Below are 55,216 nucleotides of genomic sequence, written 5' to 3'. Positions count from 1 at the left end.
GGGGTTCTTGCCGGCGCGGTAGAAGGCGCTGACCTTCTGGCGCTGGGCCCAGGTGAGTTCGTCCCAGTCGGCGCGATCGTTGCTGGGGTGGCGCTGGCCGACCGCCACCCGGTCGGTCGCCCCGGCCTTCGCCGGCGCCGGCCGCGGCCTGGGGCGGCCGATGCCCTTGTCCTTCAGCTCGTCGTCGAACTCTCCCTCGCCCACCGCCTGTTCGAACATGGTGAGGAATTCGGCGAAGCGATCGACCGGCAGGTGATTGGTCGCGGCGCCGTTGATCTCCAGCACCTCGCCGCCGACCTTGACGGTGAAGGCGACGACGTTGTTCTTGATCTGCCACCAGCGGCTGGCGACGCGCGTCTGATCGTCACCGCGGCTGGCGAATTGCTCGCGCGCGCGGCGGATGCCGTCGAGCACCGGCTTGCGGATCTTGCCGGGATCCTCGACCTGATTGTTGAAGGCATCCGCCAGACCGACATTGTCGATGAAGCCCGCCAAAGTCCCTTTGATGCCCATAACGCTCCCTCGTCAGGGAAGGGCGGCTACGCATCAAAACTTACCGATTGGTCAACATTTGCGGCCTGCGGCCGCCCCTCATCCCATCGCCTCGATCTTGCGCATCGCCAGCATATAGGCGCGCATCGCCTCGCTCGCGCGCGGCGAGAGCGTCATGAAGGCGCGGCGGCGATCGGTCGGATCGGGATGGCGGATGAACAGGCCGAGTTCGGTCATCTTGGCGATCCAGCGCAAGGCGGTGGTCGGCGCGACGCCGGCGGCGATGCACAGGCTCGACACGCTGACCTGTGCGCCCTCCAATTCGGCGGCGAACAGGTCGAGCAGCATGTCCCAGGCCGGGTCCTCGAACAGCGCCTCGCCGCCGAACTGGCCGAAGAACTTGCTGCGCAGCTGGCGGCACTGGATCAGCCGGCGCACCTCCTGCGCGCGCACCGCGGCGCCGACCGCCGGCTCGCTGCCGTAACTGGCGCGGCGATCGCCGAGGTCGGCGGGGGTGCCGCTCATCCGCATCACCTCGGCGGCGAAGCGCGAGATGCGCGCCATGCCGTCGGTCAGCCGGCGCAACCGCTCCTCGTCGGTCTCGCGGATATTGGGCTGGTACGGCTCGCGCTCGGTCTGCACCGCGTCGCGCAGCCGGTCGCGCAGCCGCGGCCGTGCCGGACGCATCGCCGCGACAAGGCTGGTGACGCGCTGCTGCGGATCGGGATCGCAGAGCAGGTCGGCGGCGGCGCCGAGCAGGTGCCGCGCGATGACGTCGATCTGCACGCCGTCGAAGGCGATCACCGCGGCGACGTCATGCTCGGCCAGATGCGCGGCGATCAGCGGCAGCGTCTCGTCGAGCACCGGCGCGGCGAGGCCGCTCGCCTCGACGACGATGACGTGCCGGCCGGCGAGCAGCGGCAGCGTCGCGGCCACCTGCGCCCAGCCGATCCGCCGCAACAGCCGGCCGCCCGCCTGCGCGACGGCCGTCTCGAACGGGACCGAAACCGGGGGTTCGGCGATCAGCAGCACCGGGCGCCCTCGATCGACATAGGATCGCGTTCGCTCTTCGGTCTCATCGATTGTGGTAAACGTCGCGGTCCCCATGTTCGTAGGATAAGCGGCACGGCAAACGGATCGCGTCTATTCACCTCCATTTCCGGCCCACTCATGGACCTGAAAACATTGGTTCCGACCTTATCATCTCCAGAATGGATATACCGCAGAGTCAGTCGAGTGATTTAACGATTTCCTCCACCATCTTTTTAGCGTCGGCGAGCAGCATCATGGTATTGTCTCTGTAGAAAACATCGTTGTCGACGCCGGCATAGCCGACCCCGCCCATCGACCGTTTGATGAACAGGACGGTCTTGGCCTTCTCGACGTCGAGCACCGGCATGCCGTAGATCGGCGAGCTGCGGTCGGTTTTCGCGGCCGGGTTGGTGACGTCGTTGGCGCCGATGACGAAGGCGACGTCGGTTTGCGCGAATTCGGAGTTGATGTCCTCCAGCTCGAACACCTCGTCATAGGGAACGTTCGCCTCGGCGAGCAGCACGTTCATATGCCCCGGCATCCGCCCGGCGACCGGGTGGATGGCATATTTGACGCGGACGCCGTGCGCCTTGAGCTTGTCGGCCATCTCGCGCAGCACGTGCTGCGCCTGCGCCACCGCCATGCCATAGCCGGGCACGATGATGACCTGTTCGGCCTGGCTCATCAGGAAGGCGGCATCCTCGGCGCTGCCGCGCTTCCACGGCCGGTCGACCTTGGCGCCGTCACCGCCGCCGCCGCTCTCCGCGCCGAACCCGCCGGCGATGACGCTGACGAAGCTGCGGTTCATCGCCCGGCACATGATGTAGCTGAGGATCGCGCCCGACGATCCGACCAGCGCGCCGGTGATGATCATCGCGCTATTGTGCAGCGTGAAGCCCATCGCCGCCGCCGCCCAGCCCGAATAGCTGTTGAGCATGCTGACCACCACCGGCATGTCGGCCCCGCCGATCGGCACGATCAGCAGGAAGCCGATCGCGAAGGACAGGATGGTGATCGTCCAGAAGATCCACGCGCTCTGATCCTGGGTGAAGGCGACGATCAGCACCAGGATCGCGGCGAGCACGCCGAGGTTGATGAGATGGCGACCGGGCAGCAGGATCGGCTTGCCACCCATGTTGCCGTTGAGCTTGAGGAAGGCGATGACGCTGCCCGAGAAGGTGATCGCGCCGATCGCGACGCCGAGGCCCATTTCGATCCGGCTGACGGTGTGGATCACCGCGAACGGCTGGCCGATCATCGGGATCACCCGATCCGCGATGCCGAAGGCGAGCGGGTTGAGGAAGGCGGCGGCGGCGACGAGGACGGCGGCAAGCCCGACGAGGCTGTGGAACGCCGCGACGAGCTGCGGCATCGCCGTCATCGCGATGCGGCGCGCGGTGACGATGCCGATGGCGGCGCCGATACCGATCGCGGCGAGCAATTCGGCGATCGTCGCGCTGTTCAGGCCTCCGCCGTCTGCCGCTGGCACGTGCGTCACCAGCGTCGTCACCACCGCGATCGTCATGCCGATCATGCCGAAGCGGTTGCCGCGCTGGCTCGACACCGGCGACGACAGGCCGCGCAGCGCGAGGATGAAGCACATTCCCGCGATCAGATAGGCGAGTGCCGCCCAAGGATTGCCCGCTACCTGCTCCATGTACCCCCCAACCGTCATCCCGGCGAAGGCCGGGATCCACCACGCCGCGAGCGCTGGTGGATGAATGGACCCCGACCTTGGCCGGGGCGACGAAATCAGTGTTTCGAGGCCGCCGCCGGCCGATCCTTCTTCTTGTACATCGCGAGCATCCGCTGCGTCACCGCGAAGCCGCCGAAGATGTTGACGCTGGCCAGCACCACGGCGAGCAGCCCCAGCCATTTCGACCCGGCGCTTCCCGCCGCCGCCCCGGCGATCAGCGCCCCGACGATGATCACGCTGGAGATGGCGTTGGTCACCGCCATCAGCGGCGTATGCAGCGCCGGCGTCACCGACCAGACGACATAATAGCCGACGAAGCAGGCCATCACGAAGATCGACAGGATCGCAACGAAATCCATCTATTCCTCCCCGGAACGGGGAGGGGGACCGCTCGCCGCAGGCGAGTGGTGGAGGGGCGTCGCCGCATACGCGCGGATCGCGGTGGTAACCGCATCCATGTCCCGCAATATGGCGACGGCACCGATCCGCAGCACCCTGTACCCGTTCTCTTCCATGAACCTGTCGCGAACGGCGTCGCGACCCGGCCGATCGCCGCGGCCGTGCGCTTCACCATCGACCTCGATGACCAATTTCCGCTCCGCACAGAAGAAGTCGGCAGCGTAAGGGCCGATCGGATGCTGCCGACGAAACCGGAGCTGGCGTTGCTGCCGCCGAAGCTGTTGCCACAGCAGCACTTCGGGCAGGCTCATTTCCCGCCGCAGGCGACGGGCTCGCGCCACCTCAAACCGCGGTGTCTGCGGCACGCCCCCTCCACCACCCGGCTGCGCCGGGCGGCCCCCCTCCCCGTGCCGGGGAGGAATGGTCACGACAGCAACCGCGGATGCACTACCCGCCCGCCCTGCGTCAGCCGGATCGCGTCGCCGATCTCCGCGTCGAGCACCGGGCGGCCGGCGTCCTTGTCCCAGAAGGTCGACAGGAAATTGTAGAGGTTGCGCGCGAACAGCGCCGAAGCGTCGGCGGCGAGGCGCGAGGGGACGTTGCGGTGGCCGACGAGGCGGACGCCGTGCCGGTCGACCACCTGCCCCGCCACCGCGCCCTCGACGTTGCCGCCCTGTTCGACCGCCAGGTCGACGATGACGCTGCCGGCGCGCATCGTTGCGATCTGCACGTCGCTGATCAGCCGCGGCGCCGGTCGGCCGGGGATCAGCGCGGTGGTGATGACGATGTCCTGCTTGGCGATATGCGCGGAGACCAGTTCGGCCTGCGCCGCCTTATAGGCGTCGCTCATCTCGCCGGCATAGCCGCCGCTGCCCTCGCCCGCGATCCCCTCGACCGCGTCGACGAAGATCGGCTTGGCGCCGAGCGACTGGATCTGCTCGCGCGTCGCGGCGCGTACGTCGGTGGCGGAGACCTGCGCACCGAGCCGCCGCGCGGTGGCGATCGCCTGCAGGCCGGCGACGCCGACGCCCATCACGAACACCCGCGCCGCCGAGATCGTCCCCGCCGCGGTCATCATCATCGGCAGCGCGCGGTCATATTCGGCGGCGGCGTCGAGCACCGCCTTGTAGCCGGAGAGGTTGGACTGCGACGACAGGATGTCCATCGCCTGAGCGCGGGTGATGCGCGGCATCAGCTCCATCGCCAGCGCCTCGACGCCGGCCGCGGCATAGGCATCGACGCGGTCGCGGTGGCCGAACGGGTCGAGCGCGGCGACGATCCACGCCCCCGGCGCCGCGCCCTGCAGGGCGGCCGGCTCCGGCCCCTGCACGCCCAGCACGATCTGCGCATCCGCGACCACCGCCGAGCGCTCGGCGACGCGCGCCCCCGCGGCGGCATAGGCCGCGTCGGGACAGGCCGCGGCATCCCCCGCGCCGCGCTCGACCGCCACCTGCGCGCCGAGGGCGATGAATTTCCTGACGGTTTCGGGGGTCGCCGCGACCCGCCGTTCGCCGTCTGCTGCTTCCTTGAGGACGGCGATCTTCATGGCGGCGGCTATGCGATCAGCCAGATCACCAGCGCGACGATCACCGCACAGGCGATCGCACCCCAGAACAGCATCTTGGTGACGCTGATATAGGTCGATTCATGCGCCTTGAGGTCGCCATTGCCGGCCATCATCCATCCCTCATCTGTCATGGCCTGTCCGCCATTGTCGACGATACCTGCCCGCAAAGCCGCGCGGCCGTCAAGACGATGCCCTCAATTCGGGTTTAAGTCGGCCTTTACCCGTGACTTGTATCAGATGCCCCGAACCGGGACGGGAAAGAATCATGACGCGCAATGGACAGCGCCTGCTTTTGCTGATCGACGACGAGCCGGCGCAACGCCGCCTCGTCTCGGCGCTCGCCGCGCGCGCCGGCTGGCGATCGATCTTCGCCGACGATGGCGAGATGGCGCTCGCACAGCTCGGCACGCAGGACGGGATGCAGCTCGATGCGATCCTGCTCGATCACTGGGCGCCAGACGCCGATGCCGCGCCGCTGATCGCCGAGCTCCGCGAGCGGCGTCCGGCGCTGCCGCTGCTGATGCTCACCGCCAACGGATCGGTCGCGCATGCGGTCGCCGCGATGCGTGCCGGGGCGACCGACTTCCTGGTCAAGCCGCTCGCGCCCGAACGGCTGCTCGCTGCGCTCGAATCGGCGGTCGCCGGCACCGCCGCGGGCGAATTGCGGCCGCTGACCGAAAAGATCCCGGCGCTGCTCGCCTTCGACGAGATCGTCGGCTCCTCGCCCGACTTCCGCGCCGCGCTGGCGATCGCCGCCAAGGCGGCGCGCGCCCGCGTGCCGGTGCTGGTCGAGGGCGAGAGCGGCGTCGGCAAGGAGGTGGTCGCCGACGCGATCCACGCCGCCAGCCCGCGCGCCAAGAAACCGATCGTCACCGTCAATTGCGGCGCGATCCCCGCCAATCTGGTCGAATCGGAATTGTTCGGCCATGAGCGCGGCGCCTTCACCGGCGCGTTCGAACGCAAGATCGGCAAGTTCGCCGATGCCGACGGCGGCACCATCCTGCTCGACGAGATCGGCGAGATGCCGCTGGAAACGCAGGTCAAGCTGTTGCGCGTGCTGCAATCGGGCGAGATCCAGCCGATCGGCGCGCGGCATGCGCGCGAGGTCGACGTCCGCGTCATCGCCGCGACCAACAAGAAACTGCTCGAGGAGGTCGAGGCGGGGCGGTTCCGCGAGGATCTCTATTACCGGCTCAACGTCGTCCAGGTGACGATCCCGCCGCTGCGCGAACGGCTTGCCGACGTGCCGGCGCTCGCCCGCCATCTGCTCGCGCGGATCGCGCAGCAACCGGGGCTGCGGCCGCTTGGCATCACCGACGATGCGCTCGCGCTGCTCGTCCAGTACGACTGGCCGGGCAACGTCCGGCAGCTGCAGAACGCGCTGTTCCGCGCCGCGGTGCTGTGCGAGGGCGCGGCGCTGACCCGCTCCGACTTTCCGCAGATCGCCGCGCTCGGCAACCGGCGCGGCGCCGCGACCGGATCGGCCAATGGCTCGGCGGGCGGCATCACCCTGTTCCGGCCCGACGGCAATCTGCGCCCGCTCGAGGATATCGAGGCCGATGTCATCCGCCTCGCCATCGGCCATTATCGCGGCCGGATGACCGAGGTGGCGCGCCGGCTCGGCATCGGCCGCTCGACGCTCTACCGCAAGCTCGGCGAACTCGGCATCGACAACGCCGCCTGACTTTCCGCAATGCGCCCGCCCCTCTATGAAGAGAATCATGCCGGCGCGTCACATCCTCGTCACCGGTGCCGCCTCCGGCATCGGCCTCGCCACCGCGACGCAGCTCGCTACCGGGGACACGCGGCTGGTGCTGGTCGATCGCGATGCCGCGGCCCTGGCGCGTGTCGCGCTGCCCGGCGCGGTCGAGACGCTGGCCGGCGACGTCGCCGACGAGCGCTTCTGGGAGGAGGCCGCATCGCGGCTCGCCGGGATCGATGCGGCAGTGGTGAATGCCGGCGTCGCCGGGGCGGGTGCGATCACCGATCTCGCCTTCGCCGAATGGCGGCGCATCCTCGGCGTCAATCTCGACGGCGCGTTCCTGACGCTGCGCGCGGCGATGCGCGCGATGACCGGCGGCGGTGCGATCGTCGCGACCGCCTCGGCGGCGGGGATCAAGCCCGAAGCCGGCGTCGCCGCCTATGGCGCGTCGAAGGCGGGGCTCATCCACCTCGTCAAGGTCGCCGCCAAGGAAGGCGCGGCGCGCGGCATCCGCGTCAACGCGATCGCGCCCGCGGGCGTCGAGACGCCGGTGTGGGATGCGGTGCCGATGTTCGCCGACCGTGCCGCGGCGATCGGCCGCGACGCGGCGTTCGCCGAACTGGCCGCGCTCGCGACCCCGCTCGGCCGCTATGCCAAGCCCGCGGAGATCGCCGCGCAGATCGCCTTCCTGCTGTCGGATGCGGCGGCGCTGATCACCGGTGCCTGCCTGGTCAGCGACGGCGGCTATACGCTGTAATCACCACAAGACGCCCTTGACCGGCTTCAGCGGCTCGGGCGCCGGATCGCCGATCGACTGGAGCAGGTCGATCTCGATCGTCCGGCACATCGCGGTCAGCGGCACGTCGTGGACGGTGTTGGCGAAGGGATCGACCAGATCGTCGCCGATCTGCAGCACCGCGAGGAACATCAGCCCGGCGAGCGTCGAGCCGAGCGGCGTCGCATAGCCCAGGGTCTCGACCAGCCCGATCGGCAGCAGGATGCAGAAGATGTGGGTGAACAGCGTCGGGAAGAAGCGATATTGATTGGGCAGCGGCGTGTTCTTGATCCGCTCCATGCCGCCCTGCGCGTTGGCGATATCGACCATCGTCGCTTCCATCCGCGTCTGCTGGATGGTGTCGATCCAGCCGCGGCGGCGGGCATCGTCGACGCGGCGGCCGGTGCCGTCGAGCAGGCCGTTGGCGATGTTGGTGCGGGTCAGCGCCGGTTCGGCCTCGCCGCGCGACAGGAACTTGAGCACCTGCTCGTCGACCGGCTGGCGTCGCAACTGACAGCGCAGCGCGTTCACATAAGCGATCTGGCGGATGACGATCGTCCGGCGCAGGTCGTGCGCCTCGTCCGCCGGCAGGAAGTTGCGCGCCTCACGGCTGAGGCTGCGCGAGGCGTTGATCATCGCGCCCCACAGGACGCGCCCTTCCCACCAGCGCTGATAGGCCGAATTGTCGCGGAAGCCGATCAGCAGCGCGAGCACGGTGCCGAACAGCGTCAGCGGCAGCGACGGCGCCTTGAACTCGAGCGCATAGTAACTGACGGTGACGATGACGTCCCAGATAAACAGGATCACCAGAGGTTTCCAGACCTCGGCGACGACGCGGGTGAAGCGGGGCGTGGTTGCAACGATCATAGTGCGTCCAGATGGGATCGAAGCGGCCCGAACGCATCAACATTCGCTTCGCTGCAACGCAAAATCACAATTCAGCCACCGACCAGCGCCTGGTCGCGCAGCCCGCGCCAGACGCGCAGCGCCTGCACGCTCGCCTTGACGTCGTGGACGCGGAGGATCTGCACGCCCGCCTCCGCCCCCTTGAGCGCCAGCGTCAGGCTGCCGCCGAGCCGCTCCGCCACCGGCGCCTCATGATCGAGCGCGCCGATCATCCGCTTGCGGCTCGCGCCGAGCATGATCGCGCAGCCGAGCCCGTGGAAGATGGCGAGGCCGTTGATCAGCGCCAGATTCTCGGCGAGCGTCTTGCCGAAGCCGATGCCGGGATCGACGACGATCCGCGCGCGATCGACCCCCGCCGCAACCACCGCCGCGATCCGCGCCTCGAGCCAGTCGAACACCTCGGTCAGCACGTCGCGATAGCCGGTGCGGGCGTGCCCGCCCTGTTTGGGATCGGGCGAGTGCATCAGCACCACCGGGCAGGCCGCCGCCGCGACCACGCCGAGCGCCTCGTCATCCCACAGCAAGGCCGATACGTCGTTGACGATATGCGCCCCCGCGGCGAGGGCGGCGCGCATTACCGCCGCCTTGCGCGTGTCGATCGAAACCGGCGTACCGCTGCGCGCGAGCCGTTCGACCACCGGCAGGATGCGCGCGATCTCATCGCCTTCCCACACCGCCGCCGCGCCGGGCCGGGTCGATTCGCCGCCGAGGTCGATCAGCGCCGCCCCCGCCGCCGCCATATCGACCCCCGCCGCCGCCGCCGCGGCGGGATCGTCGCCATAGCCGCCGCCGTCGGAGAAACTGTCAGGCGTGACGTTGAGGATGCCGGCGACGAGCGGCTGGTCGAGCCGCAGCGTCCGCTCGCCGAGGTGCAGCGGCGGGCGGGGCGCGGTGATCGCGGCATGGAGGCGGACGGCATGCTCGCCGAGCGTGGCGACCTCCGTAACGGGGATCGTCCGGCGTTTACCGGCTTCGATCACCTCATAGCCGGCGAACCATTGCAGCCCGCCCGCCAGCCGGGCCACCGCGCCGTCGGCCTGCGTGACCGGGCTGTCGACGAACTGGACGGGGCGGAGATGGAAGCGCATCGCCGATCCATCCGATGCGGACGCCATCGACGCAAGCGCCAATCCTCCCCGGCACGGGGAGGGGGACCGCCGCGAAGCGGTGGTGGAGGGGGGCTTCCACGAACGACACCGCCTGGGGAAGCCCCCCTCCACCAGCCTGCGGCTGGTCCCCCTCCCCGTGCCGGGGAGGATTTTTATGGTTGCGTCGCCAGCAGGTAGGTCTGCCGCAGCGTATCGATCGGCTGGAGCTTGCCGGCGCCGTCGTGGTGCCAGAAGGTCCAGCCGTTGCACGCCGGCGCGCCCTGCAAGGTCGCGCCGAGCTTGTGGATCGACCCCGCCGCGCCGCAATCGGAGACGAGGCTGCCGTCGGCGCGCACCGTCACGCGGAAGCGGCGCTTGGCGTCGGTCAGCGTCGCGCCGGGGTGGAGATAGCCGTTCTCGACCAATATGCCGAACGCCACCTTGGGCTGCTGGCGCGGGCTCTGCATCGTCGCCAGCGCCGATTCGTCGAGCGGCAGCGCCGCCGCGATCCGCTCTTCCGCGGCGGCGATGTAATCGCCTTCGCGCTCGATGCCGATCCAGCGCCGGCCGAGCCGCTTCGCCACCGCGCCGGTGGTGCCGGTGCCGAAGAAGGGATCGACCACCACGTCACCCGGCTTGGTGCAGGCGAGCAGGATGCGGTACAGCAACGCCTCGGGCTTCTGCGTCGGATGGACCTTGACGCCGTCCTTCTTCAGCCGCTCGCCGCCGCCGCAGATCGGGAATTCCCAGTCGGAGCGCATCTGCAGCTCGTCGTTGAGCGTCTTCATCGACCGGTAGTTGAAGGTATATTTGGCGCCCTCGCCCTTCGCCGCCCAGATCAGCGTCTCATGCGCATTGGTGAAGCGCGTGCCGCGGAAGTTGGGCATCGGATTGGCCTTGCGCCAGACGATGTCGTTGAGGATCCAGTAGCCGAGGTCCTGCACCGCCGCGCCGACGCGGAAGATGTTGTGATAGCTGCCGATCACCCAGATGGTGCCGTCGTCCTTGAGAATCCGTCGCGCCTCGGCCAGCCAGGCGCGGGTAAAGGCGTCATAGGCGGCGAAGGTGTCGAACTTGTCCCAATCGTCGGTGACCGCATCGACATGGCTGCCGTCGGGGCGGAACAGCTCGCCGCCGAGTTGCAGGTTATAGGGCGGATCGGCGAACACCATGTCGACCGACTTGTCGGGCAGCGCACGCATCGCCGCGATGCAATCGCCACGGACGATCGTGTCGAGCGGCAACGCCGGTGCCGCCATCGGCGCCGCGACGCGCGTCGCCACCTGCACCTGCCTGAGCTTGTCGATAACCGCCATGAGGTCCCCCTTGCCGGCCCATTCGCGCGAAACCGGGGACTCGCGTCAAGCGATCATTGGTTAATTCATCGCCGCCACGCGGCTCTGCCGCGGCGGGCGGAAGCGGCCTCAACCCAGATATGGGGAATCGGCGGCGCGCCCTGCCCCCAAGGCTAGCGTGTGTGACTCAAAAGACTCATCGGCCAAATTGGTGACCGGCGCAGCGCCAATTTCGACGCCGGCGGGGGTCTCGACGCGCCCGGCGGTGATTCGGGCGACGGCGGCGGCGACCGGCGCGAAGCTGCGGCGGTGGAGCGGCGTCGGGCCATGCGCGCGCAACGCGGCGAGATGGTGCTTGCAGCCATAGCCCTTGTTCGAATGCCAGTGATATTCGGGATGGACCAAAGCATGGTCGCGCATGATGCCGTCGCGGACGTGCTTGGCGACGATCGACGCCGCCGCGATCGACAGGCTGTGCGCATCGCCCGAGACGATCGCGGTGGCCTGGTACGACCAGCGCGGCAGACGGTTGCCGTCGACCAGCACATGGCCGGGATCGCAGCCGAGCCGCGCGACCAGCGCATCGACCGCCAGTGTCATCGCCTTCATCGTCGCCCAATAGATGTTGAGCGTGTCGATCTCGGCCGGCTCGACGATGCCGACGCCATGGACGCCGCGGGTCGTGATCAGCCCGTACAGGCGCTCGCGCTCGGCCGCGGCGAGCTTCTTCGAATCGTCGATGCCGCGCGGCGTACCCTTGGCGGGCAGCACCACCGCCGCGGCGACCACCGGCCCGGCGAGCGGCCCGCGCCCCGCCTCGTCGACCCCGGCGACCGGCGGCAGGCACGCCTTCTCGTGCTTCCAGCCCGGCACGTCAGCTCTCCATCGCATCGAACGGCACCACGCCGAGCGTATGGCCGATCGGCCCATGGCCGCCGCCGAGCGCGGGCGCGTTGACGATCGCGATGCGGACGAAGCGCACCGCGCGGCGGAACGCCGCCTCGATCCCCATGCCGCCCGCCAGCCCGGCGGCGAGCGCGCTCGCCAGCGTGCAGCCGGTGCCGTGCGTGTCGACGGTGTTGAAGCGCCGTCCGACCGCGCGCGCGATCTCCCCCTGCGGCGACAGCAGCCGGTCGACGATCTCCTCGCCGTCGCCATGCCCGCCCTTGGCGACGACGTGACAGCCATGCGCGAGCACCGCCGCCTCGCCGCCCAGCGCCGCCATTTCGGGGACGTTGGGCGTCACCACCGAGGCGACGTGCATCAGCCGCCCGAACGCACCCATCGTCGCGGCATCGGCGAGCACCGCGCCGCTGGTCGAGATCATCACCGGATCGAAGACGATCGGCACGTCGAGCTGTTCGAGCAGGTCGGCGACGGCATGCGCGACGCTCGCCGAGCCGATCATGCCGATCTTGACCGCATCGACGCCGATATCCTCGATCACCGAGCGCATCTGCGCGCCGACGACATCGGCGGGGATCGGGTGGATCGCCTGCACGCCGAGCGTATTCTGCGCGGTCACCGCGGTAATCGCGGTCATCGCATGGCCGCCGAGCATCGTCACGGTCTTGATATCCGCCTGGATTCCCGCGCCGCCACCCGAATCGGAGCCGGCGACGATCAGCACGCGCGGGATCATCCTGCGCGGCCGGCGTGGCGGTGGTGGCGGGGCTGGCGGATCGTCGATGCCATGCCGCGCCCTTGCCACAGCTTCACCCGCCGAAACAGGGGAAGGTTGCGGCCGCCCTCCTCGCCGACGCTCCGCCAACACACCGGAACGTCCGATGCCTCGGACGCGCAGCGTCGCCAGCGCTAGCTCTGAAAGCGGCGCTCCCCCGCCGCGGGATGCGCTTTCAGCACCTTGCCGGAGCGCGTCGGCCGGTCGAGCAGTTCGCCGCCGCATTCCGGGCAACGCTCGTCGAGTTCGTCCGCGCATTCCGCGCAGAAGGTCGTCTCGAGCGAGCAGATGAACGCGCCCGGCGCGTCGGCGGGCAGATCGGCGCCGCAGCGCGCGCAATCGGGGTGCATCGCCAGCATCAGGCGGCCGCCTGCCGCACGGCGTCGCAGATGCGATCGACCACGGTCTCGACCTGCCGCGCGTCGTCGCCCTCGGCCATGACGCGGATCACCGGCTCGGTGCCCGACGGGCGGATGACGAGGCGGCCGGTGCCGGCGAGTTCCGCCTCGGCGTCGGCGATCACCGCCTTCACCGCCTCGTCGTCGAGCGGCTTGCCGCCGGCGAAGCGGACGTTCTTGAGCAGTTGCGGCAGCGGCGCGAACCGGTGCAGCACCTCGCTCGCCGGCGCACCGGCGCGCTTGATCTCGGCGAGCACCTGCAACGCCGCGACGAGGCCGTCGCCGGTGGTGCCATAGTCGGACAGGATGATATGCCCCGACTGTTCGCCGCCGACGTTATAGCCCGAAGCGCGCATCTTCTCGAGCACGTAGCGGTCGCCCACCTTGGTGCGGACGAGGCCGAGCCCCTGCGCCTTGAGGTGGCGTTCGAGGCCGAGATTGGACATCACCGTCGCGACCAGCCCGCCCCCGGCGAGCCGCCCGGCGCGCGCCCAGCCCGCGGCGATCGTCGCCATCAGCTGGTCGCCGTCGACCACCGTGCCGGTCTCGTCGACGACGATCAGCCGGTCGGCGTCGCCATCGAGCGCGATGCCGATATCCGCCCCCGCCGCGACCACCGTCTCCGACAGCGTCTGCGGCGCGGTCGAGCCGACGCCGTCGTTGATGTTGGTGCCGTTGGGGGTGATGCCGATCGACACGACGTCGGCGCCCAGCTCCCACAGCGCCATCGGCGCGACCTTATAGGCGGCGCCATTGGCGCAATCGATGACGATGCGCAGGCCGTCGAGCCGCAGGTCGCGCGGGAAGGTCGATTTGGCGAAGTGGATATAGCGGCCCTGCGCGTCGTCGATACGGCGCGCGCGCCCGATCTGCGCGGGCTGCGACAGCGGCACCTCGCCGTCCTTGGCGCTGTCGATCAATTGCTCGATCGTCGCCTCCGCCTCGTCGGACAATTTGTAGCCGTCGGGCCCGAACAATTTGATGCCGTTGTCGGCGAAGGGATTGTGGCTGGCGGAGATCATCACGCCGATGTCGGCGCGCATCGACTGGGTCAGCATCGCCACCGCAGGGGTCGGCAGCGGGCCGACCATGATGACGTCCATGCCGACGCTGGTGAAGCCGGCGACCAGCGCCGATTCCAGCATATAGCCCGACAGCCGCGTGTCTTTGCCGATCAGCACGCGATGCTTGTGATCGCCGCGCTGGAAGTAGGCGCCCGCCGCCATCCCGACCTTCATCGCCATGCTGGCGGTCATCGCGCCGCTGTTGGTGAGGCCGCGAATCCCGTCGGTACCGAAATATTTCCTTGCCATCGCGTGACATCCGCTCCGCTATGCCGTCTGACCAGCTTCCCGATGCGCCAAGGAACCCGATGTCGCAAGCCACCCGTATCCTGCTGGCGCTGATCGCCGGCATCGCGCTCGGCATCCTTGCCGTGACGATCGACGAACCCATCGCGCTCGCCATCGCCAGCGTCACCCGGCCGATCGGCGAGGCGTGGCTGCACGGGTTGCAGATGGTGATCGTACCGCTGATCGTCGGGCTGCTCGTCACCGGCATCGCCGCCACCGCCGAGGCGGCCAAGGCCGGGCGGATCGCCGGGCGCGCGGTGCTGTTGTTCGTGATCGTCTTGTGGGGGACGACGCTGATGGCGGCGGCGGTGATGCCGCTGCTGCTCGACCTGTGGCCGCTGCCCGCCGCCTGGTCGGCGGCGCTGCGCCAGGCGCTCACCGCGGCACCGGCGGTCGGCACGGTGCCGACGCTCACCGATTTCTTCGATACGATCGTGCCGACCAACGTCGTCGCGGCGGCGGCGGGCGATGCCTTCCTGCCGCTCACCGTCTTCACGCTCGCCTTCGCCTTTGCGATCACCCGGCTGGAGGATGCGGCGCGGCATCGCCTGACCGAGCTGTTCCGTGCGATCACCGACGCGATGCTGGTGATCATCGGCTGGGTGCTCAAGCTCGCGCCGATCGGCATCTTCGCGCTCGCCTTCGGCGTCGGCGCGCGGACCGGCGCGGCGGCGTTCGGCGCGCTGATCCATTATATCGCCATGGTCTCGACGATCGGGGTGATCGTGCTGCTCGCCGCCTATCTGGTCGCGCGCTTTGCCGGCGGCGTGCCGATCGGCCGCTTCGCCCGCGCGGTCGCACCGGCGCAGGCGGTGGCGATCAGCACGCAATCGTCGCTCGCCTCGCTGCCGGCGATGCTCAAGGGCGCGGGCGAGGTCGGCGTCGCGCCGGCGACCGCGGGGATCGTGCTGCCGGTCGCGGTCGCCATCTTCCGCGCGACCAGCCCGGCGATGAACCTCGCGGTGGCGCTCTACGTCGCGCGCTGGCTCGGCGTGCCGATCGGCACGGGCCAGCTCGCCGCCGGGGTGGCGACCGCGGCGATCACGACGATGGGATCGGTGTCGTTGCCGGGCACGATCAGCTATTTCGCCAGCGTCGCCCCCGTCGCCTTCGCGATGGGGGTGCCGATCGAGGCGCTCGGCCTGCTCGTCGCGGTCGAGACGGTGCCCGACCTGTTCCGCACCGTCGGCAACGTCACGATGGACGTCGCCGTGACCAGCGTGGTGCAGCGGCGGGATTGAGGCCGGCGTTCCGCCCTGCCCTCACCCGTCGATGGCTGCGCCATCTCTCCCTCTCCCGGCGGGAGAGGAAGGGGCCCGCTGCCGCAGCAGTGGGAAGGGTGAGGACAGGCCTCTGATCAGCGGCGTGGCCGCTGCTCGTCCCGCGTATCCACGCCCGCCGCGGCGGGTTCGCCGATCGCCGCCTCGCCGGCGAGCGCATGCTCGGCATCCTCGCCGATCGTGTCGAGGTGCATCAGCCGCGTTACGAACGGCGCCAGCACCAGCACGACGAGCCCCACGCCCATCGAGAACCAGCCGATCCGTCCATAGACGACCAGCACCTGTGCGGGTCCGGCGCCCTCGCCGCCGGTCGCCTGCGCGATCAGCCCGGCGATGAAATTGCCCGCCGCGGTGGCGAGGAACCAGGTGCCCATCATCAGCCCGGTCATGCTCGCCACCGACAGCCGGGTCATCGACGACAGGCCGATCGGCGAGAAGCACAGCTCCCCCATCGAATGCAGCATGTAGAGCAGGATGACGAAGATCGCCGGGGTGAGGCCGCTCGCCGGCGCGCCGAGGATCAGCGCGAAAAATCCCGCGCCGACGAGGACGAGGCCGATGCCGAACTTGAACGGCGCCGACGGCTCCAGCCCGCGCTTGCCGAGTGCCGTCCACAGCAGGCCGAACAGCGGTGCGAGCGTGATGATGAAGAAGGAATTGACCGACTGGAACCACGAGGCCGGCATCTCCCAGCCGAACACCGTGCGGTCCACCGACTGATCGGTGTAGAGATTGAGCGACGATCCCGCCTGTTCGAACAGCGCCCAGAACAGCGGCGACAGCGCGACGAGGAACAGCGCGGCGAAGATGCGATGCCGCTCGACCCGCGGCAGCGCGCGGAAGGCGGTGAGCAGGATATAGCCGACGGTCAGCGCCGAGCCGACGATCAGCACCAGCCCGACCGCACCCTGGCTGCGCACCAGCCACCACGACAGCGCGACGCCGACCAGCGCGCCCGCATAGATCGTCCATTCGACCGACAGGCCGATCGGCGACTTGGCGCTGAGCCCGCCGACGACCGGCGGCTCGCCCACGTCGTACAATTCGCGGCGCAGCAGCACGAAAACGACCAGGCCGAGCGCCATGCCGATCCCCGCCGCGCCGAAGCCCCAGCCCCAGCCCATCCGCTCGCCGAGATAGCCGATCAGCAGCGGGCCGATGAAGGCGCCGGTGTTGATCCCCATGTAGAAGATCGAAAACGCACCATCGCGGCGGCTGTCGTCGCGCGGATAGAGTTTGCCGACCAGCACCGAGATATTGGCCTTGAGGAAGCCGGTGCCGACGATGATGAAGGCGAGCGCGAGGTAGAAGCCGTTGAGTGCGCTGCCCTGCACACCGGCGGGCGCCTCGAACGCAGCGATCATCAGATGGCCGATGGTGATCAGCACGCCGCCCGCCAGCACCGCCTTGCGCGGCCCGAGATAGCGGTCGGCGATATAGCCGCCGATGATCGGCGTGACGTAGATCAGCGCGGTATAGGCGCCATAGACCGCAAAGGCGGGCTGTTCGCCGAACAGGAAGTGCTTGGTCAGGTAGAAGACCAGAATGGCGCGCATGCCGTAATAGGAAAAGCGTTCCCACATCTCCGCGAAGAACAGCATGAACAGCCCGAGCGGGTGTCCGAGGAGGGTGCGCGCGTGGGCCGGTACGCCGCCCCCGCTCGCCGATGTGATGGCCATAAGGTCTGACAACTCCGACACAAACATGGAGCCTGCCCGATCGGGCGGCGGATCGCGTCAACCTAACGGCTGATCCCCTGCTGTAAACATCGCCGCCAGCGGCTATGGGCGGGCATCATGTTCAACGACACCGCCACGCCGCTCTCGCTGCTCACCACCCGCCGCTCCGGCAAGCCGCGCGATCTCGTCGCCCCCGGCCCCGATGCGGCGCAGCTCGACCAGATGCTCGCCATCGCCGCGCGCACCCCCGATCACGGCAAGCTGTCGCCGTGGCGGTTCGTGGTGATCGACGATCGCGATGCCTTGTCGCAGCTGCTGGCCGACGCCTATCGCGCCGAACGCCCGCAGGCGCCGCGCGGCGACACCGATGCGCTCGACCAGTTCGCGCGGCAGGCGCCGGCGCTGGTCGTGGTGCTGTCCGCGCCGGTGACGACCAGTCACATCCCGCTGTGGGAGCAGGAATTGTCCACGGGTGCAGCGACGATGAACCTGCTGCATGCCGCGCATGCGATGGGCTTCGCCGCGGGCTGGCTGACCGGCTGGCCGACCTTTTCCGATCGGGTGCGCGACGCATTCGGCGCCGCGCCGGAGCGGATCGCCGGCTTCGTCTTCATCGGCACGCCGGGACGGCCGCTCGACGAACGGCCCCGCCCGGATCTCGCACGCATCGTCTCGCACTGGCCCAAGGCGGGATGACGCCGCGTCGGTGCGCGATGGACCTTTGTCGGGAATAGTGTATTAAGTCAGCATGACAGCGCTCAGCAACGAGGACAGCCCGGTCTATATCCGGCTACGCGGCACCATCGCGGCAGGCATCCTGCGCGGCGACTATCGCGCCGGCGACCAGCTTCCCTCGGTGCGCGCCTTCGCCGCCGAACATGGCGCCAACCCGCTCACCGTCGCCAAGGCCTATCAGAGCTTCCAGGACGACGGCTATGTCGAGGTGCGCCGCGGCGTCGGCATGTTCGTGCTGCCCGGCGCGGCGGAGAATCTGCGCGCCGCCGAACGCGCCGCTTTCGTCGAGACGCAATGGCCGCGCATCCGCAGCTATATCGACCTGCTCGGCCTCGACGCCGCCGACCTGCTCGCCTGCGAACGGGCGTAGCCCCGCGGGCAGCAAGCCCGGCGCAGGTGTTTCGAGCCTCATACCCTCATCCGTCAGCCCCGAGCCCGTCGAAGGGCGGCTTGCCCGGGTGAGCCAACGTGTGGGAGGGGGTGGGCTTCGACAGGCTCAATCCGAACAGCGGGGAGCCCTCCGCCCCCGGTTCAGAACAACTCCAGCGCCGCCACCTCGTCCGGCGTCAAATCGATCCCGAACATCAGCGACATCCGCATGCGATAAATGCGGGGGTCGGTGATCTCGGCGACGCTGCTGTTGTCGCCGGCGCGGCGGTGATAGCGGCGGTCGGTCAGCCCGGCGAGGCCGTGCGGCAGGACGATGCTGGCGATGGTCCGCTGGGTGAAGCGGCTCTCCGGCGCGGTCGCGGTCCAGTGGTTGGACAGCGCGAGATCGGCGTCGAACACCTCGGCCTCGTGGAAGCTATATTGCCGCTGCCAGCCCTCGCCGGTGCCGCGCCCGTCGGTCGAGCCGGGGTCGCCGCGGCGGCTGAGCATCCAGCCATGCTCCGCGTCACGTTCGAGTTTGAACGCGGCGCCGTCGGGGGCCTCCGCCTGCCAGCCATCGGCCAGGGCCATCACCGGCGCGTAGCTGCCGCCGAAGCCGGGGTCGGCGATCCAGTCGCGGCCGTCGATCGTCACCAGGCTGAACGTGTGCGTCAGCGGCGGCGCCTGCTCGGCGCCGAGCCAGACGCGGGCGAGCAGCGGGCGGACGGTGAAGCCGAGCGCGGTCAGCGCATCCATGAACAGCCGGTTCTGCTCGAAGCAATAGCCGCCACGCTTGCCGGTGACGAGCTTGGCGAACACCGACGCGCCGTCGATCGCGATGCCGCGGCCGAGCCGCACATCGAGATTCTCGAACGGGATCGACAGGCGATGCTCGCGCTGCAACCGGCCGAGCCCCTCGGCATCCGGGGTGACGCGCGCGGGCAGGCCGATGCGGGCGAGATAGGCGTCGAGATCGAACATGGGGTTTCCTTAAAATCCTCCCCGCTCGCGGGGAGGGGGACCAGCCGCAGGCTGGTGGAGGGGGGCTGCCGCACACGCAGCGCCGGCGGAAGCCCCCCTCCGTCAGCGCTTGCGCGCTGCCACCTCCCCGTATCGGGGAGGATTAGGTCAGGCGGCGAACGCCTCGGCCGGCACCGCGTACAGCACCTCGGCGCTGGCCGTCGCCGCCGCCTCGAGCCCCAATGCCTCGGGCACGATCTGGTCGAGGTAGAAGCGTGACGCCGTACGCTTGACGGTGGCGAAGCCGTCGTCGCCCGCGACCAGCCGGCCGGAGCGCTCCATCAGCCAGCCACAGACCGCGACCGAGGTCATCGTCAGGAACGGATAGCTCGCGGCGAGCCTGTCGTCTGCATCCGCGGTGGCCAGCCGGCGCGCGATCCGCTCGACCGCGTCGATCAGCGCGACGAGCTGCGGATGCGCCGCCTCGCCGCGCATGTCGGCGACCAGCGCCGCGAAGGCGCCGCCATTGTCGAGCGCCAGCTTGCGCCCGACCAGATCGGCGGCCTGGATGCCGTTGGTGCCTTCGTAGATCGGCGTGATCCGCGCATCGCGGAAATATTGCGCCGCGCCGGTCTCCTCGACATAGCCCATGCCGCCGTGCACCTGGATGCCGAGGCTGGCGACCTCGTTGCCGATGTCGGTGCCATGCGCCTTGGCGAGCGGCGTCACCACCTCCAGCCGGTTGCGCGCCGCCGCGTCGCCGAGCGCGGCGCGATCGACCTGCCCCGCGGCATAATAGACGAGCGCGCGCGCCGCCTGCGTCTGCGCCTTCATCCGCAACAGCATGCGGCGCACGTCGGGATGATCGACGATGCGCACCGCCTCCTTGCTCGCCGCACCGGCCCGCGCCGACTGGACGCGTTCGAGCGCATAGCCGACCGCCTTCTGCGTCGCGCCCTCGGCGATCTGCACGCCCTGCAAGCCGACGTTGAGCCGGGCATTGTTCATCATCGTGAACATCGCGCGCATCCCGCCATGTTCCGCGCCGATCAGCTCGCCGATGCAATCGTCGTGATCGCCGAAGCTCAGCACGCAGGTCGGCGAAGCGTGCAGGCCCATCTTGTGCTCGATCGACACGACGCGGACGTCGTTGAAGTCGCCCGGCCGGCCCTCGGCATCGAGGCGGAATTTGGGGACGAGGAACAGGCTGATGCCGCGCGTCCCCGCCGGTGCATCGGGCGTGCGGGCGAGGACGAGGTGGACGATATTGTCCGCCATGTCGTGGTCGCCGAACGAAATGTAGATCTTGGTGCCCTTGATCGACCAGCGCCCGTCACCGAGCGGCTTGGCGGTGGCGCGCAAGGCGCCGACGTCGCTGCCCGCCTGCGGCTCGGTCAGGTTCATCGTGCCGGTCCATTCGCCGGTGGCGAGATGCGGCAGATACTGCGCCTGCTGCGCATCGCTGCCATGGTGGATCAGCGCCTCGATCGCGCCGACGGTCAGCGTCGGGCAGAGCGCGAAGCTCATGTTGGCGCTGCCCAGCGTATCGAGCACCGCGGTCTGGATCGCGAACGGCAGGCCCTGCCCGCCGAAATCCTCCGGCACGCCGATGGTGCCCCAGCCACCCTCGACGTAATCGTGATACGCCTTGATGAAGCTTGCCGGCATATGCACGCCGTCGGGCGACCATTTGGCACCCACCGTATCGCCCTCGCGATTGAGCGGCGCCCATTCGCCGGCGGCGAACTGGCCGACGCCTTCGAGCACCGCGTCGACCACGTCGGCGCTCGCGGCGGCGAAGCGATTGGTGGCGGCGAGTTCGTCGATGCGGACGACATGCTCCAGCACGAAACGCTGATCGGCCACGGCTGCGGTAAAGGACATCATTCTCTCCTGGTGAGGGAGACGATATAGCCCCGACGGATGGCCGATCCAAACCCGCGCATCTTACCCTACGGCATGGCCGCGCTCGCCGAGGCGGCGGCGCGAATCACCGCCGGCGAATGCGTCGCGGTGCCGACCGAGACGGTCTATGGCCTCGCCGCCGACGCCGGCAACGCCGATGCGGTGGCGGGCATCTATGCCGCCAAGGGCCGGCCGAGCTTCAACCCGCTGATCGTCCACGTTCCCGATCATGCCGCCGCCGAGCGGCTGGTGATGTTCGACGCCGATGCGCGCGCGCTCGCCGCGCGGTTCTGGCCGGGGCCGCTGACGCTGGTGCTGCCGCTGCGCGACGGCGCGCCGATCGCCTCTTTGGTGACGGCAGGGCTGGCGACGCTGGCGATCCGGGTGCCGCGCCACCGCGCGATGCAGGCGCTGCTCGCCGCGACCGGCCGACCGCTCGCCGCGCCCTCCGCCAATGCGAGCAACCAGCTGAGCCCGACCCGCGCCGCGCATGTCGCGCAGAGCCTCGGCACCCGCGTGCCCTTGATCCTCGACGACGGGGCGACCGAGGCGGGGCTCGAATCGACGATCATCGCCGGGCGGACGATCCTGCGCCCCGGCCCGATCACCGCCGCCGACCTGCCGTTTCCCGCCCTCCCCTATATAAAGGAGTCTGCGATCACCGCGCCGGGGCAGCTCGCCACCCATTATGCGCCGCGCAAGCCGCTGCGGCTCGATGCGACCGAGGCGCGGCCGGACGAGTGGCTGATCGGGTTCGGCGCGGTCGGCGGGGAGGATATGCTGTCGGCAACGGGCGACCTGCGCGAGGCGGCGGCGCGGCTGTTCGACGCGCTCCACCGCGCCGACGCGAGTGACCGCGAGGCGATCGCGGTGGCGCCGGTGCCCGCCGAAGGACTGGGCGTCGCGATCAACGACCGGCTCGCGCGCGCCGCGCATCGGTAGTCGGAGGCCTTGCCCATCGTCTCCCCGCGGCCTTTGTCATCCTCACTTCCCTCGTCATCCCCGCGCAGGCGGGGATCCAGACGCGCTGGCCTAGCTTGAGCCACCACGTCAGCGGCTATGGATCCCCGCCTGCGCGGGGATGACAGGGATTGGGAGGGCGCATCTACCGCCGAGCACGGATAGCCTGCCAAAGCCTACCAGACGCCGAAAATCCCGGCGGCGCGAGGGCCACCGGGATTCTGGCTTCGCCTGTCCTTGGGGAACAAGCTCGGTCGGCGCCTTTGCCCTTGGGGGGCGGCGCCAGCGCCGATCTGAGGATTACTGGAGCAGCTTGAGCACGCCCTGCTGGCTCTGGTTCGCCTGCGAGAGCATCGCGGTCGACGCCTGGCTGAGGATCTGCGCCTTGGCGAGCGCGGTCGTCTCGGCCGAGAAGTCGGCGTCCTCGATGCGGCTCTTCGCGTCGGTCAGGTTGGTGACGTTGGTGGTCAGGTTGTTGACCACCGACTGCAGACGGCTCTGGCCGGCACCGATCGAGGCGCGGGTCGTGTTGACGGCGCTCAGCGCGGTGTCGAGCGTGGCGAGGGCGTTCTGCGCGTTCGTCGCGTTGCTGACCGAGATACCACCGGTGATGCCGTCGGAACCGGCCGGCTGATACATCTGATCGCCGGTGGCGAGCGTCTTCTCGGTGCCGATGTCAGCCGAAGTGACGGTCGCGCCGCCGAGCTTGCCGCCATAGGCCACGTCTTCCGCGGTGACGGTGCGCTTGGTGCCGACGAGCGGATCGCTCGCGCCGAGCGCGGTGGTCAGGCCGGCGGTCACCGAACCGGCGGTGACGGTGCCGCTGACCGGAACCAGGTTGAGCTTGTTGATCGTCAGCTTCATCTGGTCGCTCGAATTGGCGCCCGCCTGGATCGCGATGCTCTGGTCGGCCGAGGCGCTGAACAGCGACACGCCGTTGAACTTGGTCTGCGAGATCGTCACCAGCTGCTTCTGCAGCTCGGCGATTTCCGTGCCCATGTTGGTGCGGTCCGAGTCCTGATAGGTGCCCGACGCCGACTGGACGGCGAGTTCGCGCATCCGCTGCAGGATGTTGCTGGCTTCGCCGAGCGCGCCATCGGCGGTCTGGGCGAGCGCGATACCGTCATTGGCGTTGCGCACCGCCTGGTTCATGCCGCGGACCTGCGCGTTCATCGAGGTCGAGATCGCGAGGCCGGCGGCATCGTCCTTCGCCGAGTTGATGCGCTTGCCGGTCGACAGACGCTCCATGGCGGTCGACAGCTGCATGTTGGCGGTGGTCGAAGCGTTCGCCGCACGCAGCGACGCGATGTTGGTGCCGATAACGGTCATGTGATGTCTCCAAAAGCTGCGGCGCTCCCCGCCGCCCCCAGAGCGGAGGGCCGAGCCGCCAAATGGGGAAACGGCCAAGCCCCCGGGCGATTTAGCGAAAAAATCCGGCGCCGCGATTTTGCCGGCCTCACGCACGCGTCTACGCGCGCGTAGACACGCGGGCGGCACGCGCGTGTCGCGCCCGGAAAAATTTTGCCGGCCTGAAACGGATTTTAATCCCGCATTTACTAGCCGGCCCGCATTGCAGCCTTGTCCTTGGGGGATAGCAATGCGTTCGATTTTTCCTTCCGCTGCGGTGTTGCAGCGTCACTATCCGCTCGTCTCGAGCCTGCGTGCGCAGGGCTTCGGGCTTGGCTCGTTCGAGACGGCGCAGCCGGGTCCGGGCGACCTGTTCCTGATCGCCGAGGGCGAGGCACCGCCGGCGCCGGCGCGCACCGTCATCATCGGCGGCGAGCAGCGCCAGGTGCTGCCGTCGCGCAACGGCAATCCGGCGCGGATCGCCTTCGATGCCGAGGATGCCGCGGTCGGCCACGGCTTCGCCCGTGCGCTCGTCGCCGGGGCCGAGATGCCGACCGCCGCCGATCCCGAAAGCCTCGCGCTGCTGGCGCTCGCCGAGCGCGTCGCGCAGGCGGACATCACCGTGCTGATCAACGGCCCGACCGGCACCGGCAAGGAAGTGCTCGCCCGCGCGATCCACAACCAGTCACCGCGTCGCGACGGCCCGTTCATCGCGATCAACTGCGCCGCTTTGCCGGAAACGATGCTGGAAGCCTTGCTGTTCGGCCATCAGAAGGGCGCGTTCACCGGCGCCTCGTCGGGTGGCGAAGGCTTCTTCCGCGCCGCCGACGGCGGCACCATCCTGCTCGACGAGATCGCCGAGATGCCGCTGCAATTGCAGGCCAAGCTGCTGCGCGTGCTGCAGGAGCGCGAGGTCGTGCCGATCGGCGCCTCGGTGCCGCAGAGCATCGACGTGCGCGTCGTCGCGTGCGCCAACCGCGATCTTCAGGCGGAGGTCGCCGCCGGCCGCTTCCGCGCCGATCTCTACTACCGCCTGTCGGTCTTCCCGCTGTCGACCAAGCCGCTCGCCGAGCGCCCGCAGGACATTCCGGCGCTCGCCGCGACGATGATTCTGCGCCATGCCGGATCACGCGCGGTGGTGCCCTGGCCGACCGCCGCGGCGATCGAGACGTTGATGGGCCACGACTGGCCGGGTAACGTCCGCGAGCTCGAGAACGTGATCCAGCGCGCGCTGCTGTTCGCCGGCGGCGACACGATCGAGGCGAGCCATATCGTCTTCGACCGGCCGGTCAGCTTCACCTTCCACCGCGATCCTGCGCCGGTGACGCAGCTGTTCGCGGCCCCGGCGCCCGCGCCCGCGCCGGCCGAACCGGCGACCCTCGGCAACGTCGTGCAGATGAGCGAATTCCAGGCGATCCGCGAAACGCTCGCGGCGTGCGGCGGCAGCCGGGTCGAGACCGCGCGCCGGCTTGGCATCTCGGAGCGCACGCTGCGCTACCGCCTCGCCAAGGCGCGCGAACAGGGTGACGATCTCGCCCGGCCGCTCAGCATGGCGGCATCGGCATGACCGGCGTCGCCAATGTCGGCGGCGCGATGAGCGTCGACCGGGTGATGCAGCTGCGCGCGCAGATCCTCGAACGCAATCAGGCGCTGAGCCGCGCCAGCGCGACCGACGGCGCACCGGCGGCGGCCAAGCCGACCAGCTTCGCCGATACGCTCCAGGATGCGCTGAAGGACGTCAACGCCGGCCAGAACAAGGCTTCGGCGCTGTCGGAAAGCTACGAACGCGGTGAGACGGTCGATATCGCCAAGGTCATGCTGGCCCGCCAGCAAGCCTCGGTCGGGTTCGAGGCGACGCTGCAGGTCCGCAACAAATTGCTGTCCGCCTACAAGGACATCATGAGCATGCCGGTGTAATCGATGAGCACTGCCCTCGCCCCCGTTTCGACCTCGGCGCTGCCCGAGAAATTCGCCAACCCGCTGTTGCAGATCAAGGGCGTGCTGGCGCAGCCCGCGGTCCGCCGCAGCCTGCCGATGGCGATGCTCGTCGCGCTGATCGGCGCCGCCGCGCTCGCCTGGATGACCTTTTCGACGCCGACGCAGAAGACGCTGTTCACCGGCCTCACCGACGCCGACAAACAGGCGGTGACCAGCGCGCTGACGCAGGCGAACATCGCCAGCAAGATCGACGAGGGCACCGGCGCACTGACCGTCAACGAGGATCAGTACAGCAAGGCGCGGATGCTGCTCGCCGGCCAGGGCCTGCCGAAACAGGCGCCGGGCGGCTATGCGATCCTCGACCAGCTGCCGATGGGCGTCAGCCGCGCCGTCGAGGGCGAGCGGCTGCGCCAGGCGCGCGAGACCGAACTCGCCCGCTCGATCGAGGATATCGACGCGGTCGCCGAGGCGCGCGTCCACCTCGCCATGCCCGAAGCCAGCGTGTTCGTGCGCGACAATGCCTCGCCCTCCGCCTCGGTGGTGGTCAAGCTGCAGGGCGGCCGTGCGCTCAGCCAGGCGCAGGTCCAGTCGATCGTCAATCTCGTCGCCTCGTCGGTGCCGGGAATGAAGCCCGAAAGCGTCACGATCGTCGACCAGATGGGCGCCTTGCTGTCCAAGCCGGGTGCCGGCGGCGCCGATGCCGACAGCGACGCGCGGCTCGAGATGCAGCGCAAGACCGAGGACAAGGTCCGCCAGCAGCTCGTCCAGTTGCTCACGCCGCTGGTCGGTGCCGGCAATTTCACCGCCGAGGTGCAGGCCGACATCAACCTCGACCAGACGCAGGCGACGCGCGAAACCTATGACAAGGCCGGCGCGCTGCGCGCCGAGACGGGCAATTGGGTCGGCAATCAGGCGAATGCGCCGGCGACGCCGGGCGGCATCCCCGGTGCGCTGTCCAACACGCCGCCGCCCGCCAGCCAGCTCCAGACGCCGCAGCCCGCGGTCGGGGCGAGCGGCAATCCCGCCGCCGCGCCGACGCCGACCGCCGGCGGCCCCGCCCCCAATCCCAACAAGCAGAGCGACAGCTTCCAGCGCGCCTATGACCTCGGCAAGGAAGTGTCGGTGACGCGGCAGGCGCCCGGCTCGGTCAAGCGGCTGTCGGTGGCGGTGCTGCTGCGCGATCCCGACAAGTCGCGGCGCACCGCGGCGGAGATCACGCAGATCACCGATCTGGTGAAGAGCGCGGTCGGCTTCGATCAGGCGCGTCAGGATCAGGTGACGGTGATCAGCCGCAAGTTCGCCGACACCTCGGCGGATACGAGTGGTCCCGCCTGGTATGACAATGCCTGGCTGCCGGTGCTCGCCCGCAACGCCACCGCGATCCTGATCGCGCTGCTCGTCCTGCTGCTCGGCGTACGTCCGCTCGCCAAGGGTCTGATGAAGAAGCGCGAGGATGCCACCCCGGCGCTCGCCGGCCCCGGCGGCACGATCGCCGGCGGCGAGAGCGACGGCATCACGGTGCACGAGGCGGTCAGCCTCGACCGGCTCGAGGCGACGCAGACGGTCGACGACCGGATCGGTGCGGTGCGCGGCTTCACCCGTGACAATCCGGCACGCGCCGCGCTGGCGATCCGCGACATGATCAAGGCCGACGCCAAGTGACCGCCGCCCCTGCCCCCGCGCGCACCTATACCGGCGTCGAACGCGCCGCGGTGCTGATGATGCTGGTCGGCGAGGACGAGGCCGCGGCCATCCTCCAGAAGCTCGACCCCGAGGAGGTACGCCAGCTCGGCTCGGCGATGTTCGCGGTCGCCGACGTCTCCGAACAGGAGATGGAGGACGTGCTCGACGATTTCGTCGGCAAGGCGCGCGAGCGCACCGGCGTCACCTTCGAACCGCGCCCGCGCATCGAGGCGGTGATGAACCGCGCGCTCGGCGCCGAGAAGGCGGAGAGCGTGCTCGCCCGCATCACCCCGCCCGAAGCGGCGTGCGAACTCGAATTGCTCGACTGGCTCGACGCCAGCGAGATCGCGCAGATGATCGAGAAGGAGCATCCGCAGATCGCCGCGGTGATGATCGCCAACCTCGACCCCGCGGTCGGCGGCCAGGTGCTCGAACTGCTCCCCGATGCGGTACAGCCCGACATCCTCCACCGCATCGCCCGGCTGGGGCCGATCAACGCCGATGCGATCGACACGCTGAAGACGGTGCTCGCCAACCGGCGCGGCGGCAGCGGCGGCGGCTCGGCGAGCGGCCTGTCGCTCGGCGGCACGCGCGAGGCGGCGAAGATCCTGCAGGGCGCGCGCAAGGCCACCGAACAGCGCGTGCTGCCCAAATTGTTCAAGATCGACAAGGATGTCGCCAAGGCGATCGAAGAGGCGATGTTCGTCTTCGACAATCTGCTCGACATGGACGACAAGAATCTCGGCACCCTCATCCGCAACGTCGACGGCGACATCCTGTCGCGCGCGCTCAAGGGCGTCGACGAGAATGCGCGCAACCGCTTCCTCGGCTGCATGTCGGCTCGGGCCGCCGACGGCATCCGCGACGAGATGGAGGCGCGCGGGCCGATGAAGCTCGCCGAGGTGCTGGAGGCGCAGAAGGCGATGATCGGTATCGCGCGCAACCTCGCCAAGGACGGCACGATCATGATGGGCGCGGGCGACGACGATTATGTCTGAGTTCGTCGCCGGCTTCGCCGCCCGTCACGACACCGCCGCGCATCTGTTGCAGGCCGCCTTCGCGCCGCAGGCGGGCTTCTCGCCGCGCGACATGTGGGCGACGCTGGAACGGACGATGGGCGCCGCGCCCGATCCCGAACCGCGCTCCGGCCCGCGCCACTTCAGCCCGGCCGATCCCGGCGGCGACAAGCCGACGCGCGGCTGGGACCCGCTCGACAGCGAGGCGGAGCCGACCGACTTCATCGATCCGATCGAGACCGCGCATGCCGCCGGCTATGCCGAGGGCCTCGCCGCCGCCGCCGCCGCTGCGCGGGAAAGCGGCGACCGCGACCGTACGCTGCTCACCCAGCTCACCGCCGCGCTCGCCAACGGCCATCAGCTCGACCGCGACCGTATCGCCGGACAGCTGCGCCAGACGGTGCTGCTGCTCGTCAACAAGCTGGTCGGCGAATGCGGCGTCGCGCCGGCGGTGCTGACCGCGCGGATCGAGGCGGCGGCCGAACTGCTCGCCGAGGCGGGCGAATCGGCGCTGCTGCGGCTGCATCCCGACGACCTGCCGCTGGTCGACGGCGCGCTGCCCAAATCGATCTTCGCCGCGGGCGATGCGGCGCTGGCACGCGGCAGCTTCGTGCTCGAAAGCGCCTCGACGCTGATCGAGGACGGCCCGGCGCTGTGGCTCGGCCAGCTCGCCGAGGCGATCGACCGGATCCCCGTGCCGCCGCTGGAGGCGCGCGCGTGTTGAACCGCTTCACCAGCGACTATCTCGAAACGCTCGCCGTCGCCGATTTCCGCCCGGCGCCCAAGGTGTCGGGGCGGCTCGCCTCCTATGACGGCCTGCTGATGGAAGCGGTCGGCCTGTCGCTGCCGGTCGGCACGATCTGCGAGATCGGCGAAACCGGCGCCAAGGTCGAGGCGGAGGTGATCGGCTTCCGCAACGGCCGCACCTTGCTGATGAACCTCGGCGGTCCCGCCGCGCTGCTGCCGCGTGCGCCGGTCCGCCCCGTCGGCCCGCCCGGCGAGGCGGAGGTCGGCGCGGCGCTGCTCGGCCGCGTCGTCGACGGCGCCGGCCGGCCGATCGACGGGCTCGGCCCGATCCGCGGCGCGGGCAGCTGGCCGCTCGCCGGCAAGCTGCAATCGCCGCTCGACCGCGGCCGCGTGCTCGAACCGATGGACGTCGGCGTCCGCGCGATCAACGGCCTGCTGACGATCGGCCAGGGCCAGCGCGTCGGCATCATGGCGGGATCGGGCGTCGGCAAGTCGGTGCTGCTCGGCATGATGGTGCGCGCCGCGCAGGCGGACGTGATCGTCATCGGCCTGATCGGCGAACGCAGCCGCGAGGTCGCCGACTTCCTCGAAACCAAGGTCGCCGGTGCCGCGCGCCAGCGGTCGGTGGTCGTCGCCGTACCCGCCAACCATTCGCCGGTGTTGCGCATCCGCGGCGCGCTGCGCGCCACCGCCATCGCCGAAGCCTTCCGCAACGAAGGCAAGAAGGTGCTGCTGATCATGGACAGCCTCACCCGCGTCGCCCACGCCGGCCGCGAGATCGGGCTGGCGCTCGGCGAACCGGCGAGCGCGCGCGGCTATCCGCCCTCCGCCATCGCGATGCTGCCCAATCTGATCGAGCGTGCCGGCACCGACGTGCGGACCGGCGGATCGATCACCGCCATCTACACGGTGCTCGCCGACGGCGACGACGGCAACGATCCCGTCGTCGATTCGGCGCGTTCGATCCTCGACGGCCATATCGTGCTCAACCGCCATCTCGCCGAGCGCGGCGTCTATCCGGCGATCGACATCGGCCCGTCGGTCAGCCGCGTGATGACCGACATCGCCCATGCCGATCACGTCCACGCCGCGCGCGTGCTGCGCCGCCACCTCGCCACCTATGAAGAGAATCGCGACCTGGTGCTGATGGGCGCCTATCGCCCCGGCGCCGATCCCGCGATCGATGCGGCGATCGCCGCGCATCCGGCGGTGATGGAATATATCCGCCAGGGCTCCGACGAGGTCGTCGGGCTCGGCGATGCGATCGCCGAACTGACCGGCGTCTTCGGTGCCTGACGCCAAGAAGCTCGCACGCATTTATCGCGTCCGCACGCTCCAGCTCGGGCTGAGCCGCGCGGACGAAATGCGCGCGCACGAGAAATTCGCGAGCGAGGCGCATCTCGCCCGCCGCATCCAGGCGCTCGCCGATGCGGTGTCGCCGACGCCGGCGTCGCATGACAGCGCCGCCGCGCTCGGCGCGCAGGCGCATTTCCGCGAGCGGCTGCATCAATCCTCCGCCGCGGCGCAGGCGCGCGTCCAGTCCGCCGAGATGTTCGTCAATCGCGCGGTCGAGGCGACGCGCTCCGCCAAGCGCGATCAGAGCGCGATCGAGAAGCTGATCGACCGCGCCCGCCGCGCCGCGGTGGCGAAGGAGATGCGCGCGCTGGAGGATACGCCGCCTGTGTCGCCGCTCAAGGCAAAACGGCACGATCCTTGCTAAGTGACGCGGGACACCCGTGTTGCTGACGAGATTGCCCCGATGATCACCCCCGCCTCCGCGCTGCTCACGATCGCCCCCGGCCAGCCGGGCAAGGGCGTATCCACCGCGGATGGCGACCTGTTCGCGCTGTCGATGCTCGCGGCGGGCGGCGATGCGGCGGATGCCACCGCGCCGATGCTGCCGCCCACGTCCGTGGGGGTGACGCCGATCCGGCAAGAGCTTGCCGCCCCCGGCATGGTGCTGCCGACCGCCCCCGTCGCAACCGTCGCGCCGCCGACGCCTGCCGTCGATCCGGCGCTCGCGTGGCTGGCCGCGGTCGATATGCCGGTGCCCGCACCGCTCGACGTCCCCACCGCACCGCCGACGACGCCGAATGGCGCGACCGCAGCGGCGCTGCCGGTCCAGCCCATGCCGGATACTGCCGCCCCGACGATCATTGTGGCCGCGCCGCCGGCACGTCGCCAGCCGGCGGCGCCTGCTGCCGCTGTCGCCGCGCCGGTACCGGCGCAGCCGAGCGCGCCGGACGCACCGACGCCGTCGCTCCAGCCCACCGGCGATGCCGCGCCGGCCGAACCGATCGCACCGACGGAGCCGCCTGCGACCGCTCACGTGGATTCCGATGCGGCTCCCGCGAAACCGGCCGCGTCTCCGCTCCGGACGACGGCGGCCCCGGCGACTCCGCTGCCGGGTGGACGACAGACCGCGCCCAGACTCGCTGCGGTCGCAGATCCGTCGACCGCCATGGCCGGCCCGATGCCGGCGGATGTCGATCTCTCCGCACCGCTGGACGAGGACGAGCCCGCCGAGACGGAGGATGCGGACACCCCCGCAGCCGACACCGCCGCGGTCCTGCCGGCCCCGCCGCAACCGGCGATGATCGCCGCGCCACCGCCTGCAGAAACGCCGGCCCCGCCCCCGCCGGCCCCGTCGACAGCGCCCGCAGTCGCGGCGCGCACCGCCGCACCGGCGACGCGATCGACGGCGGTGCAAGGCGCGCCTCTCGCCGCGCAACCGCAACCGACCTCCACGGTCGCCAGCGCCACGCCGCAGAGCGCGCTACCGGACGCGCAGGCCGACACCGTCGGGCGGCCCTTGGCCGCGCCCGAGCAACGCCCGACGCGCGCCACGCAGCCTGCCGCCGCACCGGCTGCGGACATGGCCGCACAGCCGCCGGTCGCCGCTTCCGTTCCGACGCAGTCCGCGTCGGTCCGGGCGACCGCGTCGACATCCTCCACCGAACAGCGCTCCGATCCTACGCGCCCGCCCACATCCTTTGCCGCAGCACGGCCAGCCATCGCGCGCACGGTCACGGGCGAAGACGCTCGCCTGGCCGTCCCGGTCGCGGCGCCGATGCCGACTGTGCCGGCCCCCGCCGCCGCGACCGCCGTCATGCCGCAAGCCACCCCCGCCGCCGCACCGACGCCAGCGCCGCTGGCGACGCCCGGCGCATTCGTGACGGACGCCGCGCCGGTCGCACCGACGTCAGCGGCAGCGATCGTGCCGATGCCGGCGCCCAGGACCGTATCAGCGCCCGCATCCGCGCCGCCGCCCGCCCCGGTCGCGCCAGCCTCCGCCCCGTTGATCGCCGCCGCCGCGCCGGTCGCGGTCGCCGGCGCACCGGTGATCGCCGCGCCCGCGACGCCCGCCCCCGTCGCGACGCCGCCCGCCGCGCCTGCGTCGACCGCTTCAGCCGTCGCGGCGACCGCCGTTTCCCCCCGTGCCTTCGTCCGCGAGGTCGACGGCCGGCGCCAGAACGTGACGCTCCGCCCGCAGGCCGCGCTGCCGCAGCCCGCCGCGGGCACCACCGCCCCGGCGGCGCAGGTGTTCGGCGCGGCGATCCAGGCGGCCGGACGCGAGGAGCGCCGCGCCGCCGATCCGGCAGAGCTGACCCCGGCGCTCACCGCCACCGGCACCGCTGCCGTCACCACCGCCGCACCGCTCATCACCGACGTGCAGCCGACGCTCGACATGCGCCAGACCGGCTGGCCGACCGCGATGATCGACCATATCGAGACACTGCGCGATGCCGCCAACGCGCAGGACACGCGTATCCGCCTCGTCCCCGATGCGCTCGGCGTCGTCGATATCGCGGTCAAGACGGTCGGCGATGCGATCCACGTCCGCTTCGCCGCCAGCGACGCGACGACACGCAGCCTGATCGAGGAGGCGCAGCCGCGCCTCGCCGCGATCGCCGGTGAGCGCGGCCTGCATATCGGCCAGTCGGTGGTCGAGGCGGCGCCGGTGACGCCGCCCGCCGCCACCTCGCCCCAGACCGGCGCGCAGAACCAGCCGCAGGGCCAGGGCAACGGCACGTCCGCGCAACAGAATAATCCATCGACCGCCCAGCAGGCGCAAACCAACCAGCAGCAACAGCAGCAGCGCCAGCCGCAGGCCACACGTCAGCCGGCCGCCCCGGCCCGCGCCCCCTCCCCCGATCGTGACGCCGCCGACGACGGCCGCGTCGCCTGAACCCTGACCGAGGATCCGAAACGATGAGCGACAAACCCGCAGAGGCCCCCAAGAAGAAAGGGGGCAAGATGAAGATCGTGATCATGGCGGTCGCGCTGATCGCGCTGGTCGGCGGCGGCGTCGGCGCCGGCGTCTATGCGGCAAGCAGCGGGCTGATCGGCGGCCATGCCGCCGCGCCGGAGGACCACGGCCCCAAGCTCGTCCCGAAGTCCGAACAGAAGCGTCCCGCCGCGGGCGGCGAAGGCGGTGAGGGGCATGGCGGCGACGCGGCGGCGAGCGGCGGCAAGCACGTCCCCTCGGGCGGCGACGGCGACAAATATGCGTCCAATTACTACACGATGGACCCGCAGTTCACGTCCAACCTGCAGGATTCGGTGCACGTCATCCAGGTCGGCATCGCCATCTCGACCCCCTATGACGACACCGTCATCGAGAATCTGAAGACCAACGATATCGCGATCCGCTCGGCGGTGCTGCTCGCGCTCGGCGACACGCCCGAGGAGCAGGTCTTCACCTCTGCCGGCAAGCAGCAGATGCAGCAGCGGCTGGCCAAGGCGATCAACGCGGTTCTCGAACAAAAAGAGGGATTCGGCGGCGTCAGTAACGTCTACTTTACCAATTTCGTTGTTCAGTGAGCCCATGGTTAACGCCGGATCAACCACGGAACGACGCGCGCGCGAACGCCGCCCTGCCGCCCATGCGGCGGGGCTGGGCGAAGCCAAGCTCAATCCGTTCGGTGATCTTCACACGTTGCAGCACCTCTCCGCGCGCCTCGCGCGGGCGTTGCGCGGCGTGTTCGAGCCGTTGCTGCGGCGCGAGGTGCGCGCCTGGGCGGAGCCGCTCGTCGTCCAGCGCTTCGGCGACTATCGGGCCGAGCGCGCCGACGGACTGACCGCCTGGCTGCCGCTGATCATGGCGCCGCAGGGCGCGACCGGCCTGTGCGTGCTCGACGGCGTGTTCGTGCTCGAGATGCTCGACCTGTTCTTCGGCGGCACCGGCGCTGCGCCGGCGGTGATCCCGACCGAATTCTCGCCCGCCGCCGAGGCGATCGTCGGCAAGATCGGCGCGGCGATCGCCGGGCCGCTGCGCGCCGCCTGGGAACCGCTCGCCAAGATGGACTTCACGCCGACGCGGGTCGAGATCAGCGCGGCGATGCTCGCCACCGACGCCGACGACGCGATGATCGTCACCCGCTTCGGCATCGCCGCGGGCGACGCCCGACCGGTGTTCATCGACCTGCTCTACCCGGTGACCGCGCTCAAGCCGCATGCGCCGACGCTGACCGGCAAGGTGCTCGACAAGCAGGAGGCGGACCCGGCGTGGCGCACCTCGCTGACCCGCGCCGCGATGAACGTGCGCTTCCCGATCCGCTCGGTGCTCGCCGAACCCGTGGTGCCGCTGTCGATGCTGATGAACCTCAAGCCGGGCGACGTCATCCCGATCAGCTTCGGCCCGGAAGTGCCGGTGATGGTCGGCAGCGACTGCCTCGGCCGCGGCACCGTCGGCACCTCGAACGGCCATGCCGCCGTCCGCCTCACCTCCATTGCCCGATTCGACGACGAAGGACCTGACGCATGAACGATATGACCGGCGGCTTCCCGCTCGATGCCGGGGTGGCCGCCAATTTCCGGCTGCTTCAGGACGTCGACGTCAAGCTGACCGTCGAGATCGGCTCGACCCAGCTGACCTTGCGTGAACTGCTCGCGCTCGGCGAGTCGAGCGTGATCGAGCTCGACCGGCAGGCGAACGAGCTGCTCGACGTCTTCGTCAACGGCACGCTGATCGGCCGCGGCGAGGTGGTCACCGTCGGCGACCGTTTCGGCGTGCGGATGACCGAGCTGGTCACGCCGGACAAATCCACCCCCTCGCGCGGCTGAAGACACCCGATGCTCTGGTCCTATATCCTCAAGCTCGTCATCCTGCTGCCGCTGGTCTGCGGCCTGATGATCGGTTGCCTGTACGCGTGGCGCAAGCTCGAGACGCGGATGCCCGGCAAGGCACCCAACCGGCTGATCGGCATCAAGGAAACCATGATGATCTCGCCCGGCCTGCGGCTCGCGGTGCTCGATTTCGAAGGCAGGCGGCTGCTCGTCTCGGTCGGTCGCGGCGGCGTCACCCTGATCGACAAGGCCGACCTGTGAGCGTCACCGTCACCCGCAGCGGCCATGGCCCGGCGCTGATCCGCAGCGCCCGCCCGCGCGCCGCCCGCCCCGCCGCGCGCCGCTGGATCTGGGCGATGCTCGCGATCGCGCTCGCGCTGCTGATCGCGATGCCCGCCTTCGCGCAGGGCCAGCCCGCCGCGCCGGCGCCCGGCGTCGGCGATGCGGTCGACCGCGCGCTCGGCCAGCTGAGTTCGGGCGCCGCCTCGGGCGGCACGCAGAGCGCGCCGCTGTCGCTGTCGCTCCAGGTCCTCATCATCATGGGCCTGCTGACGATCCTGCCGGGCATCCTGCTGATGATGACCAGCTTCACCCGCATCGTCATCGTCCTCGCGGTGCTGCGCCAGGCGCTCGGCCTGCAACAGACGCCGCCCAATCAGGTGCTGATCGGCCTCGCGCTGTTCCTGTCGCTGTTCATCATGGCACCGACGATCAGCCAGATGAACACGCAGGCGATCCAGCCCTATGCCGCCGGCCAGCTCGCCGGCACGCAGATGATCGAGCGCGCCGGTGCGCCGCTCCATGCCTTCATGGTCAAGCAGACGCGGATCAAGGACGTGACGATGTTCGCCGACATGGCGAAGTCCGGCCCCTATAGCTCGTCCGCCGACATCCCCTTCGCGGTGCTGCTCCCCGCCTTCGTCACCTCCGAACTCAAGACCGCCTTCCAGATCGGGTTCCTGATGTTCCTGCCGTTCATCGTCATCGATCTCGTCGTCGCCTCGGTGCTGATGGCGCTCGGCATGGCGATGCTGTCGCCGACGATCATCTCGCTGCCGTTCAAGCTGCTGCTGTTCGTGCTGGTCGACGGCTGGGCGCTGACGATGGGCAGCCTCGCCAATTCGTTCGCGACCTGAGGAGCCAATCATGGACGCCGATTATTTCCTCACCGTCGCCAATCAGACGATGTGGGTGCTCGCGCTCGCCAGCGCGCCGATCCTGATCCCGGCGCTGCTCGCCGGGTTGATCCTCGGCATGATCCAGGCGGCGACCTCGATCAACGAACAGACGCTGAGCTTCGTCCCCAAATTGCTGGTCGTCGCCTTCTCGATCATGATCTTCGGCAGCCTGATCCTCGGCCTGCTCACCGATTTCACCGTCGGCATGTTCGAACGCATCCCGGATCTGGTGAAGTAGTCGATGCTCGGCTTCGGCCTCGCCATCGAACCGCAGATCTGGGCGCTGATCTTCGTCATGGTGCGGATCGGCGCGGCGTTCATCGTCGCGCCGGTGTTCGGCGCGGTGGCGGTGCCGCTGCCGGTGCGCGTCGGCCTGTCGGGCGCGATCGGCATCTTCGTGCTCAAGGTCCATCCGGTGGTGCCGCCGGCGCAAATCTTCGCGGCGGCGACCTTCCTCGCGATCTTCGCCGAGGCGCTGGTCGGCACCGCGATCGGCTTCATCCTGCAGATCGCCTTCGCCGCGCCGATGATCGCGTCGGAGATCATCGGCGGGTCGATGGGCATCGGCTTCGCCTCGTCGATCGATCCGCAGAACGGCCGCTCGACGCCCGCGCTCGGCCAGTTCTTCACGGTGATGCTGACGCTGCTGTTCCTGTCGGCGGACGGTCATCTCGTCCTCGTCGAGCTGCTGGTGAAAAGCTATGAGACGATGCCGCCGGGCAGCTGGATCGCGCCCGAACGGCTGCGGCAGATCGCCTTCTTCGGCGGCTATGCCTTTCTCGCCGGACTGCTGCTCGCGTTGCCGGTCGGCTTCCTGCTGCTCTGCCTCAACCTGATCGTCGGCATGGTCAGCCGCGCCGCACCCGCGCTCAACCTCTTCTCGGTCGGCCTGCCCGCCAGCCTCGCCGTCGGCGTCGTCGCGCTCGCCGTCGCCTTCCCGGCGATGGGCGATTACATGCTCGTCATCGTCCGCGAAGGACTCGCCGCGACCCAAGGTCTGGTGATCGGCTGATGTCGGAGGGTGGCGACAAGACGGAAGCCCCGACGGCCAAGCGCAAGCAAAAGGCCGCCGAAGACGGCAACATCCTCAAGTCGAAGGATTTCGCCACCGCATTGGTGGTCATGGCCGGCGTCGCCTGGCTGATCTTCGCCGGCCCGTCGCTGATCGCGGCGTGCAAGGCGGTGATGGCGGCGAGCTTCCAGTTCGACCGGACCGACGTCGAGGATTTCTCGCCGTGGCGGCCGTTGCAGCAGGCGGGATGGAAGCTGCTGCCGTCGCTGATCACCTTGTTCGCGGTCAGCATGGTCGCGACGATCCTCAGCTCGGCCGGGCTCGGTTCGCTGACCTGGAACAACAAGCTGATCGCCTTCAAGGGCAATCGCATCAATCCCGCCTCCGGCCTCAAGCGGATCATCGGCCCGCAAGGATGGATCGAGCTCGGCAAGTCGCTGCTCAAGGTCGTGCTGCTCGGCGCGATCGGCGCCTATATGCTGTGGTCGTCGAGCCGCGCGACGCTCGGCCTCACCTCGTCGAGCCTCGGCGATGCGGTGGCGGAGCTCGGCGGCACCTTCACCGGCATCATGATCGCGATGGCCGGCGGCCTGTTCGCGATCGCGCTGTTCGACGTGCCGGTCCAGATCCTGCAATTGCTCAGCAAGCTGCGCATGACCAAGCAGGAGGTGCGCGACGAGCACAAGGAAACCGAAGGCTCGCCCGAGGCCAAGGGCCATCAGCGGGCGATGCAGCGCGCGCTGGCGAGCGGCGGCGTGCGCAAGGCGGTGGCGGAGGCGCATGTCGTGCTGACCAACCCGACGCATTTCGCGGTCGCGCTGCGCTATGATCGCGGTCAGGACCAGGTGCCGGTGGTCGTCGCCAAGGGCCGCGGCGCGATCGCACTGGCGATCCGCGAGGCGGCGGGTGAGATGCGCGTGCCGGTGCTCGAATATCCGATGCTCGCCCGCGCGGTCTATTACACCAGCCGCGAAGGCCAGGAGGTGCGCGACGACCTCTATGTCGCGATCGCCACCGTCCTCGCCTTCGTCTTCAACGTCAACGCCGCGGCGCGCGGCATCGTCCAGCCGCCGATCGACGTGCCGGAAGGCGCCCGCTTCGACGAACACGGCATCAAGATAACCGGCAACAAAGCCTAAACGTCCGGCGGCGGCGGCCGTTATCAGAGATGAAGCGCGGAGTGCGACGATGACCACCACCACTGCCACCACGACGTCGACCAGCACCGCCACCACCACCGCGACGAGCAGCGCCAGCGTCACCAAGACCGCCGCGCAGCAGGTGCTCACCTCGCTCGACACCGGATCGGGCGTCGACACCGCCTCGCTCGTCACCGCGCTGGTCCAGGCGCAGTTCGCCGCCAAGAACGCCTCGATCACCAGCCGCAACACCGCGCTGACCGCGCAGATCTCGGCCGCGGGCACGCTCAAGAGCACGATCAGCAATTTCGCCACCGCGCTCGGCACGCTCAGCACCGGCGGCACGTTGCAGACGCAGCCGGTCAGCTCCAATGCGACCGCGCTCGGCGTCTCGGCGATCAGCGGCGCCAAGGTCGGTGACCTCAGCACCAGCGTCACCGTCAGCGCGCTCGCCTCGGCGCAGGGCGCGCGGTCCGCGGCGGTCGCCGATCGCACCGCGACGATCGCCACCGGCAAGCTGACGCTCCAGCTCGGCAGCGCCACCTACAACAGCGCCGGCACCGCGATGACCGGCTTCACCGCGGGCAGCAGCGCGGCGGTCTCGATCGACGTCACCGACGGCAGCCTCAACGGCATCGCCAGCGCGATCAACGCCGCCAAGGCCGGCGTCACCGCCAGCATCATCACCGATGCCGACGGCAAGGCGGTGCTGTCGCTCAAGGGCACCACCGGCACCGATCAGGCCTTCACCCTCACCGCAGACGATTCGTCCAGCGCGCTCAGCCAGTTCAACGTCGGCCCGAACAGCGGCATGACGCTGACCGGCACCGCCGCCAATGCGCAGCTGACGGTCGACGGCGTCGCGGTGCAGCGCAGCAGCAACACCATCTCCGACCTGGTCAGCGGCGTGAAGCTTCAGCTCAACGCGGTGACCGGCGGCCCGGTCGCGCTGTCGAGCACGCGGCCGACGAGCGCGGTCGCCCAGGCGGTGGCGGATTTCGTCGACACCTACAATCAGGTCTATGCCAGCGCCAAGGGGCTGACCGATGCGAGCACCGGCGACCTCAAGAGCGACACCGCCGCCAAGACGATGGTGCGCTCGCTCCAGTCGCTGACCACCAAGACACTGGTGTCCAACCCGGGCACCAACGCACCGACGACGCTGGCGCAGATCGGCGTCTCGACCAATCGCGACGGATCGCTGTCGGTCGATACGGCGACGCTCAACAAGATGATGGCCGCCTATCCGGACGAGGTCGAGGCGATGTTCGCGCCGACGACCGGCAATGCCATCGGCCTGTCGAGCACGCTCAACGGCATCTCGCTCGCCGCGGCGAGCAGCGTCACCGGGCTCGGCGCCTCGACCACCCGCTATACCAAGGCGCAGACCGATCTCACCGACGAACAGGCGAAGATCACGACGCTGTCGGATGCGATGTCGACCCGGCTGACCCAGCAATTCTCGACAATGAACAGCAAGGTCGCCGCCTACAAATCGACCCAGACGTTCCTCGAAAACCAGATCAAGGCTTGGAATTCGGACAAGTAAGATGGCGTACGCAACGGCTCTTCGCGGCGATCCCTACGCCACCTATCGCCAGATCGACGTCGTCGGCCGCACTGCCGAGGCGCAGGGGCCCGGCCTCGTCCAGCTCCTGTACGAGGAACTGGTGTCGGCGCTGCGCGCGGCGGCCTGGGCGGTCGAGCACAATCAGCTGCGCACCAAGAGCGAGCGCGTGACGCGCGCCACCGCCATCCTATTCGCGCTTGAATCCGGCCTCGACTTCGAGCGCGGCGGCGAGGTGTCGACGACGCTGGCGCGGCTCTATGCCGGTATCCGCCAGACGGTGATCGCCGCCTCGGTCGGCTACGATCCCGCGCCGTTCCGCGCCGCCGCCAACAGCCTCAGCGAGATCGCCGAAGCGTGGCGCACCGCGCGCGCGGCGTGAGGACGCGGTTGGTCAACGGTTCGATACGACGTGATTGGTCATGCAACGCCGGATGTCGTCGGCAATCGCCGTCGCCGCCGGGGTCGCGCCGCGGTTGACCAGCACGAATTGCGCAGGGGGCAGTGCCGGCAGACCGTCGACCTCGCGCAGATCGGCTGCCCGGCAGGCCGATCGCGTCATCGGCATGATCCCCAGCCCGGCGGCGACCGCCATCAACAGGCCCTCCCCGCTCGGACTCTGGCAGGCGATCCGCCAGCGTCGGTCGGCCCGCGCCAGCGCCTCGATCGCCGCGGCACGATAGGGGCAGGCGTCGGGATAGACCGCCAGCGACAGGATGGGTTGCGTCGCGTCGACGTGCGCCGCCGCCGCCCAGACGAGCGGTTCCGACCATAACGCCTCGCCGCGCGGGTCGCTGCCGCAGCGGCTGCCGAGCACGACATCGAGTCCGCCCTGATCGACCAGGTCGAGCAGATCCCCCATCAGGCCGATCTGCAACGCGACTTCGACCCCGTCGTGCGACGTGCCGAAACGCCGCAGGCATTCGATCAGCGGCCCCTTCGCCATCCCTTCGCTCGCTCCGACGCGGATTCGGCCGCGCAGGTGGCGGCGGGCGTCGAGACTGAGGCGCGCCTCGGCAGTCAGCGCCAGGATACTGCGCGCATAGCCAGCCAGCTGCCGTCCCGCCGCCGTCGGCACCACCGTCCGCGTCGTCCGGTCGAACAGGCGATGGCCGACATCCGCTTCCAGTCTCCGCAAATGGGCACTCACCGCGGATTGGGTCAGGTGCAATGTCGCAGCGGCCTGCGTGAAGCTGCCGGTATCGGTGACGGTGAGGAAGCTTCGGAGGAGGACCGGATCGAGCATCAATCGATCATTAACCGCACTGAATGGCGCTAGCAATCGTCGTTTGTTTGCTGAATGCCGGCCATGCATAGCGTCCGGCATTCCGATACCGAATGAGGTGCAGCATGCCCGCTCCCGCCAACGCCGCCCACGCCCCCGTCATCCGATCAGGGGGATGGCGATTGACCGGCATCGTCACAGCAGTCGTCCTCGCGTCAGCCTTGGTCCTGATCGTCGGGATCGGCGGCAGCATGGGGGCGCGCTCCGCCCTCCGCATGACCGCGCGTGCCTCGCTCGTCCTGTTCCTCAGCGCCTTCACCGCATCGGCGCTCCATCGCCTTCGGCCCATGCCGCTATCGCGCTGGCTGATGCGGAACCGTCGCTACCTGGGCGTTGCCTTCGCCGGATCGCACCTCGTCCATGCGCTGGCGATCGGGGCCTCTATCCGGGCCGATGCCGATGCGTTCTACGCTTCGCAGCAGCCGTCGGGCTATATGCTCAACGGCATCGGCTATGCCTTCATCCTCGCCATGGCGGCTACGTCGTTCCGCGCGCCGGCGCGCATGATCGGGACGACTGCGTGGCGGTGGCTGCACTGGGTCGGCGGCTATTACATCTGATTCGCCTTCGCCAAATCCTATGTCCCCCGCGCCCTCCACGATGGCTTTTACCTACCCTTCGCCGCGGCGCTGTGTCTCGCCTTGGCCTTGCGCCTGTCTGCGGCGATCCGGACGGCACGCCCCTATTTCTGGAACCAGTGGCGGTGCGCGAAATAGCCGAGCACCGTCGCGGCGATCGCGGCGCAAAGCCCCATGATCGCATCGAACGCCCAAGGCTCCTGCGCATAGGGCAGGTCGGCGACGTTCATGCCGTAGACGCCGGTGATGAAGGTCAGCGGCAGGAAGATCATCGCGATGATCGAGATGATCAGCGAGCGGCTGTCGATCTGTTCGCTGCGCAGGTCGGTGAGCGCCTCGTGCATCAGCGAGGCGCGCTCGCGGATCGATTCCACCTCCTCGGTCATCCGCGCCGCGCGATCGGCGGCGGCGGCGAGGTGGCGACGATCGTCCTCGGCGAGCCACGCGCCGGGCAGCGCCGCCAGCTTTTCGAGCGCGGCGCGCTGCGGACTGAGGAAGCGGCGGTAGCCGATCGCGGTGACGCGCACCCGCGTCACCACCCGGCGCAGGTCGAAGACGCGATTGGCGTCGAGCCGCTCCTCGCAATCGTCGAGCTCGTCGCCGAGGTCGGCGACATGCGGATCGAGGTCGGTGGTGATCGCGGTCGCCACCGCGGCGATGAAGTCGCCGGGGTCGACGATCGTGCCAGCCGCAATCTGCGTCTCGACGTCGGCGATGCCGATCAGCGGCCGCCGCGTCACCGAATAGACGCGCCCCTTGATCGCCCAGATCCGCACGGAGGCGAGCGGATCGCCGCTCGCCATCTCCTCCGACGACCGGCCGCGCAGGTTGAGCAGCGCGCCGTCGGCAAAGGCTTCGCAACGCGGCCGCGTCTCCGAAGCGGTGAGCGCGTCGACGACGTAATCATCGAGTTTGGCGGCATCGCGCAGCCAGGCCTGCGCCTCCGCCTCGTTGCTGGTGAGATGCACCCAGACGAAATCGGCGGTGCAGGCGAGCGCCTCCTTGACCGCGACGCGCTCGACCGCGCCGTCGGTCACGCGATAGCCGAATCCGCTCATGCCATCACCAATTCGACGGTCAGCCCCTCGCCCGCCGCCGCCGCGGGCCAGGCCTCGCGCGCCGCATCGGCACGGGCGCGGTCGAGGATCGCGGCGGGCACGCCGGGATGGTGGATGACGCGATCGGCATTGGCGAGCGCACGCGCCTGCCGCAACGTCAGATCGTCGGGATCGGGCGAGCCGAGCGTGATGCGGACATGGCCGCGGCCGCGCGGCTGGTCCGCGGCGAGCCAGCCGTCGACATCGACGTCCGCGACAGCGCCGAGCGGATCGAGCGGGCCACCCGCCGCCATCGCCGCGCCGAGCGCGCGTCGCCGCTCGCCGCCATCGGGGTAGCGCGCGCGCAACGCCGGCCGCGCCGCATGCAGCCGGGTGGCGAGCGCGCCGAGCCCGGCGGGCAGCCATGCCTCGAGCCGCTGGCGCAGCGCCGCCGCCAGCCCCGCCGACACGCCGCCGGTGCCGATCGCGACGAGAACCGGATCGCGATCGACGATCGCCGGCGTGGTGAAATCGCACAGCTCGGGCCGGTCGACCGCGTTGACGAGGATGCCGCGCGCCCTGAGCCGCCCGACCGCCGCCACCGCCGCATCCTCCTCCTCGATCGCGACCACCGCCAGCGCCGCATCGACCTCCTCGCCGACGATCACCGCGCCAGCGCGGTCGAGCAGCCGCCGCTTGGCCTCGGCCGGCTCGCCGGTGCCGAGCAGGATCACCGGGCGGCCCGCCAGCCGCACGAACAGCGGCAGGCTGTGCAGCGTCACGCCGGATCGCGTCCCGGCATCAGCCAGTCGGGGACGCGCTCGGCGGCGAGGATCGTCTCCGCGGCGATCCGGTCGGCGACCACCGCGAACCGGTCGCCGTCGACGAGCACCTCGGGCACCAGCGCGCGGCTGTTGTAGGTCGACGCCATCGTCGCGCCATAGGCGCCCGCTGTGCGGAACACCGCGAGGTCGCCGCTCACCACCGCATCGATGTCGCGCCCCATCGCGAAGGTATCGCCGCTCTCGCAGACCGGCCCGGCGATATTGGCCGTCATCCGCTCGCCGCTCGGCGCGACCGCGTCGAAATCGTGCCAGGCATCGTAAAGCGCGGGGCGGGCGAGGTCGTTCATCGCCGCATCGACGATGACATAGGGATTGGTGACGCCCGGCTTGACCCAGATCACCTCGGTGAGCAGCACGCCGGCATTGCCGGCGATGACCCGGCCGGGCTCGAACATCAGCTCGACGTCCCAGCCTTCCGTCACCCGCGCGACCATCGCGCCGTAATCGGCCGGGCTCGGCAGCGTGTCGCCGGCCTTGTACGGCACGCCGAGCCCGCCGCCGAGATCGACATGGGTGATGCGATGCCCCGCCGCGCGCAGCTCGGCGACGAGCACGCCGATGCGGCGATAGGCTTCCTCGAGCCGCGACAGATCGGCGAGCTGGCTGCCGATGTGGCAGGCGACACCGCGCAGATCGAGCCCGTCGAGCGGCGCGAGCCGTGCGAACATCGCCGCCGCCTGGTCGATCGGCACGCCGAACTTGTTCTCGGCGCGCCCGGTCGAGATCTTGGCATGCGTGCCGGCGTCGACATCGGGATTGACGCGCAGCACCGCCGGCGCGCGCTTGCCCTTGGCATGGGCGAGCCGCGCGAGGACGACACCTTCCTCCTCCAGCTCGAGGTTGAACTGGCCGATGCCCTCGTCGAGCCCGCGCGACAGCTCGGCCCGGGTCTTGCCGACGCCCGAGAAGACGATGTCCGCCGCCGGTATGCCGGCGGCCAGCGCGCGCGCCATCTCGCCGCCCGACACGACGTCGGCGCCATAGCCTTCCTCGGCGAGCAGGCGCAGCACCGCGACATTGGGATTGGCCTTGATCGCATACGCCAGGTGGATGCGGCCGAGCGGCTTCAGCCCCTCGCGAAACACCTGCGCGTGGCGGCGGAAGGTCGCGGTGGAATAGACATAGACCGGCGTCCCCACCTCATCGGCGATACGGGTCAGCGGCACGTCCTCGCAGTGCAGGATGCCGTCGCGGTGGTCGAAATGGTTCATCGGGCGTGGATCGATTCGAATGTTAGTTGGGCGGCAGATCGAAATCGTCGGCGCGCCGCTGTTCGGAATTGCGCAGCAGCTCGTCGCTGCGCTGCGGTCGCTGCTGCGTCGTCGGCGTGATCAGCTGCGCCGGCGTCGGCGTCGCCTTGGCGCCGTAAGGCGCGACCGGCAGCGGCCGGCCCGGCGCGGGCTGCAATTCCTTGGCGGCGCCGCAGCCGGCGAGCACCAGCAGCAGCGAGACGACGGGGACGAAGGCGATCGGACGTTTCATCGCAGACTCTCCCGCGCCGCGGCGATCGCGGCGCGCACATTGGCGGGCGCGGTGCCGCCGAAGCTCGTCCGGCTGGCGACCGAGGCATCGACCGACAGCACGTCGTACAGGCTCTGGTTGACGCGGGGATCGATCGCCTCGAACTCGGCATAGGGCAGTTCGTCGAGCCGCACGCCCAGCTCCTCGGCGCGCTTGACCGCGCGGCCGGTGACGTGATGCGCCTCGCGGAACGGCAGCCCCGCCTCGCGCACCAGCCAGTCGGCGAAATCGGTCGCGGTCGCGAAGCCGCTCTCGGCGAGGCCGCGCATCCGGTCGGTGCGGAAGGTCGCGCTGGCGATCATCCCGGTCATCGCCGCGATCGACAGGCCGAGCAGGTCATGGCATTCGAACACCGGCGGCTTGTCGTCCTGCATGTCCTTCGAATAGGCGAGCGGCAGGCCCTTCATCGTCACCATCAGGCTGGTCATGCAGCCCATGATCCGCCCGGCATGGCCGCGCACCAGCTCGGCGGCATCGGGATTGCGCTTCTGCGGCATGATCGAGCTGCCCGTCGACCATTGATCCGAGAGGGCGACGAAGCCGAACGGCTGCGACGCCCACAGCACGAATTCCTCGGCGAGCCGCGACAGATGCAGCGCGGTCTGTGTCGCCGCGGTGAGATAGTCGAGCGCGAAGTCGCGGTCGCTCACCGCATCGAGGCTGTTGCGCGTCGGCCCGTCGAAGCCGAGCGCGGCGGCGGTCATCGCGCGGTCGAGCGGAAAGCTCGTCCCCGCGAGCGCCGCGGAGCCGAGCGGGCAGAGGTTCATCCGCGCGCGGGCATCGCGGAAGCGCGACACGTCGCGCGCGATCATCTCGACATAGGCCATCAGATGATGGCCCAGCGTCACCGGCTGCGCGGATTGCAGATGGGTGAAGCCCGGCATCACCGCATCGGCATGCGCCTCGGCGCGGGTCAGCAAGGCGTCGGTCAGCGCGGCGAGCGCGCCGAGCACCTGATCGATCGCGTCGCGCACCCACAGGCGGAAATCGGTCGCGACCTGATCGTTGCGCGAGCGTGCGGTGTGCAGCCGCCCGGCGACCGGGCCGATCAGCGCGGCGAGCTTCGCCTCGGTCTGCATATGGATGTCTTCGAGCGCGAGATCCTCGGCAACGCCGTTCGCCTCGTAATCCGCGGCGACCGCGTCCAGCCCGGCATCGATCGCCGCGGCATCCTCGGCCGCGACGATGCCCTGTTTCGCGAGCATCGCGACATGCGCCTTCGATCCGGCGATATCCTGTCGCCACATCCGCTTGTCGAACGGGATTGACGCGTTAATCTCCCGCATCACCGCGGCGGGCCCTTCGGCGAACCTGCCGCCCCACATCGAATTGGAACCGCTCATGCTCCCGGCCTCTTCCACGCGCGTCGCGATCGTCTGTCTCCTGGCGCTCACCGCCGCGGGCTGCGATAGGCAAAGCACGTCCTCCGGGCAAGCGAACGCGCAAGCCGATGCGACCACCGTATCGCCCGACGAGGCGACCGGCACCAGTTCCGGCGCGGCAATCGGCCTCGATCGCAGCCACAAGGGCACCGCGGCGCCGACCACCCCCTTCACCGATGCCGCGGGCAAGCCGGTGACGCTCGCCGCCTTCCGCGGCCAGCCGGTGCTGGTCAATCTGTGGGCGACCTGGTGCGGCCCCTGCGTCGCCGAGCTGCCGACGCTCGAGGCGCTGGCGAAGAGCGGCCATATCCGCATCGCCGCGATCAGCCAGGACAGCGGCGCCGGCGCCGACGTCCCCGCCTTCCTCAAGGCGCATGGCGCGCCGACGCTCGTCCCCTATCACGACAAGGCGATGGCGCTGGCGACGGGCTGGGGCGCGACGCTGCCGACGACGGTGCTGTTCGACGCTGCGGGCAAGGAGGTGTGGCGCTGGAACGGCGGCAACGACTGGAACAGCGCTGCGGCGGCCAAGCTGATCGCCGAGGCGGGGTGAGCCTGATTCGCGGGATGGTGATTGCGTGGGCAGGCAAGCGTGCCCTCGAATGCGGTCCGGCCGGGGAAGGTTGAGGCTCGCTGCCCGCCATCACGTCCGGGCTGGAAAGGCGGGGCTCTGCAGGTGATGTCTCCCTTGGGGAGGGGTGCGCTTCGCCACGCTCAGCGCGAACGGCAATTACATCGGGATCGGCCATCCCCCCGCCGTTAGCCCTGAGCTCGTCGAAGGGCGGGGTTCCGCAGGTTGACTTGCGAGGGACCCACTCGGCGACCCGATATGCGCTTCCAACGCGATCAGCTGAGGGTGACCGCCTCCAGTTTCACCACCCGCGCGATCTGCGGCAGGATCTCCCGCACCGCAAAGTCGTGCAGCTCGGCCGAGCGCGACGTGCTCGCATCCTCGACGACGACCACGTCATAGGACAATTCCCACGCGACGCGCGCCGTCGACTCGACGCCGAAATTCGTCGCGATGCCGGCGATCACCACCGTCTTCACGCCGCGGCGGCGCAGCAGCAGATCAAGGTCGGTGCCGGTAAAGGCACCCCAATGATGCTTGAGCACGACGAGGTCGCCGTCCTGCCGCAGCCCGTCGACCAAGGCGCTGAACGCCGGCGGCGTCCCCTCGGCCGGCAGGCGGGGCTGGTCGACATTGAGGCTCGGCATCGTCTCGGGCGTGACGCCGACGTGGACGAGCACCACCGGCGCGCCCGCCTCGCGGAACCGCGCCGCGAGCGTCTTGCCCGCGGCGACGACGGCGTCGGCGCTGTGCGGCCCCTTGTCGCCGGCAACGATGCCGTCTTGCAGGTCGATGAGGATCAGGGCGGTGGAGCGGGGGTCGAAGGTCGGCATGTCGCGCTCAACCGGCCGCGCCCGCCGCGGTTCCCGGAGAGTCGCAGGGCGAGAGGGCGCGCGGCACCCAGATCGCCGAATCGTCGTCGCCATAGGCCTCCGCCTGCCCGTCGAGCGCGGTGACGCCGACCCAGGCGCAGACGATCGCGTCGAGCATGTCCTCATGCGCCTTGGCGTCGATGCCCGAAGGGCGGTCGGCAAGCGGCGGCAGGCGGTCGGCAAGCCCGTCGAACCGCGTCGCGAGCAGCGCCGCGATCCGCCGCCATTCGGCGTGGAGCAACCCGCGCCGCACCGCGAGCGGTTCGCCCGGCCAGTATTTGGCGCTGTTGCCCGCCTTGTACGGCAGGCGCCGCGCGCCACCGGCGAGCCGCACGAGCGCCGGATGCGGATAGACCTCGATCAGGCCGCCCGCCGGCGCATCCTGCATCCGCAGCGGATATCCCGCCGCAGCGAAGCCGGCCCGCAGCCTGTCGCTCAACGCGCCCGGCCGTTCCGCGCTCGGCGAATGGGTCGCGCAATGCCAGGCGCCGAACGCCCGCGCGATCGCGTTATCCGACGGCCTTCGCGCGGTGATCGGCGTCAGCGCCAGCGGCATGTCGATCGCGACCAGTCCGACCGGCGCTCCCGCCAGCCGCTGCGCCGCATCGAGCAGCGCGGGCACGTCGGGCACCGCCCCGGTCGGGGCGCCGTCCAGCGTCTCGCCATGCGCCAGCGCCAGGAAATGCGCATAGGACGGCGCCACCGCCCGCAACGTCCACCGCCCCGCCTGCCGCACGGCGAGCGCGACGCCGCTCGGCCGCGTCTCCGTCCACGCCGCGTCGATGCCGAGCACGACATCCATGATCAAAGGAGATGGGAAACCGCCGGAACGGCGAAAACTGGATGCCCGACAAGGATTCGAACCTTGATTGACGGAGTCAGAGACCTTGTAGTTACGCTACGGAATGCGTCTCTATTCGGCGGCATGTTGCATCTGTGTTGCATCGGCCTCGTCTGCACTGATTAGCGCCGACTGTGTCGCAAGACCCGCCGACCCTCCCATCACACCAATTTCGAGCTGCGCCATCACCGCCGCGTCATCCTCGACGGCGGCGAACAGATGCCCGTAGGTATCGAATGTCACCTGGATAGACGAATGCCCCATCCAAGTTTGCACGCGCTTCGGAGCGACGCGCTGCTCGATCCACAAGGACGCGGCAGCATGGCGGAAGCTGTGCAGCGTGTATCGCCCCTCCCGCACGATCGCTCCATCCTTCCCGACTACCGCCTCGCCATTCTTCATCCGTGGCGTAGTCACGCCGGCCGCGAGCTGGATAGGCTCCTGGAAGCCAACGACGAGGTTGGGGTGGAAGATCGGCGTCCCTTCACGCGAGGGGAATACCAGCCCCAGATCGGAGCTCGGGCAGATCGCCTTCCATTCCGTCAACGCGGCAACGACAGTCTTCGGCACAGGAATCGTGCGCCAGCCGGCCGCCGTTTTCGGTGGCCCGATGACGTTCTGGAAGTCGGAGCGTTGGTCGACAGTAATAGTCCCGCGCGCCAGATCGACATTGCGCCAAGGCAAGGCCCGCACCTCGGATGCGCGCAAGCCGGCGAACAGCAGCACCAGCAGCAGCGGATAATCCATCGGCCGGGCGTTGCGCGCCGCTTCGATCATCAGCCTCATGTCGGCCTTTGTCGGCGGCAGCACCTTGGCCTGCTCCCGGCGCGCTCGGCGCATGGTGACGCCTCGGCACGGGTTCTTCGCGGTAAAGCCAGTGCGCTCCGCCTCGCTGACGATCGATGTGAGCGATCTGAGAACGCGCGCGACCATCGGCCTAGAACGGCCCTGCTCCAGCAGGCCGTCGCGGTAAGCCTCGACCATAGGCTTGGTCAGCTGGTTCAGCCGTCTGGCGCCAAGGTACGGATTGATGTGAAGCCGCACGTGCTGGCCGTAGGCCGCGATCGTAGAGCGCTCCAGATCCTCGCGCTCGGCACGCGCCAGCCACAGCTTCGCAGCCTCCGCAATGGTGATGCTTTGGCTGTCAGCGGTATGCGTGCCGTGCCGCACCTCATGGCCAGCGGTCAGCTCGAACTCGTCAGCCTCTTTCTTGCGGGCGAACTGCTTTGCGCGTCGCTTACCCTGGCTGTCGCGATAGTCGACTTGCCAAGCCGTTTTTGCCTTCCCGGCCGGCGTCACCCACTCTCTTTTCCTGACGGACATGCACGACTCCTGCGGGAAAACCGCGCCCGCTACAACACGGTTGAGCGCCATACGCAACTTTTGCTTGTATCAATACGCAACTTCTGCGTATATGATGGCATGACCGACAAAACCTCCATCGCGACGGCGCTCTATTCCCGCCAGCAAGTGGCGCGGCTTACCGGGATAGACGACTCGACCCTCAACTATTGGATGCGCGAAGGCGTGCTCCTGCCAGCCGAGGGCGGCACCGGCCGCGGGCAACATCGCCGTTTTGCGTATCATCAGGTCAACCTTGCCCTGCTACTCGATCAGCTCCGCGGGTTCGGTGTGTCGCTGCCGGCGATTAAGCGCTTAGCTGAGCGGTTTCATGATGCGGTCGCGTTCTTTGATGCGTCTGGCTTAACTCGTCAGAACAATGACCTTGCCTTTGACATTATGCTGCTGAGGCAGCGTGTTGCATCGCAGGGGCATGAAACGTTCAGTATCTTCGATGACTATTTCGAGAAGCACCTAACCGTCTTCCCGTGGCTTCGCACCAAGCAATTTGAGCGGGGTCAGCGCCATTATAAATATACCGATGCCGTAGTTTCCTTGGACGAGGCGCTTGAGCTCAAGAAGCTTGGCCACCTTGTTTATGGTCGCGAGCCTGACCTTGCATACGACGTTTACGATAGCGAGGTCGAACGGCTGCTTCGTATCGATGTGGCGTCCTACTTCAAGGCGCGGTCCTACTGGACTGCAATAATGTCCATAGACCAACCGTCCCCGGATCAGGTTGATGAAAGCTACTACTCTGCCCTGTCGTTCTACCGCGACGCAGAAGGCGAGTGGCAGCTAGCCGCCGGCGATCCGTCGTCTGACATGCGCAGCTACGTCGGCGTCTACCTCGAGCGCCTGACCGCAGAAGCGTGGGCTAAGTTATGAGCCCCGCCGATGAACAAATCGTGCCGCAAACGGGAACGAGCCGTGACCGCAATCCTGTCCTCGCGGATGATCTGCTGAGCGGCGCCAGTGCCGCAGCGGCTTACCTCGGCATCGGTCGGAGCGCCGTCTATCACCTGACCGAGGGCGGGCATCTGCCAGTCACCCGGAAGGGAAGGCGGCTGTTCTACCGCAAGAGCGAGCTTGACCGCGCTTTCTCGACGGGTGCGGTATGACTGAGTTGCGCACTATCACCATGGAAAGCGAGCCGATGCCGTTGGGCCACGGCCGTGCTGTCATCTTCCGGCTGATCGATGGTCAACTTGAGGCGGAATGGAAGCCCCGTATCCCGCATGGGCCTTGGGCGAGCCGGCTTCTGCCTGCCTACCGGCGCGCGCGTCAGGAGTTCCTGCGCCGGGTCGCGCTCAAGACCGGGCTGAACATGCTGGTGGTGGAGCTATGAGCCGCCTCGACAGCGCCGACTTGGCGCGCATCGTCACCAGCATCCGCGACCGCTACCCCGTGTCGGGTGTGGCGACCAAGGCTGGCGTAAAGCTGCACCGGGCGGGCAACGAGTTGAAAGGCTGCTGCCCGTTCCATAGCGACAACACACCATCGTTCACGATCTACGCAGATGATCGCCGGGCGCATTGCTTCGGCTGCGCCTGGTCGGGCGACGTGCTCGACTTCGTGCAGCAGGCCTATGGCGTAAAACTGCGCGGCGCGATCGACATGCTCGACGGTGGCGCGCTTCGCCAGCTCGAACAGCAGCGTGCGCCGGCCAAGCCGAAGGCGGACCTGCGGCCGGTGGCGCAGCGGATCATCAACGAGTCCGCGCCGATCAAGGGAACGCCTGCGGAGGCCTACCTGCGGTCTCGCGGCATCACGATGGATCTGCCGCACACGCTGCGGTTCGCGCGCCTCACGCCGCCCCAGATTGAGGGTAACGGGCTCCTGGCGGCGAATGGCCCTGCCCCGCTGCCCGCGTTGGTCGCGATCGTCACGGATGCGGCAGGCGAGTTGCTTGGGCTGCAACGAACCTACCTGACGGAAGACGGCCAAAAGGCTGTCACCCGACCGACCGAAACGGACCGCAAGCCGAAGGTCAAATACAGCCTCGGGCACGTTGCCGGCGGATCGATCCAGTTGGGGCCGCCCGCCCCTAGCATGCTGGTGACGGAAGGCTTGGAAGACGGCCTGACACTAGCGCAGATGCTGGGTCGGTCTGTCTGGGTCGCGGCGGGCACGTCGATGCTACCACAGATGGCATTTGCCGACGTGACGCGCGCGATCGTAATCGGAGCTGATGGCGACGCGGCCGGCGAGGCAGCAGCGCAGAAAGCGCAGGCGGTGTTCATCGCCGGGGGTTTGCATGCGCGGATCACCCGCCCCCGCGCGCCACACAAAGACTTCAACGCTCAGCTGATGGAGGCGATCAATGGGTGACGTTCTGCGTCCCGCCGCCTGGGCGGATAAGGAAGCCGCGGAGTTGCTTGAAGCGCTCCGCGAGCACAGCACGACCATTTGGGATCATCATCCGAAGAACCCTTACCGTGATCGGTTTGCTGAGCCGCGCAGGAAAGGCTTCCCCGATGCAGTATGACGCGAGCAACAGCGTCGATAAGTCGCCGGCCCTAGCAGATGAACTCGATGACGTTTCCTCCGCAGCTGAGACGAACCGGCCCGTATCTGCAAAGCCGATGATCCAACTCCGAGCCGGCGAGCTGCATGTCACTGCCACTCTCGCAGAAAGCGCTCTTATCAGGGCCGGCGCTCCGCTATACGTCCGCGGCGGCATTGTTCGCCCGGCTGTAGACGACATGCCTGCTTCGCATGGCCGCCGGACGAAGGTGGCGCGGCTATGCCAAGTCGACGGCAACATGTTGGTCGACCACCTCTCCCGCGTCGCAGACTGGACGAAATGGAATGAGCGCAAGAAAGGTCTGGTCGCCACTGACCCGCCGCGCGACGTAGCTCTGACGATTTTGTCCCGCGATGGAGAATGGCGTTTGCCCCGCCTCGCGGGTGTGATCACGACTCCGACGTTGCGGCCAGACGGCACAATCCTTTCCGAGCCTGGCTATGATGAGGCCACGCAGTTGCTGCTGTTGAACCCACCTTCGATGCCTGCAATTAGCGAGGCGCCAACTCGGGGTCAGGCGCTTTCAGCATTGGCTTTCCTAGATCAGCTGCTCGATGAATTTCCCTTTGTGGATGCTGCTAGCCGGTCCGCGGCACTCTCCGGGCTTATTACTCCGGTGGTTCGTGGAGCGATGCCCGTGGCGCCCCTCCATGCCACCACCGCTCCGGTCGCGGGCTCGGGCAAGAGCTACATCATCGACCTTGCCTCCGCGATCAGCACTGGCGAGCGAGCGCCCGTGATCGCCGCGGGACGTAACGAGGAGGAGACAGAAAAACGGCTCGGTGCAGCTCTGCTGAACGGTCAAGCCATTGTCTCAATCGACAACGTCAACGGTGAGCTTGGCGGGGACGCCCTATGCCAGATGATCGAGCGCCCAGTGGTTTCGGTCCGCCCGCTTGGAGTCTCGAAGCTGGTCAAAATCGAAAGTCGCGCGACAACGTTTGCGACTGGCAATAACATTCAATTGGTCGGTGATATGACGCGCCGCACACTGCTTTGCTCCTTGGATCCGAACATGGAGCGGCCGGAGCTGAGGACGTTCCAAGCGAGCCCTTTTGATGAGGTGCTTCGCAACCGAGGGAAATACGTCGCAGCGGCGTTGACGATCGCACGTGCTTACGTGGCGGCAGGATTTCCGGGTCTGCTTCCTTCCCTTGCGTCGTTCGAGGATTGGAGCCGGTTCGTCCGCTCGCCTCTCGTTTGGTTGGGTCGGGCTGATCCCGTTGAAACGATGGACAAGGCTCGGGCAGAGGATCCGGTTATCGCTACGCTTTCGGGCGTGCTTACCGCGTGGCATGGTGCGGTCGGATCGTCACCGCGAACTACCGGCGAGATCAAAGAAGCTGCCGAGCTGCGCGACACGTACAACGGCAACATCAATGGTATCCTTCGTGAGGCACTGGCTGAGGTAGCCGATGACAAGCGCGGAGGCATTGACGCCAAGCGACTTGGGCGCTTCCTGTCACGGTATCAGGGCAGAATCGTGGAAGGCCTCAAGGTTCTGGCTGGCGAAGATGCGCATGCCAAACAGAAGAACTGGCGGGTCGTTCGTGCCTAACTCGGCTACTCCACAACCTCAAATGTTGGCTCCTTAAGCGCGCGGCGAGACGACGCGACGAATGTTGAGGCAAGTGTTTCGCCTTCCTTGGCCAGAGCAGTGGCTTGCGTCGCGACTAGGACGGCCGCCCCTTCTATCGCCGCTGACAATGCCTCCGCCCGCGGGCTGGCCACCCACGCGACTGCGCCCCTAAGCAGCGGTCCTTGGTTCGATGATTGCTCGACAGGGAGAGCCTCCATTTCCCGCCGCATGTTGCGATACTCTTGGACCAACTCAAACAAGCTTGCATAGCGGCGAGAGTAAAGCGCGAGTTGCGCGGCATAGCTCCCTTCGCCCCCATCGATATAAATCGACACTTCAGCGGGCGTGACGACGACCTCGCCATCAGCCTTTATGCCTATCGGATGCCGTATCCAGCGCCAGCTCTCAATCCTCGCATCGGTAGGCCAGTCTTCGGGGCGCGGAGCGTTAAACGCTGTTACCATCTGATCTACGCTAGCGAGCATGCCCCGCAGTTTAAGAGCGAGGAAATGAGTCGCGGCGACTTTTGCACCTCGCTCATGCGCCAGCCGATCCCTCTCCGGTCGCCCGGCCAGGACCACGGCTGCGATGATACCGCACCCTGTGAGCAGACCACTGACCCAATCTGCAACCGATCCCCAATCAACTGACGATGCGCATGGCATAAGCGCGAGAACTCCGTTTGCGGGTATAAGCGGGTATAAGCGGGTAACTTCTCAGCCACATGTGGAATTTTCGCAGTCCTTCCCTTTGCTAAATCCGAGGCAGCGGTCGGGATGATACCCGCATAACCCCTGACGTGCCCCCCGTTTCTTCATCCACCTGGAACTAGAGACCGGCCCTTGGAGGGACGGACGGAATGAAACGGAA

General features: G+C 68.9%; 58 protein-coding genes and 1 pseudogene (1 of these 59 cut by a window edge). 31 read left to right on the top strand and 28 right to left on the bottom strand.

Going from position 1 to position 55,216, the window contains the following annotated elements; translation table 11 throughout:
• From V8201_RS00295 to V8201_RS00265, 7 genes are all read right to left on the bottom strand, one after another.
• Nucleotides 1-513, bottom strand: the 5' portion of a protein-coding gene (locus tag V8201_RS00295; RefSeq protein ID WP_271299618.1) for a hypothetical protein. Its footprint begins 57 nt before the window's first position; 513 of the gene's 570 nt are visible here — the first part of the coding sequence; its start codon is at nt 511-513; its stop codon lies off the left edge, out of view.
• Between the two features lie 78 nt (nt 514-591).
• On the bottom strand, nt 592-1,524 hold the full coding sequence (locus V8201_RS00290) for a winged helix DNA-binding protein (protein ID WP_235199774.1): 933 nt from the start codon (nt 1,522-1,524) through the stop codon (nt 592-594).
• 196 nt (nt 1,525-1,720) lie between these two features.
• Nucleotides 1,721-3,181: an NAD(P)(+) transhydrogenase (Re/Si-specific) subunit beta gene (locus V8201_RS00285; RefSeq protein ID WP_271299619.1), complete on the bottom strand. Its 1,461-nt coding sequence runs from the start codon at nt 3,179-3,181 to the stop codon at nt 1,721-1,723.
• 95 nt (nt 3,182-3,276) lie between these two features.
• Nucleotides 3,277-3,579: an NAD(P) transhydrogenase subunit alpha part 2 gene (locus V8201_RS00280; protein WP_037535146.1), complete on the bottom strand. Its 303-nt coding sequence runs from the start codon at nt 3,577-3,579 to the stop codon at nt 3,277-3,279.
• Nucleotides 3,580-3,960 (bottom strand): endonuclease domain-containing protein, encoded by a 381-nt coding sequence (locus V8201_RS00275; RefSeq protein WP_336544521.1) that lies wholly within the window; start codon nt 3,958-3,960, stop codon nt 3,580-3,582. It abuts the gene before it with no gap.
• Nucleotides 3,961-4,043: 83 nt separating this feature from the next.
• The gene (locus tag V8201_RS00270) at nt 4,044-5,165 is read right to left on the bottom strand and encodes an NAD(P) transhydrogenase subunit alpha (protein WP_336544185.1); all 1,122 of its coding nucleotides are present in this window, start codon (nt 5,163-5,165) and stop codon (nt 4,044-4,046) included.
• A gap of 8 nt (nt 5,166-5,173) precedes the next feature.
• Nucleotides 5,174-5,317 (bottom strand): aa3-type cytochrome c oxidase subunit IV, encoded by a 144-nt coding sequence (locus V8201_RS00265; protein WP_235199775.1) that lies wholly within the window; start codon nt 5,315-5,317, stop codon nt 5,174-5,176.
• A 134-nt stretch (nt 5,318-5,451) separates the two neighbouring features.
• On the opposite strand from V8201_RS00265, the gene V8201_RS00260 reads away from it, so the two are divergent.
• Nucleotides 5,452-6,870, top strand: coding sequence for a sigma-54-dependent transcriptional regulator (locus V8201_RS00260; RefSeq protein WP_037535149.1), 1,419 nt, complete (start codon nt 5,452-5,454; stop codon nt 6,868-6,870).
• A gap of 37 nt (nt 6,871-6,907) precedes the next feature.
• A complete protein-coding gene (locus V8201_RS00255) occupies nt 6,908-7,645 on the top strand; it encodes an SDR family NAD(P)-dependent oxidoreductase (protein ID WP_271299622.1) in 738 nt (245 codons plus the stop codon).
• Here V8201_RS00255 and V8201_RS00250 read toward each other — a convergent pair whose 3' ends face one another.
• From V8201_RS00250 to glmM, 7 genes and pseudogenes are all read right to left on the bottom strand, one after another.
• Complete coding sequence (locus V8201_RS00250; RefSeq protein ID WP_037535151.1) at nt 7,646-8,530, bottom strand: bestrophin family protein; 885 nt, start codon at nt 8,528-8,530, stop codon at nt 7,646-7,648.
• 71 nt (nt 8,531-8,601) lie between these two features.
• Nucleotides 8,602-9,657: a dihydropteroate synthase gene (folP, locus tag V8201_RS00245; RefSeq protein WP_336544184.1), complete on the bottom strand. Its 1,056-nt coding sequence runs from the start codon at nt 9,655-9,657 to the stop codon at nt 8,602-8,604.
• Nucleotides 9,658-9,830: 173 nt separating this feature from the next.
• Complete coding sequence (locus V8201_RS00240; protein ID WP_037535152.1) at nt 9,831-10,973, bottom strand: site-specific DNA-methyltransferase; 1,143 nt, start codon at nt 10,971-10,973, stop codon at nt 9,831-9,833.
• Nucleotides 10,974-11,231: 258 nt separating this feature from the next.
• A pseudogene (gene rnhB / locus V8201_RS00235) lies at nt 11,232-11,825 on the bottom strand (ribonuclease HII); the annotation flags it as partial.
• 1 nt (nt 11,826) lies between these two features.
• Nucleotides 11,827-12,594 carry a bifunctional hydroxymethylpyrimidine kinase/phosphomethylpyrimidine kinase gene (gene thiD / locus V8201_RS00230; RefSeq protein WP_336544183.1) on the bottom strand — a complete coding sequence of 256 codons (768 nt, stop codon included), beginning with the start codon at nt 12,592-12,594 and terminating at the stop codon, nt 11,827-11,829.
• A 173-nt stretch (nt 12,595-12,767) separates the two neighbouring features.
• Nucleotides 12,768-12,992, bottom strand: coding sequence for a DUF1272 domain-containing protein (locus V8201_RS00225; RefSeq protein WP_271299624.1), 225 nt, complete (start codon nt 12,990-12,992; stop codon nt 12,768-12,770).
• Complete coding sequence (gene glmM / locus V8201_RS00220) at nt 12,992-14,344, bottom strand: phosphoglucosamine mutase (protein WP_037535155.1); 1,353 nt, start codon at nt 14,342-14,344, stop codon at nt 12,992-12,994. The genes V8201_RS00225 and glmM overlap by 1 nt, the downstream gene beginning before the upstream one ends.
• Nucleotides 14,345-14,403: 59 nt before the next feature.
• Here glmM and V8201_RS00215 point away from each other — a divergent pair, with 59 nt between their 5' ends.
• Nucleotides 14,404-15,624, top strand: coding sequence for a dicarboxylate/amino acid:cation symporter (locus V8201_RS00215; RefSeq protein ID WP_336544182.1), 1,221 nt, complete (start codon nt 14,404-14,406; stop codon nt 15,622-15,624).
• A 116-nt stretch (nt 15,625-15,740) separates the two neighbouring features.
• Here V8201_RS00215 and V8201_RS00210 read toward each other — a convergent pair whose 3' ends face one another.
• Nucleotides 15,741-17,342, bottom strand: coding sequence for a peptide MFS transporter (locus V8201_RS00210; RefSeq protein WP_037535157.1), 1,602 nt, complete (start codon nt 17,340-17,342; stop codon nt 15,741-15,743).
• Nucleotides 17,343-17,459: 117 nt separating this feature from the next.
• Between V8201_RS00210 and V8201_RS00205 the strand changes: the two genes are divergently transcribed.
• On the top strand, nt 17,460-18,038 hold the full coding sequence (locus V8201_RS00205; protein ID WP_037535158.1) for a nitroreductase family protein: 579 nt from the start codon (nt 17,460-17,462) through the stop codon (nt 18,036-18,038).
• 52 nt (nt 18,039-18,090) lie between these two features.
• Nucleotides 18,091-18,447 carry a GntR family transcriptional regulator gene (locus tag V8201_RS00200; RefSeq protein WP_037535159.1) on the top strand — a complete coding sequence of 119 codons (357 nt, stop codon included), beginning with the start codon at nt 18,091-18,093 and terminating at the stop codon, nt 18,445-18,447.
• A gap of 161 nt (nt 18,448-18,608) precedes the next feature.
• Here the strand turns inward: V8201_RS00200 and V8201_RS00195 are convergent, their stop codons facing one another.
• On the bottom strand, nt 18,609-19,427 hold the full coding sequence (locus V8201_RS00195; RefSeq protein WP_336544181.1) for an arylamine N-acetyltransferase family protein: 819 nt from the start codon (nt 19,425-19,427) through the stop codon (nt 18,609-18,611).
• A 147-nt stretch (nt 19,428-19,574) separates the two neighbouring features.
• Entirely contained in the window at nt 19,575-21,293 is a 1,719-nt protein-coding gene (locus V8201_RS00190) for an acyl-CoA dehydrogenase family protein (protein WP_336544180.1), read from the bottom strand.
• A gap of 36 nt (nt 21,294-21,329) precedes the next feature.
• On the opposite strand from V8201_RS00190, the gene V8201_RS00185 reads away from it, so the two are divergent.
• Nucleotides 21,330-22,253 carry an L-threonylcarbamoyladenylate synthase gene (locus V8201_RS00185; protein ID WP_336544179.1) on the top strand — a complete coding sequence of 308 codons (924 nt, stop codon included), beginning with the start codon at nt 21,330-21,332 and terminating at the stop codon, nt 22,251-22,253.
• Nucleotides 22,254-22,571: 318 nt separating this feature from the next.
• On the opposite strand, the gene V8201_RS00180 is transcribed toward V8201_RS00185, so the two are convergent.
• Nucleotides 22,572-23,600, bottom strand: coding sequence for a flagellin N-terminal helical domain-containing protein (locus V8201_RS00180; RefSeq protein ID WP_037535163.1), 1,029 nt, complete (start codon nt 23,598-23,600; stop codon nt 22,572-22,574).
• A 268-nt stretch (nt 23,601-23,868) separates the two neighbouring features.
• On the opposite strand from V8201_RS00180, the gene V8201_RS00175 reads away from it, so the two are divergent.
• From V8201_RS00175 to fliS, 18 genes are read left to right on the top strand one after another with little or no spacing between them, the layout of a single operon-like run.
• Entirely contained in the window at nt 23,869-25,185 is a 1,317-nt protein-coding gene (locus V8201_RS00175) for a sigma-54 interaction domain-containing protein (RefSeq protein ID WP_336544178.1), read from the top strand.
• Entirely contained in the window at nt 25,182-25,535 is a 354-nt protein-coding gene (fliE, locus tag V8201_RS00170) for a flagellar hook-basal body complex protein FliE (protein ID WP_037535165.1), read from the top strand. The genes V8201_RS00175 and fliE overlap by 4 nt, the downstream gene beginning before the upstream one ends.
• 3 nt (nt 25,536-25,538) lie before the next feature.
• On the top strand, nt 25,539-27,218 hold the full coding sequence (fliF, locus tag V8201_RS00165; protein WP_037535166.1) for a flagellar basal-body MS-ring/collar protein FliF: 1,680 nt from the start codon (nt 25,539-25,541) through the stop codon (nt 27,216-27,218).
• On the top strand, nt 27,215-28,237 hold the full coding sequence (gene fliG, locus V8201_RS00160) for a flagellar motor switch protein FliG (protein ID WP_037535167.1): 1,023 nt from the start codon (nt 27,215-27,217) through the stop codon (nt 28,235-28,237). Before fliF ends, fliG begins: the two co-directional genes overlap by 4 nt.
• A complete protein-coding gene (locus V8201_RS00155) occupies nt 28,230-28,979 on the top strand; it encodes a FliH/SctL family protein (protein ID WP_336544177.1) in 750 nt (249 codons plus the stop codon). The genes fliG and V8201_RS00155 overlap by 8 nt, the downstream gene beginning before the upstream one ends.
• Nucleotides 28,973-30,298: a FliI/YscN family ATPase gene (locus V8201_RS00150; RefSeq protein ID WP_336544176.1), complete on the top strand. Its 1,326-nt coding sequence runs from the start codon at nt 28,973-28,975 to the stop codon at nt 30,296-30,298. The genes V8201_RS00155 and V8201_RS00150 overlap by 7 nt, the downstream gene beginning before the upstream one ends.
• Nucleotides 30,291-30,722, top strand: a complete 432-nt coding sequence (locus V8201_RS00145; protein WP_271299632.1) for a hypothetical protein — start codon at nt 30,291-30,293, stop codon at nt 30,720-30,722. Before V8201_RS00150 ends, V8201_RS00145 begins: the two co-directional genes overlap by 8 nt.
• A gap of 39 nt (nt 30,723-30,761) precedes the next feature.
• A complete protein-coding gene (locus V8201_RS00140) occupies nt 30,762-33,191 on the top strand; it encodes a flagellar hook-length control protein FliK (protein WP_336544175.1) in 2,430 nt (809 codons plus the stop codon).
• A gap of 23 nt (nt 33,192-33,214) precedes the next feature.
• Entirely contained in the window at nt 33,215-33,826 is a 612-nt protein-coding gene (locus V8201_RS00135) for a flagellar basal body-associated FliL family protein (protein WP_037535171.1), read from the top strand.
• Nucleotides 33,827-33,830: 4 nt separating this feature from the next.
• Nucleotides 33,831-34,769: a flagellar motor switch protein FliM gene (locus tag V8201_RS00130; protein WP_037535172.1), complete on the top strand. Its 939-nt coding sequence runs from the start codon at nt 33,831-33,833 to the stop codon at nt 34,767-34,769.
• Entirely contained in the window at nt 34,766-35,068 is a 303-nt protein-coding gene (fliN, locus tag V8201_RS00125; RefSeq protein ID WP_037535173.1) for a flagellar motor switch protein FliN, read from the top strand. Before V8201_RS00130 ends, fliN begins: the two co-directional genes overlap by 4 nt.
• Before the next feature lie 9 nt (nt 35,069-35,077).
• Nucleotides 35,078-35,332 carry a flagellar biosynthetic protein FliO gene (locus V8201_RS00120; protein ID WP_037535174.1) on the top strand — a complete coding sequence of 85 codons (255 nt, stop codon included), beginning with the start codon at nt 35,078-35,080 and terminating at the stop codon, nt 35,330-35,332.
• Entirely contained in the window at nt 35,329-36,207 is an 879-nt protein-coding gene (gene fliP / locus V8201_RS00115) for a flagellar type III secretion system pore protein FliP (protein WP_336544174.1), read from the top strand. Before V8201_RS00120 ends, fliP begins: the two co-directional genes overlap by 4 nt.
• Nucleotides 36,208-36,217: 10 nt before the next feature.
• Nucleotides 36,218-36,487, top strand: a complete 270-nt coding sequence (gene fliQ / locus V8201_RS00110) for a flagellar biosynthesis protein FliQ (protein ID WP_037535176.1) — start codon at nt 36,218-36,220, stop codon at nt 36,485-36,487.
• Between the two features lie 3 nt (nt 36,488-36,490).
• Nucleotides 36,491-37,261, top strand: coding sequence for a flagellar biosynthetic protein FliR (gene fliR / locus V8201_RS00105; protein WP_037535177.1), 771 nt, complete (start codon nt 36,491-36,493; stop codon nt 37,259-37,261).
• Nucleotides 37,261-38,400, top strand: a complete 1,140-nt coding sequence (locus V8201_RS00100) for an EscU/YscU/HrcU family type III secretion system export apparatus switch protein (RefSeq protein WP_037535178.1) — start codon at nt 37,261-37,263, stop codon at nt 38,398-38,400. Before fliR ends, V8201_RS00100 begins: the two co-directional genes overlap by 1 nt.
• Nucleotides 38,401-38,449: 49 nt before the next feature.
• The gene (fliD, locus tag V8201_RS00095; protein WP_336544173.1) at nt 38,450-39,949 is read left to right on the top strand and encodes a flagellar filament capping protein FliD; all 1,500 of its coding nucleotides are present in this window, start codon (nt 38,450-38,452) and stop codon (nt 39,947-39,949) included.
• 1 nt (nt 39,950) lies between these two features.
• Entirely contained in the window at nt 39,951-40,349 is a 399-nt protein-coding gene (fliS, locus tag V8201_RS00090) for a flagellar export chaperone FliS (RefSeq protein ID WP_037535180.1), read from the top strand.
• Nucleotides 40,350-40,361: 12 nt separating this feature from the next.
• Here the strand turns inward: fliS and V8201_RS00085 are convergent, their stop codons facing one another.
• Nucleotides 40,362-41,213, bottom strand: a complete 852-nt coding sequence (locus V8201_RS00085; RefSeq protein WP_037535181.1) for a LysR family transcriptional regulator — start codon at nt 41,211-41,213, stop codon at nt 40,362-40,364.
• 161 nt (nt 41,214-41,374) lie between these two features.
• Here V8201_RS00085 and V8201_RS00080 point away from each other — a divergent pair, with 161 nt between their 5' ends.
• The gene (locus tag V8201_RS00080; protein WP_336544172.1) at nt 41,375-41,812 is read left to right on the top strand and encodes a hypothetical protein; all 438 of its coding nucleotides are present in this window, start codon (nt 41,375-41,377) and stop codon (nt 41,810-41,812) included.
• Between the two features lie 122 nt (nt 41,813-41,934).
• On the opposite strand, the gene V8201_RS00075 is transcribed toward V8201_RS00080, so the two are convergent.
• From V8201_RS00075 to argH, 5 genes are read right to left on the bottom strand one after another with little or no spacing between them, the layout of a single operon-like run.
• The gene (locus V8201_RS00075; RefSeq protein ID WP_271299640.1) at nt 41,935-42,888 is read right to left on the bottom strand and encodes a CorA family divalent cation transporter; all 954 of its coding nucleotides are present in this window, start codon (nt 42,886-42,888) and stop codon (nt 41,935-41,937) included.
• On the bottom strand, nt 42,885-43,649 hold the full coding sequence (locus tag V8201_RS00070; protein ID WP_037535183.1) for a precorrin-2 dehydrogenase/sirohydrochlorin ferrochelatase family protein: 765 nt from the start codon (nt 43,647-43,649) through the stop codon (nt 42,885-42,887). Before V8201_RS00070 ends, V8201_RS00075 begins: the two co-directional genes overlap by 4 nt.
• Nucleotides 43,646-44,923, bottom strand: coding sequence for a diaminopimelate decarboxylase (gene lysA / locus V8201_RS00065; RefSeq protein ID WP_336544171.1), 1,278 nt, complete (start codon nt 44,921-44,923; stop codon nt 43,646-43,648). Before lysA ends, V8201_RS00070 begins: the two co-directional genes overlap by 4 nt.
• Nucleotides 44,924-44,945: 22 nt before the next feature.
• Complete coding sequence (locus tag V8201_RS00060; RefSeq protein ID WP_037535185.1) at nt 44,946-45,194, bottom strand: hypothetical protein; 249 nt, start codon at nt 45,192-45,194, stop codon at nt 44,946-44,948.
• Nucleotides 45,191-46,558 (bottom strand): argininosuccinate lyase, encoded by a 1,368-nt coding sequence (gene argH / locus V8201_RS00055; protein ID WP_336544520.1) that lies wholly within the window; start codon nt 46,556-46,558, stop codon nt 45,191-45,193. The genes V8201_RS00060 and argH overlap by 4 nt, the downstream gene beginning before the upstream one ends.
• Before the next feature lie 16 nt (nt 46,559-46,574).
• Here argH and V8201_RS00050 point away from each other — a divergent pair, with 16 nt between their 5' ends.
• Nucleotides 46,575-47,168 (top strand): TlpA family protein disulfide reductase, encoded by a 594-nt coding sequence (locus tag V8201_RS00050; protein WP_271299642.1) that lies wholly within the window; start codon nt 46,575-46,577, stop codon nt 47,166-47,168.
• A gap of 293 nt (nt 47,169-47,461) precedes the next feature.
• Here the strand turns inward: V8201_RS00050 and V8201_RS00045 are convergent, their stop codons facing one another.
• The 3 genes from V8201_RS00045 to V8201_RS00035 form a co-directional block, all read right to left on the bottom strand.
• A complete protein-coding gene (locus V8201_RS00045) occupies nt 47,462-48,019 on the bottom strand; it encodes an isochorismatase family protein (protein ID WP_336544170.1) in 558 nt (185 codons plus the stop codon).
• A 7-nt stretch (nt 48,020-48,026) separates the two neighbouring features.
• Nucleotides 48,027-48,851 (bottom strand): DUF429 domain-containing protein, encoded by an 825-nt coding sequence (locus V8201_RS00040; RefSeq protein ID WP_336544169.1) that lies wholly within the window; start codon nt 48,849-48,851, stop codon nt 48,027-48,029.
• A gap of 120 nt (nt 48,852-48,971) precedes the next feature.
• Nucleotides 48,972-50,273, bottom strand: a complete 1,302-nt coding sequence (locus V8201_RS00035) for a tyrosine-type recombinase/integrase (RefSeq protein ID WP_336544168.1) — start codon at nt 50,271-50,273, stop codon at nt 48,972-48,974.
• Between the two features lie 48 nt (nt 50,274-50,321).
• On the opposite strand from V8201_RS00035, the gene V8201_RS00030 reads away from it, so the two are divergent.
• The 5 genes from V8201_RS00030 (at nt 50,322) to V8201_RS00010 (ending at nt 54,325) form a co-directional block, all read left to right on the top strand.
• Nucleotides 50,322-51,128 (top strand): helix-turn-helix domain-containing protein, encoded by an 807-nt coding sequence (locus V8201_RS00030; RefSeq protein ID WP_336544167.1) that lies wholly within the window; start codon nt 50,322-50,324, stop codon nt 51,126-51,128.
• Entirely contained in the window at nt 51,125-51,361 is a 237-nt protein-coding gene (locus tag V8201_RS00025) for a helix-turn-helix domain-containing protein (RefSeq protein WP_336544166.1), read from the top strand. Before V8201_RS00030 ends, V8201_RS00025 begins: the two co-directional genes overlap by 4 nt.
• Nucleotides 51,358-51,588, top strand: coding sequence for a hypothetical protein (locus V8201_RS00020; RefSeq protein ID WP_336544165.1), 231 nt, complete (start codon nt 51,358-51,360; stop codon nt 51,586-51,588). The genes V8201_RS00025 and V8201_RS00020 overlap by 4 nt, the downstream gene beginning before the upstream one ends.
• Nucleotides 51,585-52,571: a DUF7146 domain-containing protein gene (locus V8201_RS00015; protein WP_336544164.1), complete on the top strand. Its 987-nt coding sequence runs from the start codon at nt 51,585-51,587 to the stop codon at nt 52,569-52,571. The genes V8201_RS00020 and V8201_RS00015 overlap by 4 nt, the downstream gene beginning before the upstream one ends.
• A gap of 107 nt (nt 52,572-52,678) precedes the next feature.
• The gene (locus V8201_RS00010) at nt 52,679-54,325 is read left to right on the top strand and encodes a hypothetical protein (RefSeq protein WP_336544163.1); all 1,647 of its coding nucleotides are present in this window, start codon (nt 52,679-52,681) and stop codon (nt 54,323-54,325) included.
• 5 nt (nt 54,326-54,330) lie between these two features.
• On the opposite strand, the gene V8201_RS00005 is transcribed toward V8201_RS00010, so the two are convergent.
• Nucleotides 54,331-54,810 (bottom strand): hypothetical protein, encoded by a 480-nt coding sequence (locus tag V8201_RS00005; protein WP_336544162.1) that lies wholly within the window; start codon nt 54,808-54,810, stop codon nt 54,331-54,333.
• Nucleotides 54,811-55,216: the final 406 nt, after the last annotated feature.

The organism is Sphingomonas kyungheensis (genome assembly GCF_037120395.1).
GTDB classification, from domain to species: Bacteria; Pseudomonadota; Alphaproteobacteria; order Sphingomonadales; family Sphingomonadaceae; genus Sphingomonas; species Sphingomonas kyungheensis.
Note: the sequence above shows the minus strand (reverse complement) of the source record. Positions and strands in the feature narration are given on the sequence as shown.

What these genes read in the sequence shown, in the direction of transcription:
- fliF (WP_037535166.1), top strand. Translation starts at nt 25,539, where the DNA reads ATGAGCACTGCCCTCGCCCCCGTTTCGACCTCGGCGCTGCCCGAGAAA.
- V8201_RS00030 (WP_336544167.1), top strand. Translation starts at nt 50,322, where the DNA reads ATGACCGACAAAACCTCCATCGCGACGGCGCTCTATTCCCGCCAGCAA.
- fliE (WP_037535165.1), top strand. Translation starts at nt 25,182, where the DNA reads ATGACCGGCGTCGCCAATGTCGGCGGCGCGATGAGCGTCGACCGGGTG.
- V8201_RS00085 (WP_037535181.1), bottom strand. Translation starts at nt 41,213, where the DNA reads ATGCTCGATCCGGTCCTCCTCCGAAGCTTCCTCACCGTCACCGATACC.
- V8201_RS00135 (WP_037535171.1), top strand. Translation starts at nt 33,215, where the DNA reads ATGAGCGACAAACCCGCAGAGGCCCCCAAGAAGAAAGGGGGCAAGATG.
- V8201_RS00005 (WP_336544162.1), bottom strand. Translation starts at nt 54,810, where the DNA reads ATGGTAACAGCGTTTAACGCTCCGCGCCCCGAAGACTGGCCTACCGAT.
- fliQ (WP_037535176.1), top strand. Translation starts at nt 36,218, where the DNA reads ATGGACGCCGATTATTTCCTCACCGTCGCCAATCAGACGATGTGGGTG.
- V8201_RS00060 (WP_037535185.1), bottom strand. Translation starts at nt 45,194, where the DNA reads ATGAAACGTCCGATCGCCTTCGTCCCCGTCGTCTCGCTGCTGCTGGTG.
- V8201_RS00270 (WP_336544185.1), bottom strand. Translation starts at nt 5,165, where the DNA reads ATGAAGATCGCCGTCCTCAAGGAAGCAGCAGACGGCGAACGGCGGGTC.
- V8201_RS00250 (WP_037535151.1), bottom strand. Translation starts at nt 8,530, where the DNA reads ATGATCGTTGCAACCACGCCCCGCTTCACCCGCGTCGTCGCCGAGGTC.
- fliR (WP_037535177.1), top strand. Translation starts at nt 36,491, where the DNA reads ATGCTCGGCTTCGGCCTCGCCATCGAACCGCAGATCTGGGCGCTGATC.
- V8201_RS00015 (WP_336544164.1), top strand. Translation starts at nt 51,585, where the DNA reads ATGAGCCGCCTCGACAGCGCCGACTTGGCGCGCATCGTCACCAGCATC.
- fliD (WP_336544173.1), top strand. Translation starts at nt 38,450, where the DNA reads ATGACCACCACCACTGCCACCACGACGTCGACCAGCACCGCCACCACC.
- V8201_RS00120 (WP_037535174.1), top strand. Translation starts at nt 35,078, where the DNA reads ATGCTCTGGTCCTATATCCTCAAGCTCGTCATCCTGCTGCCGCTGGTC.
- folP (WP_336544184.1), bottom strand. Translation starts at nt 9,657, where the DNA reads ATGCGCTTCCATCTCCGCCCCGTCCAGTTCGTCGACAGCCCGGTCACG.
- V8201_RS00175 (WP_336544178.1), top strand. Translation starts at nt 23,869, where the DNA reads ATGCGTTCGATTTTTCCTTCCGCTGCGGTGTTGCAGCGTCACTATCCG.
- V8201_RS00285 (WP_271299619.1), bottom strand. Translation starts at nt 3,181, where the DNA reads ATGGAGCAGGTAGCGGGCAATCCTTGGGCGGCACTCGCCTATCTGATC.
- thiD (WP_336544183.1), bottom strand. Translation starts at nt 12,594, where the DNA reads ATGATCCCGCGCGTGCTGATCGTCGCCGGCTCCGATTCGGGTGGCGGC.
- V8201_RS00225 (WP_271299624.1), bottom strand. Translation starts at nt 12,992, where the DNA reads ATGCTGGCGATGCACCCCGATTGCGCGCGCTGCGGCGCCGATCTGCCC.
- V8201_RS00210 (WP_037535157.1), bottom strand. Translation starts at nt 17,342, where the DNA reads ATGGCCATCACATCGGCGAGCGGGGGCGGCGTACCGGCCCACGCGCGC.
- V8201_RS00045 (WP_336544170.1), bottom strand. Translation starts at nt 48,019, where the DNA reads ATGCCGACCTTCGACCCCCGCTCCACCGCCCTGATCCTCATCGACCTG.
- fliN (WP_037535173.1), top strand. Translation starts at nt 34,766, where the DNA reads ATGAACGATATGACCGGCGGCTTCCCGCTCGATGCCGGGGTGGCCGCC.
- V8201_RS00155 (WP_336544177.1), top strand. Translation starts at nt 28,230, where the DNA reads ATGTCTGAGTTCGTCGCCGGCTTCGCCGCCCGTCACGACACCGCCGCG.
- V8201_RS00215 (WP_336544182.1), top strand. Translation starts at nt 14,404, where the DNA reads ATGTCGCAAGCCACCCGTATCCTGCTGGCGCTGATCGCCGGCATCGCG.
- V8201_RS00035 (WP_336544168.1), bottom strand. Translation starts at nt 50,273, where the DNA reads ATGGCGCTCAACCGTGTTGTAGCGGGCGCGGTTTTCCCGCAGGAGTCG.
- V8201_RS00180 (WP_037535163.1), bottom strand. Translation starts at nt 23,600, where the DNA reads ATGACCGTTATCGGCACCAACATCGCGTCGCTGCGTGCGGCGAACGCT.
- V8201_RS00130 (WP_037535172.1), top strand. Translation starts at nt 33,831, where the DNA reads ATGGTTAACGCCGGATCAACCACGGAACGACGCGCGCGCGAACGCCGC.
- glmM (WP_037535155.1), bottom strand. Translation starts at nt 14,344, where the DNA reads ATGGCAAGGAAATATTTCGGTACCGACGGGATTCGCGGCCTCACCAAC.
- V8201_RS00075 (WP_271299640.1), bottom strand. Translation starts at nt 42,888, where the DNA reads ATGAGCGGATTCGGCTATCGCGTGACCGACGGCGCGGTCGAGCGCGTC.
- V8201_RS00200 (WP_037535159.1), top strand. Translation starts at nt 18,091, where the DNA reads ATGACAGCGCTCAGCAACGAGGACAGCCCGGTCTATATCCGGCTACGC.
- V8201_RS00140 (WP_336544175.1), top strand. Translation starts at nt 30,762, where the DNA reads ATGATCACCCCCGCCTCCGCGCTGCTCACGATCGCCCCCGGCCAGCCG.
- V8201_RS00255 (WP_271299622.1), top strand. Translation starts at nt 6,908, where the DNA reads ATGCCGGCGCGTCACATCCTCGTCACCGGTGCCGCCTCCGGCATCGGC.
- V8201_RS00240 (WP_037535152.1), bottom strand. Translation starts at nt 10,973, where the DNA reads ATGGCGGTTATCGACAAGCTCAGGCAGGTGCAGGTGGCGACGCGCGTC.
- fliS (WP_037535180.1), top strand. Translation starts at nt 39,951, where the DNA reads ATGGCGTACGCAACGGCTCTTCGCGGCGATCCCTACGCCACCTATCGC.
- V8201_RS00205 (WP_037535158.1), top strand. Translation starts at nt 17,460, where the DNA reads ATGTTCAACGACACCGCCACGCCGCTCTCGCTGCTCACCACCCGCCGC.
- V8201_RS00100 (WP_037535178.1), top strand. Translation starts at nt 37,261, where the DNA reads ATGTCGGAGGGTGGCGACAAGACGGAAGCCCCGACGGCCAAGCGCAAG.
- V8201_RS00280 (WP_037535146.1), bottom strand. Translation starts at nt 3,579, where the DNA reads ATGGATTTCGTTGCGATCCTGTCGATCTTCGTGATGGCCTGCTTCGTC.
- argH (WP_336544520.1), bottom strand. Translation starts at nt 46,558, where the DNA reads ATGTGGGGCGGCAGGTTCGCCGAAGGGCCCGCCGCGGTGATGCGGGAG.
- lysA (WP_336544171.1), bottom strand. Translation starts at nt 44,923, where the DNA reads ATGAACCATTTCGACCACCGCGACGGCATCCTGCACTGCGAGGACGTG.
- V8201_RS00050 (WP_271299642.1), top strand. Translation starts at nt 46,575, where the DNA reads ATGCTCCCGGCCTCTTCCACGCGCGTCGCGATCGTCTGTCTCCTGGCG.
- V8201_RS00020 (WP_336544165.1), top strand. Translation starts at nt 51,358, where the DNA reads ATGACTGAGTTGCGCACTATCACCATGGAAAGCGAGCCGATGCCGTTG.
- V8201_RS00195 (WP_336544181.1), bottom strand. Translation starts at nt 19,427, where the DNA reads ATGTTCGATCTCGACGCCTATCTCGCCCGCATCGGCCTGCCCGCGCGC.
- V8201_RS00190 (WP_336544180.1), bottom strand. Translation starts at nt 21,293, where the DNA reads ATGATGTCCTTTACCGCAGCCGTGGCCGATCAGCGTTTCGTGCTGGAG.
- V8201_RS00265 (WP_235199775.1), bottom strand. Translation starts at nt 5,317, where the DNA reads ATGACAGATGAGGGATGGATGATGGCCGGCAATGGCGACCTCAAGGCG.
- V8201_RS00185 (WP_336544179.1), top strand. Translation starts at nt 21,330, where the DNA reads ATGGCCGATCCAAACCCGCGCATCTTACCCTACGGCATGGCCGCGCTC.
- V8201_RS00025 (WP_336544166.1), top strand. Translation starts at nt 51,125, where the DNA reads ATGAGCCCCGCCGATGAACAAATCGTGCCGCAAACGGGAACGAGCCGT.
- V8201_RS00260 (WP_037535149.1), top strand. Translation starts at nt 5,452, where the DNA reads ATGACGCGCAATGGACAGCGCCTGCTTTTGCTGATCGACGACGAGCCG.